At 70.2% G+C, this 56,786-nt stretch carries 51 protein-coding genes (2 of these 51 cut by a window edge); 27 read left to right on the top strand and 24 right to left on the bottom strand.

The window, feature by feature from the left end:
• The 3 genes in view from ACWDUM_RS06920 to ACWDUM_RS06910 are tightly spaced (each overlapping or abutting the next) and all read left to right on the top strand, a layout consistent with a single transcriptional unit that may run on beyond the window.
• Positions 1-770: the 3' portion of an ABC transporter permease gene (locus ACWDUM_RS06920; protein WP_450133401.1), read on the top strand. It extends 136 nt beyond the left edge of the window; 770 of the gene's 906 nt are visible here — the last part of the coding sequence; the start codon falls outside the window, past its left edge; its stop codon occupies positions 768-770.
• Positions 767-1,759, top strand: a complete 993-nt coding sequence (locus ACWDUM_RS06915; RefSeq protein WP_450111955.1) for an ABC transporter ATP-binding protein — start codon at positions 767-769, stop codon at positions 1,757-1,759. The genes ACWDUM_RS06920 and ACWDUM_RS06915 overlap by 4 nt, the downstream gene beginning before the upstream one ends.
• A complete protein-coding gene (locus ACWDUM_RS06910; RefSeq protein ID WP_450111956.1) occupies positions 1,756-2,748 on the top strand; it encodes an ABC transporter ATP-binding protein in 993 nt (330 codons plus the stop codon). The genes ACWDUM_RS06915 and ACWDUM_RS06910 overlap by 4 nt, the downstream gene beginning before the upstream one ends.
• Positions 2,749-2,827: 79 nt before the next feature.
• On the opposite strand, the gene ACWDUM_RS06905 is transcribed toward ACWDUM_RS06910, so the two are convergent.
• Together ACWDUM_RS06905 and ACWDUM_RS06900 are read right to left on the bottom strand one after the other, a co-directional pair.
• A complete protein-coding gene (locus ACWDUM_RS06905) occupies positions 2,828-3,766 on the bottom strand; it encodes a DUF5996 family protein (RefSeq protein WP_450133400.1) in 939 nt (312 codons plus the stop codon).
• A 499-nt stretch (positions 3,767-4,265) separates the two neighbouring features.
• Positions 4,266-5,159, bottom strand: coding sequence for an isocitrate lyase/PEP mutase family protein (locus ACWDUM_RS06900; RefSeq protein WP_450133399.1), 894 nt, complete (start codon positions 5,157-5,159; stop codon positions 4,266-4,268).
• Between the two features lie 108 nt (positions 5,160-5,267).
• On the opposite strand from ACWDUM_RS06900, the gene ACWDUM_RS06895 reads away from it, so the two are divergent.
• The 3 genes from ACWDUM_RS06895 to ACWDUM_RS06885 all read left to right on the top strand — a co-directional run bounded on the left by ACWDUM_RS06895 (position 5,268) and on the right by ACWDUM_RS06885 (position 9,356).
• Complete coding sequence (locus ACWDUM_RS06895) at positions 5,268-6,104, top strand: alpha/beta hydrolase (RefSeq protein ID WP_450133398.1); 837 nt, start codon at positions 5,268-5,270, stop codon at positions 6,102-6,104.
• Between the two features lie 78 nt (positions 6,105-6,182).
• Complete coding sequence (locus ACWDUM_RS06890; RefSeq protein ID WP_450133397.1) at positions 6,183-8,375, top strand: phosphocholine-specific phospholipase C; 2,193 nt, start codon at positions 6,183-6,185, stop codon at positions 8,373-8,375.
• A gap of 12 nt (positions 8,376-8,387) precedes the next feature.
• Positions 8,388-9,356: an alpha/beta fold hydrolase gene (locus ACWDUM_RS06885; RefSeq protein WP_450133396.1), complete on the top strand. Its 969-nt coding sequence runs from the start codon at positions 8,388-8,390 to the stop codon at positions 9,354-9,356.
• Between the two features lie 77 nt (positions 9,357-9,433).
• Here ACWDUM_RS06885 and ACWDUM_RS06880 read toward each other — a convergent pair whose 3' ends face one another.
• The gene (locus ACWDUM_RS06880) at positions 9,434-9,871 is read right to left on the bottom strand and encodes a 6,7-dimethyl-8-ribityllumazine synthase (RefSeq protein ID WP_450111962.1); all 438 of its coding nucleotides are present in this window, start codon (positions 9,869-9,871) and stop codon (positions 9,434-9,436) included.
• A 145-nt stretch (positions 9,872-10,016) separates the two neighbouring features.
• Between ACWDUM_RS06880 and ACWDUM_RS06875 the strand changes: the two genes are divergently transcribed.
• On the top strand, positions 10,017-10,766 hold the full coding sequence (locus ACWDUM_RS06875) for a lysophospholipid acyltransferase family protein (protein ID WP_450111963.1): 750 nt from the start codon (positions 10,017-10,019) through the stop codon (positions 10,764-10,766).
• 55 nt (positions 10,767-10,821) lie between these two features.
• Positions 10,822-11,130, top strand: a complete 309-nt coding sequence (locus ACWDUM_RS06870) for a rhodanese-like domain-containing protein (RefSeq protein WP_450111964.1) — start codon at positions 10,822-10,824, stop codon at positions 11,128-11,130.
• A 12-nt stretch (positions 11,131-11,142) separates the two neighbouring features.
• On the opposite strand, the gene ACWDUM_RS06865 is transcribed toward ACWDUM_RS06870, so the two are convergent.
• The 4 genes from ACWDUM_RS06865 to ACWDUM_RS06850 form a co-directional block, all read right to left on the bottom strand.
• Positions 11,143-11,544 (bottom strand): hypothetical protein, encoded by a 402-nt coding sequence (locus ACWDUM_RS06865; RefSeq protein WP_450111965.1) that lies wholly within the window; start codon positions 11,542-11,544, stop codon positions 11,143-11,145.
• Positions 11,545-11,617: 73 nt separating this feature from the next.
• Positions 11,618-11,989, bottom strand: coding sequence for a DUF5313 family protein (locus tag ACWDUM_RS06860; RefSeq protein WP_450112054.1), 372 nt, complete (start codon positions 11,987-11,989; stop codon positions 11,618-11,620).
• A gap of 22 nt (positions 11,990-12,011) precedes the next feature.
• Positions 12,012-12,470, bottom strand: a complete 459-nt coding sequence (locus ACWDUM_RS06855; RefSeq protein ID WP_450111966.1) for a MarR family winged helix-turn-helix transcriptional regulator — start codon at positions 12,468-12,470, stop codon at positions 12,012-12,014.
• Between the two features lie 110 nt (positions 12,471-12,580).
• Entirely contained in the window at positions 12,581-13,150 is a 570-nt protein-coding gene (locus tag ACWDUM_RS06850) for a TIGR03086 family metal-binding protein (protein ID WP_450133395.1), read from the bottom strand.
• Between the two features lie 171 nt (positions 13,151-13,321).
• Here ACWDUM_RS06850 and ACWDUM_RS06845 point away from each other — a divergent pair, with 171 nt between their 5' ends.
• The 3 genes from ACWDUM_RS06845 (at position 13,322) to ACWDUM_RS06835 (ending at position 16,147) form a co-directional block, all read left to right on the top strand.
• Entirely contained in the window at positions 13,322-14,773 is a 1,452-nt protein-coding gene (locus ACWDUM_RS06845) for a flavin-containing monooxygenase (protein ID WP_450112055.1), read from the top strand.
• A 140-nt stretch (positions 14,774-14,913) separates the two neighbouring features.
• Entirely contained in the window at positions 14,914-15,495 is a 582-nt protein-coding gene (locus ACWDUM_RS06840; protein ID WP_450133394.1) for a hypothetical protein, read from the top strand.
• Complete coding sequence (locus tag ACWDUM_RS06835) at positions 15,488-16,147, top strand: DUF6308 family protein (protein ID WP_450133393.1); 660 nt, start codon at positions 15,488-15,490, stop codon at positions 16,145-16,147. Before ACWDUM_RS06840 ends, ACWDUM_RS06835 begins: the two co-directional genes overlap by 8 nt.
• 70 nt (positions 16,148-16,217) lie before the next feature.
• On the opposite strand, the gene ACWDUM_RS06830 is transcribed toward ACWDUM_RS06835, so the two are convergent.
• Positions 16,218-17,291, bottom strand: coding sequence for a metallophosphoesterase (locus tag ACWDUM_RS06830; protein WP_450133392.1), 1,074 nt, complete (start codon positions 17,289-17,291; stop codon positions 16,218-16,220).
• A gap of 180 nt (positions 17,292-17,471) precedes the next feature.
• Here ACWDUM_RS06830 and ACWDUM_RS06825 point away from each other — a divergent pair, with 180 nt between their 5' ends.
• Complete coding sequence (locus tag ACWDUM_RS06825; protein WP_450111971.1) at positions 17,472-18,305, top strand: protein phosphatase 2C domain-containing protein; 834 nt, start codon at positions 17,472-17,474, stop codon at positions 18,303-18,305.
• A gap of 21 nt (positions 18,306-18,326) precedes the next feature.
• On the opposite strand, the gene ACWDUM_RS06820 is transcribed toward ACWDUM_RS06825, so the two are convergent.
• Both ACWDUM_RS06820 and ACWDUM_RS06815 read right to left on the bottom strand, forming a co-directional pair.
• Positions 18,327-19,919 (bottom strand): molybdopterin-dependent oxidoreductase, encoded by a 1,593-nt coding sequence (locus tag ACWDUM_RS06820; protein WP_450133391.1) that lies wholly within the window; start codon positions 19,917-19,919, stop codon positions 18,327-18,329.
• An 806-nt stretch (positions 19,920-20,725) separates the two neighbouring features.
• On the bottom strand, positions 20,726-21,382 hold the full coding sequence (locus tag ACWDUM_RS06815; protein WP_450133390.1) for a M50 family metallopeptidase: 657 nt from the start codon (positions 21,380-21,382) through the stop codon (positions 20,726-20,728).
• 151 nt (positions 21,383-21,533) lie between these two features.
• Between ACWDUM_RS06815 and ACWDUM_RS06810 the strand changes: the two genes are divergently transcribed.
• On the top strand, positions 21,534-22,652 hold the full coding sequence (locus tag ACWDUM_RS06810; RefSeq protein WP_450133389.1) for an NDMA-dependent alcohol dehydrogenase: 1,119 nt from the start codon (positions 21,534-21,536) through the stop codon (positions 22,650-22,652).
• A gap of 68 nt (positions 22,653-22,720) precedes the next feature.
• On the top strand, positions 22,721-23,593 hold the full coding sequence (locus tag ACWDUM_RS06805; RefSeq protein ID WP_450111976.1) for a LysR family transcriptional regulator: 873 nt from the start codon (positions 22,721-22,723) through the stop codon (positions 23,591-23,593).
• A gap of 8 nt (positions 23,594-23,601) precedes the next feature.
• On the opposite strand, the gene ACWDUM_RS06800 is transcribed toward ACWDUM_RS06805, so the two are convergent.
• Positions 23,602-24,033, bottom strand: a complete 432-nt coding sequence (locus ACWDUM_RS06800) for a MarR family winged helix-turn-helix transcriptional regulator (RefSeq protein ID WP_450133388.1) — start codon at positions 24,031-24,033, stop codon at positions 23,602-23,604.
• Positions 24,034-24,100: 67 nt separating this feature from the next.
• Here ACWDUM_RS06800 and ACWDUM_RS06795 point away from each other — a divergent pair, with 67 nt between their 5' ends.
• Positions 24,101-26,242 (top strand): MMPL family transporter, encoded by a 2,142-nt coding sequence (locus ACWDUM_RS06795; RefSeq protein WP_450133387.1) that lies wholly within the window; start codon positions 24,101-24,103, stop codon positions 26,240-26,242.
• On the opposite strand, the gene ACWDUM_RS06790 is transcribed toward ACWDUM_RS06795, so the two are convergent.
• From ACWDUM_RS06790 to ACWDUM_RS06780, 3 genes are all read right to left on the bottom strand, one after another.
• A complete protein-coding gene (locus ACWDUM_RS06790; RefSeq protein ID WP_450133386.1) occupies positions 26,239-27,651 on the bottom strand; it encodes an amidase in 1,413 nt (470 codons plus the stop codon). The genes ACWDUM_RS06795 and ACWDUM_RS06790 overlap by 4 nt on opposite strands.
• Before the next feature lie 10 nt (positions 27,652-27,661).
• Complete coding sequence (locus ACWDUM_RS06785) at positions 27,662-29,272, bottom strand: ABC-F family ATP-binding cassette domain-containing protein (protein WP_450133385.1); 1,611 nt, start codon at positions 29,270-29,272, stop codon at positions 27,662-27,664.
• 173 nt (positions 29,273-29,445) lie between these two features.
• Positions 29,446-29,994 carry a hypothetical protein gene (locus ACWDUM_RS06780; RefSeq protein WP_450133384.1) on the bottom strand — a complete coding sequence of 183 codons (549 nt, stop codon included), beginning with the start codon at positions 29,992-29,994 and terminating at the stop codon, positions 29,446-29,448.
• A 150-nt stretch (positions 29,995-30,144) separates the two neighbouring features.
• Between ACWDUM_RS06780 and ACWDUM_RS06775 the strand changes: the two genes are divergently transcribed.
• Complete coding sequence (locus ACWDUM_RS06775) at positions 30,145-32,004, top strand: penicillin-binding transpeptidase domain-containing protein (protein ID WP_450134168.1); 1,860 nt, start codon at positions 30,145-30,147, stop codon at positions 32,002-32,004.
• The gene (locus tag ACWDUM_RS06770) at positions 32,001-32,738 is read left to right on the top strand and encodes a TSUP family transporter (RefSeq protein ID WP_450111982.1); all 738 of its coding nucleotides are present in this window, start codon (positions 32,001-32,003) and stop codon (positions 32,736-32,738) included. Before ACWDUM_RS06775 ends, ACWDUM_RS06770 begins: the two co-directional genes overlap by 4 nt.
• A 1-nt stretch (position 32,739) precedes the next feature.
• Here the strand turns inward: ACWDUM_RS06770 and ACWDUM_RS06765 are convergent, their stop codons facing one another.
• From ACWDUM_RS06765 to ACWDUM_RS06755, 3 genes are all read right to left on the bottom strand, one after another.
• Entirely contained in the window at positions 32,740-34,119 is a 1,380-nt protein-coding gene (locus ACWDUM_RS06765; protein WP_450133383.1) for a chloride channel protein, read from the bottom strand.
• Positions 34,120-34,132: 13 nt separating this feature from the next.
• The gene (locus ACWDUM_RS06760) at positions 34,133-35,602 is read right to left on the bottom strand and encodes a peptide MFS transporter (protein WP_450133382.1); all 1,470 of its coding nucleotides are present in this window, start codon (positions 35,600-35,602) and stop codon (positions 34,133-34,135) included.
• A gap of 70 nt (positions 35,603-35,672) precedes the next feature.
• Entirely contained in the window at positions 35,673-36,050 is a 378-nt protein-coding gene (locus tag ACWDUM_RS06755) for a DUF3054 domain-containing protein (RefSeq protein WP_450111985.1), read from the bottom strand.
• A gap of 120 nt (positions 36,051-36,170) precedes the next feature.
• On the opposite strand from ACWDUM_RS06755, the gene ACWDUM_RS06750 reads away from it, so the two are divergent.
• Positions 36,171-37,715, top strand: a complete 1,545-nt coding sequence (locus ACWDUM_RS06750) for an FAD-binding protein (protein ID WP_450133381.1) — start codon at positions 36,171-36,173, stop codon at positions 37,713-37,715.
• A gap of 84 nt (positions 37,716-37,799) precedes the next feature.
• Here the strand turns inward: ACWDUM_RS06750 and ACWDUM_RS06745 are convergent, their stop codons facing one another.
• Both ACWDUM_RS06745 and ACWDUM_RS06740 read right to left on the bottom strand, forming a co-directional pair.
• Complete coding sequence (locus ACWDUM_RS06745; protein ID WP_450111987.1) at positions 37,800-38,351, bottom strand: YceI family protein; 552 nt, start codon at positions 38,349-38,351, stop codon at positions 37,800-37,802.
• Between the two features lie 226 nt (positions 38,352-38,577).
• Positions 38,578-40,290 (bottom strand): 2-isopropylmalate synthase, encoded by a 1,713-nt coding sequence (locus ACWDUM_RS06740; RefSeq protein WP_450133380.1) that lies wholly within the window; start codon positions 40,288-40,290, stop codon positions 38,578-38,580.
• A 161-nt stretch (positions 40,291-40,451) separates the two neighbouring features.
• Between ACWDUM_RS06740 and ACWDUM_RS06735 the strand changes: the two genes are divergently transcribed.
• Positions 40,452-41,144 (top strand): FadR/GntR family transcriptional regulator, encoded by a 693-nt coding sequence (locus tag ACWDUM_RS06735; RefSeq protein ID WP_450133379.1) that lies wholly within the window; start codon positions 40,452-40,454, stop codon positions 41,142-41,144.
• A gap of 100 nt (positions 41,145-41,244) precedes the next feature.
• Here the strand turns inward: ACWDUM_RS06735 and ACWDUM_RS06730 are convergent, their stop codons facing one another.
• Positions 41,245-42,420, bottom strand: a complete 1,176-nt coding sequence (locus tag ACWDUM_RS06730) for a lysylphosphatidylglycerol synthase transmembrane domain-containing protein (RefSeq protein WP_450111990.1) — start codon at positions 42,418-42,420, stop codon at positions 41,245-41,247.
• Positions 42,421-42,472: 52 nt separating this feature from the next.
• Positions 42,473-43,927, bottom strand: a complete 1,455-nt coding sequence (locus tag ACWDUM_RS06725) for an adenylate/guanylate cyclase domain-containing protein (protein WP_450112057.1) — start codon at positions 43,925-43,927, stop codon at positions 42,473-42,475.
• 237 nt (positions 43,928-44,164) lie between these two features.
• On the opposite strand from ACWDUM_RS06725, the gene ACWDUM_RS06720 reads away from it, so the two are divergent.
• The 5 genes from ACWDUM_RS06720 (at position 44,165) to ACWDUM_RS06700 (ending at position 49,831) form a co-directional block, all read left to right on the top strand.
• A complete protein-coding gene (locus ACWDUM_RS06720; RefSeq protein ID WP_450134167.1) occupies positions 44,165-45,271 on the top strand; it encodes an AI-2E family transporter in 1,107 nt (368 codons plus the stop codon).
• On the top strand, positions 45,268-46,437 hold the full coding sequence (gene macS, locus ACWDUM_RS06715; RefSeq protein WP_450133378.1) for a MacS family sensor histidine kinase: 1,170 nt from the start codon (positions 45,268-45,270) through the stop codon (positions 46,435-46,437). The genes ACWDUM_RS06720 and macS overlap by 4 nt, the downstream gene beginning before the upstream one ends.
• On the top strand, positions 46,389-47,087 hold the full coding sequence (locus tag ACWDUM_RS06710; RefSeq protein ID WP_450133377.1) for a response regulator: 699 nt from the start codon (positions 46,389-46,391) through the stop codon (positions 47,085-47,087). The genes macS and ACWDUM_RS06710 overlap by 49 nt, the downstream gene beginning before the upstream one ends.
• 68 nt (positions 47,088-47,155) lie before the next feature.
• Entirely contained in the window at positions 47,156-49,144 is a 1,989-nt protein-coding gene (locus tag ACWDUM_RS06705; RefSeq protein WP_450133376.1) for a DUF2339 domain-containing protein, read from the top strand.
• Positions 49,145-49,177: 33 nt separating this feature from the next.
• Positions 49,178-49,831 (top strand): DUF1707 SHOCT-like domain-containing protein, encoded by a 654-nt coding sequence (locus tag ACWDUM_RS06700; protein WP_450133375.1) that lies wholly within the window; start codon positions 49,178-49,180, stop codon positions 49,829-49,831.
• Positions 49,832-49,891: 60 nt separating this feature from the next.
• On the opposite strand, the gene ACWDUM_RS06695 is transcribed toward ACWDUM_RS06700, so the two are convergent.
• From ACWDUM_RS06695 to trmB, 3 genes are read right to left on the bottom strand one after another with little or no spacing between them, the layout of a single operon-like run.
• Positions 49,892-52,765 (bottom strand): MMPL family transporter, encoded by a 2,874-nt coding sequence (locus ACWDUM_RS06695; protein WP_450133374.1) that lies wholly within the window; start codon positions 52,763-52,765, stop codon positions 49,892-49,894.
• Complete coding sequence (locus tag ACWDUM_RS06690; RefSeq protein WP_450111996.1) at positions 52,765-53,463, bottom strand: NYN domain-containing protein; 699 nt, start codon at positions 53,461-53,463, stop codon at positions 52,765-52,767. Before ACWDUM_RS06690 ends, ACWDUM_RS06695 begins: the two co-directional genes overlap by 1 nt.
• Entirely contained in the window at positions 53,460-54,239 is a 780-nt protein-coding gene (gene trmB / locus ACWDUM_RS06685) for a tRNA (guanosine(46)-N7)-methyltransferase TrmB (protein ID WP_450112059.1), read from the bottom strand. The genes ACWDUM_RS06690 and trmB overlap by 4 nt, the downstream gene beginning before the upstream one ends.
• A gap of 211 nt (positions 54,240-54,450) precedes the next feature.
• On the opposite strand from trmB, the gene ACWDUM_RS06680 reads away from it, so the two are divergent.
• The 3 genes in view from ACWDUM_RS06680 to ACWDUM_RS06670 are tightly spaced (at most 44 nt apart) and all read left to right on the top strand, a layout consistent with a single transcriptional unit that may run on beyond the window.
• Entirely contained in the window at positions 54,451-55,197 is a 747-nt protein-coding gene (locus tag ACWDUM_RS06680) for a hypothetical protein (protein ID WP_450133373.1), read from the top strand.
• Positions 55,190-56,572 (top strand): hypothetical protein, encoded by a 1,383-nt coding sequence (locus ACWDUM_RS06675; RefSeq protein ID WP_450133372.1) that lies wholly within the window; start codon positions 55,190-55,192, stop codon positions 56,570-56,572. Before ACWDUM_RS06680 ends, ACWDUM_RS06675 begins: the two co-directional genes overlap by 8 nt.
• Before the next feature lie 44 nt (positions 56,573-56,616).
• Positions 56,617-56,786, top strand: the 5' portion of a protein-coding gene (locus tag ACWDUM_RS06670; RefSeq protein WP_450133371.1) for a DUF6802 family protein. It continues 133 nt past the right edge of the window; 170 of the gene's 303 nt are visible here — the first part of the coding sequence; its start codon is at positions 56,617-56,619; its stop codon lies off the right edge, out of view.

Below are 56,786 nucleotides of genomic sequence, written 5' to 3'. Positions count from 1 at the left end.
TCACCGTCGTCGGTCTGCTCGCCCCGCTCATCGCACCGCACGACCCGCTCGTCCAGGACCTGACGGCGCGTCGGTTGCCGCCGCTGAGCGACGGCTACCTGCTCGGCACCGACAACCTCGGCCGGGACACGCTGTCCCGGTTGATGTACGGGATGCGGGTCGCGGTGTCCGCGGCCGCGATCTCGGTCTCGGTCGGACTGGTGATCGGCGTGGTTCCCGCACTGGTCGCAGGCTTCCTCGGAAAGCGCTGGGATGCGGTGATCTCGCGTGTCGCGGATGCCTTCCTCAGCTTTCCGCCGCTGCTGCTCGCGATGGCGATCGTCGGCGTCATGGGACCGAACCTGACCAACGCGATGATCGCGATCGGCATCGTCTTCGCGCCCCGGTTCTACCGGGTGGTCCGTGGTGCGGTGATCTCGGTGCGCGAGGACACGTTCATCGAGGCGTCCCGCAGTATCGGCACGCCCACCGGCCGGATCATCCGCAAGCACATTCTGCCGCACATTTTCTCGCCGCTGATCGTTCAGATCAGCCTGGCGTGCGGATTCGCGATGCTGTCGGAGTCGTCGCTGAGCTTCCTCGGCCTCGGCGTGCAGCCTCCGAACCCGAGCTGGGGCCGGATGCTCGCCGAGGGGCGGGAGGCGTGGAACTACACGCCGTGGCCGGTGCTGATTCCGGCGGTGGCGATCATCCTGGCCGTGCTGGCGTGCAACACCCTCGGCGACGGCATCCGCGATTCAGTCGGGCGAGAGAACAGGAGCGAGCGATGAGCGGGACCCCGTTGCTGTCCGTCGAGGGGCTCGGCGTCGAGTTCCTCACCCACGGAGGGTGGACGCCGGTGCTGCAGGACGTCACCTTCGACGTCCGGGCCGGTGACCTCGTCGGCCTGGTCGGCGAGTCCGGGTCCGGGAAGAGCGTCACCTGTTCGACCGTGTTGCGGCTGCTGCCGCAGCGGCAGTCGCGGATCACCGGTGGCCGCATCCTGTTCCAGGGCAAGGATCTGCTCGCGGCGTCGGAACGCGAACTGGGGTCGGTGCGCGGCAACGACATCGCCATGATCTTCCAGGAGCCGATGACGAGTCTGAACCCGGTGTTCACCGTGGGCGACCAGATCGCCGAGGTGGTCCGACGGCACCGCGGCGTCGGTCGCAAGGCGGCGCTCGCCCGTGCCACCGAGGTGCTCGACCTGGTTGGCATCCCCAACGCGGCCCGGCGGGTGAAGGAGTACCCGCACGAGTTCTCCGGTGGCATGCGCCAGCGGGTGATGATCGCGATGGCCCTCGCGTGCGAGCCGAAACTGCTGATCGCCGACGAGCCGACGACCGCGCTGGACGTGACCATCCAGGCGCAGGTGCTCGACTTGATCCGCGACATGGCAGCGCAATTCGACATGGGAGTGCTGTTCGTGACCCACGACCTCGGTGTCGTCGCGGACCTGTGCACCGAAGTGGTGGTGATGTACGCGGGACAGGTCGTGGAGCGGGCGCACACCGCGGAGCTGTACGACGCGCCCCGTCACCCGTACACGGAGGGCCTGCTCAAGTCGGTGCCGTCGATCGACGGCCGCGCCGAGTTGCACACGATTCCCGGCTCCCCGCCTGTCCCGGGCACGATCACCAGCGGGTGCCGGTTCGCGCCGCGCTGCGAGTACCGGCAGCCGGTGTGTGAGGGCAACGTTTCCCTCACCGATCTCGCTGGTGGGCAACGACTGTCGCGCTGTGCGAGGGTTGAGGAACTGATCCTGGAGGGATGCTCATGACCGTCGACGTCCAGTCGCGCGAGGAGGCCCCGCTGCTCAGTGTGCGGGGACTCAACGTGGAGTTTCGCAGCGGGTCGGCTCTTTTCGGTGGCAAGCGCACGGTGCGGGCGGTCAACGACGTCAGCTTCGACATCCGCGCGGGCGAAACGTTCGCGCTGGTGGGGGAGTCCGGGTCCGGGAAGTCGACCACCGCGCGCGGCATCCTGCGTTTGGTGGACGTCGCCGCGGGCACCGTCATGCTCGACGGTGTCGACGTGACCTCGTTGTCCCGCAACGACCTTCGTGCTGCCCGCCGGAACATGCAGATGGTGTTCCAGGATCCGTACTCGTCGCTGGACGCGGCGCGCACGGTCGGCGACGCGATCGCCGAGCCGCTCGAGGTGCACACCGAACTCGACGCCGACGCCCGTCGGCGACGGGTCGGGGACCTGCTCGAACAGGTGGGCCTGCGTCGCGAGCACGCGCAGCGGTACCCGTACGAGTTCTCCGGCGGCCAGCGTCAGCGGATCGCTATCGCCCGCGCCATCGCCGTCGAACCGAAACTGATCGTCGCCGACGAGGCCGTCAGCGCACTCGACGTCTCCACCCAGAACCAGGTCATCGCGCTGCTCGAACGGCTGTCCCGGGAGCTGGGCATCGCGTACCTGTTCATCGCCCACGACCTGGCGGTGGTGCGGCACATCGCCCAGACGACGGCGGTGATGTACCTCGGCAAGATCGTCGAGTGGGGGCCGTCGGAGCGGTTGTTCGCCGAACCCGCGCACCCCTACACCAAGGCCCTGCTGTCCGCGGTGCCCGTCCCGAACCCGCGCCGGCAACGCGACCGCGACCGGATCCGGCTCACCGGCGAGCTGCCCGACCCGGCGAACCCGCCGTCGGGATGCGCGTTCAGCACCCGCTGCCCACTGGTGACCGACCGCTGCCGCACCGAGGTCCCCGCGGTCACCGATGTCCCCGGCGGCGGTCAGGTGGCGTGCCACCTCGCGTAGCCGAGGCCGCCCGGGCCCGGTCCGAATCCAGTTCGTTCTCCATTCGGGGGACCGTGCCCGGCGAGGTCGGGTGGGTGTTCTAACGGTGGGAACTCCACCGGTGCGGATCGCACTCGAGCGCTGCGCGGTCCCAGCCTCCGAGGTCGGCGGCAGCGGCGTATGTGCTGTGCAGGAATTCGCCGACGGCCGCGTCGGGATCCGGTGCCGAGCGCGCACGCTCGTACGGGAAGAGGAACTGACGGAACTGCTCGCTGTAGAAGGCGCCCTCCGGGACGACGGCGCTGTCGAAGCCGTCCGGGGCCGGGTAGGCGTAGGAGTAGAACGCTCCCTCCTGGCCGCCGCCCGGCCAGAACCCGCAACTGCTCAGCTCGTGCGAGTAGCCCTCGACCATCACCCAGTCGCCGCAGTTCGGGGCGCCTCCGGGGTGTTTCGGTGCCGGTCGACCCGAGAATCGGGTGCACGCCAGATCCATTGCACCCCAGAAGAAGTGCACGGGTGTGACTTTTCCCGTGAAGTACGAGCGAAACTCCCGGATCACGCGGTCGGCCTGGACGAGCTGACGCCAGAACAGCGTCGCAGATTCGGCGTCGTACGACGTGTGCACCTCGTCGTCCGCGAACGGGATTGCGGTTTCGACCTCGTTCGGTGTGGCCCGGATGTGGACCTCGACTCCCATGCCGGACAACGCCCGAATCGTTTGGAAGTAGAATTCGGACACGGACTTCGGCTCGAGCGCCACCTCGGCGAGACCGCCGTCGCTGGTGCGCATCCGCAGCAGGTGGTCGACGAAGTCGAACTCGATGTCGAGCACCCGGGTGCCGTACGGGATCGCGCCGGTGCTCAGTCCGCGCGCGGACACGTAGAGCGTCACCTGCCACCAATGATTGATCATCGGGGACAGTGCCAAGCGGATCTTGCCGACGATCTGCGTCCACATGTGGAGCGTGTCGCGCGTGGCGGTCCAGTCGTCCACACGAAGAGACGGCCACGCCGGCTCGGACGGATGTCGATCGGTCACCGTGCCTCCCTCGACGTGAGTGTTCACGGGTTCGAGATGACGGACGTTCGATGCTCGCGGGTCCAGCCTAGTGCGTCGACAGCCAGGCCGCTGGAGAGTGACGAGCGCCGCGAACCAGGGCACGGATGCGCAGTCGAATCTCCCGTGCCCTGGTTCGTGATTGTTCCGCGCCACCGTCACCGTCTCCGGGGACGCATCCCTCGGAGCGTGGCCCGGCTCGACGTCACGGCAGCGGCGGTGCCAGAGGCGCGTGAGCGGTCAGCCGCCCAGGGAGCCGCTGAAGAAGTCGAGTGCGCTGAAGGCATCGGAAAACGCGCCGAAGAACTCGGACAGGTAGCTCAGATCCATGTTGATACACCTTTCGGTCGAACAGTGTTGCGCGGTTGCGCATTCACATGGTGTTCGACGAACCTGGCTGTCCGGTGTGCCGAGCCCGGCAGTCCCCTGAGAGATCCGGCCGCGGAACGCCTCGCCACCACCGGGCGCTGCGCGCCGGGAGTCAGCGGTCGCCGAAACGCGCACCGAGCTCGTTGACCTCCGGCAGGCCCATGAACCCGGTGAACTCGTCGAACGCGGGTAGTCCGGGTAGCGCGGCCGCCGGTGTGCCGTCCCTGGCGATGGTGGCGAAGAAGTCCTGAATGGACCGGGTGGCGGCCAGCAGGGCGCCGATCGGGAACAGGACCAGGGCGAACCCGAGTTCGGTGAGGGTGTCCAGCGGCAGCGGGGGAGTGCGTCCACCCTCGACCCAGTTGAACACCAGCCGGTGGCCCTTCAGTCGGGTCGCCACCTGGTGCACCTCGTCGACACTGTTCGGGGCCTCCACGAACAGCAGGTCGGCCCCCGCGTCGGCGTACCGCTGCGCCCGGTCGATCGCGGCGTCGAGACCCTCGACCGCCGCGGCGTCGGTGCGGGCGACGATCAGGAAGTCCGGGTCGGTGCGGGCCGCGGTCGCCGCCTCCAGCTTCGCGACCATCTCCGAGGTCGAGACGACGGCCTTGCCTGCCATGTGCCCGCAGCGTTTCGGGGCCACCTGGTCCTCGAGCTGGATCGCCGCGACACCCGCGTTCTCGTACTCGCGCACGGTGCGAATGACGTTGAGCGGGTTGCCGTATCCGGTGTCGGCATCGGCGATGAGCGGAAGGTCGATCGCGGCGGCCATCCGGCGCGCGTTGTCCGCCATCTCGGTGGCCGTGAGCAGGCCGACGTCGGGCCGGCCGATCATGCTCGCGGCGGTACCGAAGCCGGTCATGTAGGCGGCGGAGAACCCGGCGGCCTCGAGCAGCCGCGCGGACAGGCAGTCGTATGCGCCCGGGGCGAGGAGCGGCTCGTCCGCGTCGAGGAGCCGGCGTAGGCGGGGTCGAACCGCGGTCGGGGTGCCGAGGAGATCTGCCATGGCATCGCACCGTAGCCGGGCCGGGGCGGCTTCGCCGCATGTGTGCACTTTTGGTGGCCAGGACGACGAAAAGCGCGCACAGGCGCCGGAGGCGCCTATCGTGGTGACGTGGCGCACACACAGGGAACGTTCACCGGCAATCACGGCACCCGGATCACCTACGACATCTGGAACCCCGATGGGGAGCCGGTCGCGATCCTGGTTCTGGCGCACGGGCTCGGCGAGCACGCCCGCCGCTACGACCACGTCATCGCGCGGCTGCTTGACCTGGGGCTGGTGGTGTACGCACCGGACCACCGCGGGCACGGCCGCTCCGGCGGCAAGCGGGTCGAGCTCAAGGACTGGCACGACTACACCGACGACCTGCACCGGGTGTTCGAACTCGCCCGCGCCTCACACCCGGGGCTGCCGGTGTACCTGCTCGGCCACAGCATGGGCGGGGCGATCGCCCTCGACTACGCGCTCGACCACCAGGCCGACCTCGCCGGGCTGATCCTGTCCGGTCCTGCGGTCGACGTCACCTCCGGAACGCCCGGCATCGTCGTCGCGCTCGGCAAGGTCATCGGCAAGTACCTGCCGGGCCTGCCGGTGGAGACCCTCGACGCCAACCTCGTCTCCCGCGACCCGGAGGTCGTCGCCGCCTACAACGACGATCCGCTCGTGCACCACGGCAAGGTACCGGCAGGCATCGCCCGCGGCATGATCCTCAACGCCGAGTCCCTGCCGCCGCGGCTGCCGACGCTGACGCTGCCCTTGCTGCTGCTGCACGGCGAGAAGGACGGGCTGGCGAATGTGAACGGCAGCCGGATGATCGCGTCCACCGCGGGCACCGAGGACCTGACCTACAAGGAGTACCCGGGCCTCTACCACGAGGTGTTCAACGAGCCCGAGCAGGAGCAGGTGCTCGATGACGTCGTCGGCTGGCTGAAGGACCACCTCGACTGAACCGCCGGTTCGCGCCCCGGATCCGGGCCGGTTGGGTAACGTGCGGATTTTGTTGCTCGCACGTCGATAGGTTTCTTCTTGAACCCCAACATGTCCCGGCGTCGGTTCATGGCGCTCGGTGCGGGGGCGCTGGGCGCCGCCGCGACCGGATCTCTGCTGCCGCCGTCGCTGCAGGCCGCGATCGCGAACCCCGTCCCGCCGGGTGGGTTGGACTCCGTCGAGCACGTGGTGCTGCTGATGCAGGAGAACCGGGCGTTCGACCACTACTTCGGCGCGCTGCGCGGCGTCCGCGGCTTCGGTGACCCGAACGCGTTGACGCTGCGCACCGGCCGCACCGTGTACGAGCAGCCCGATCGCGACCACGTGGTGGTGCCGTACCCGATCCGCGATTCCGCGGCAGCGCAGCGGATGGACACGCAGAACGTCACCGCCCTCGACCACGAATGGGCAGGCGGTCACGAGGCGCTCGCAGGCGGCTGGCACGACGGCTGGATACCGGCGAAGACCGCCGCGACGATGGCGTACTACGACCGCCAGGACATCCCGTTCCACTACGAACTGGCCGACTCGTTCACCATCTGCGACGCCTACCACTGCTCGGTGCCGACGTCGACCAGCCCCAACCGCAACTACTGGGTGTCCGGATACACCGGGTTCGAGCCGGGCGGAGCCCGCGCCGTGACGAATTCCGCCTACCTGCCGATCCACGGCGGCTACACCTGGACCACCGTCCCCGAACGCCTCCAGGCGGCGGGTGTTTCGTGGAAGACCTATCAGGAGTGGGACAACTTCACCGACAACAACCTGGAGTATTTCGTCACCTTCAAGCAGTTGGCGAGCCGGATGTTCGGACACCCGTCGCTGGTGCCGTACCAGTTCTCGACACTGGCCGCGTTCTACGGCGCGGTCGGTGTCATGCCCGCGGCCGCGCAGGACGCGGCGGTGGCGGCCCTTGCCGCCGCGGCGGATTCGCTCTCCCCGGCCGACCGGCAGTTGTACGACCGGGCGCTGTTCCGGTCGCGGCCCGGCACCCTTGCCGCCGAGTTCCGTAAGGACGTCGACGGCGGGACGCTGCCGCAGGTCTCGTACCTGGTGCCGTCGACCGTCGACTCCGAGCACCCGTCCGACTCGTCGCCCGCCGCGAGCGCCACCCTGCTGTACCAGGTGCTCGACGCGCTCGCCTCCAAGCCCGAGATCTGGGCGAAGACGGTCGTTCTCGTGAACTACGACGAGAACGACGGCTACTACGATCACGTCCCGCCGCCGCAACCGCCGCGTGCGGTGGGCGACGAATGGGTCGCGGACCAGGCACTGGGACTCGGACCGCGGGTGCCGATGCTGGTGATCTCACCCTGGACGGTCGGCGGCTATGTGTCCTCGGAGGTGTTCGACCACACCTCGGTCACCCAGTTCCTGGAGCGGCGGTTCGGGTTCCTCCAATCGGAGATCAGTGGGTGGCGACGCACCGTCGCCGGTGACCTGACGGGCGCGTTCGACTTCGCGAAGCCTCGCTCCCGGCCGTCGCTCACCGCGCCTCCGTCGGCTCCGCCACTGCAACCCCGCTGGGTGCCGTCGCCGCCGACCGCGCAGCGGATGCCGGTGCAGGAGAGCGGAACCCGCCCCGCTCGGGCGCTGCCGTACCAGCCGGAAGCGGACGCCGTGCTCGACGGCGGCGCGCTGCTGGTCACGCTGCGGAACGCCGGCGCCCGTAGCGCCCACCTCGCGATGTACCCGTACGCCGGGGAATTCGAGGCGCCGCGCCACTTCGACGTCGAGTCGTCGGTCGAGTCGTCGGTGCCGCTGCCGCAGGGCCGGTACGCGCTGACCGTGCTCGGCCCCAACGGATTCCGGCGCGAGTTTGCGGGATCGGTGAGCGGCGCCGCCGCGGGGGTGACCGCGCGCACCGCCGTCGACGCGGGGGCGCGGACGCTGACCGTGACGGTCCGCAACGGCGGGGCGACGCCGGTGACCGCGCGGGTCGCGGGCGCCGACCGGACCGTCGCCGCCGGTACCGAGACCGCATTCTCCGTGTCGTCGACGCAGGGCTGGTACGACGCGGCGCTGACCGTGGTGGAGGACGACACCTTCCGCCGCCGCTGGGCGGGACACATCGAGAACGGCGCCGAATCCGTCAGTCAGGGCGCCGTCGCGATCTCTCCCACCGGCGACCTGACGTGGACGCCGCCGCCGAGCATCCCGGGCACCGGGTCCCTGGACACCGGGTCCGCGGCCGGGTCGTCGTCCCTGCTGCCGCTCGGCACCGGATCGTAAGAGGAGGTCGTGATGTCACAGTTGACGCATCGAACGCTCGAGGTGAACGGCATCGACCTGCACGTGGCCGAGCAGGGGGAGGGCGCGCCGGTCGTGCTGTGCCACGGCTTCCCCGGCCTGTGGTTCACCTGGCGCCACCAGCTGGACGCGCTGTCGCGTGCCGGGTACCGCGTGATCGCGCCCGACATGCGCGGCTACGGCCGCAGCAGTGCCCCCGCCGACGCGAGCGCCTACGACCGGCCGCACACCGTCGCCGACATGGTGGGCCTGCTCGACGCCCTCGGCATCGAGCAGGCGGTGTTCGCCGGCCACGACTTCGGTGCGCACCTGGTGTGGGACCTGCCCGCGTGGGCGCCGGGCCGGGTGCGGGCACTGATGCAACTCAGCGTCCCGCGCACCCCCAGGCTGCCGGTACGGCCGACCGTCGGGTTCGAATACCTCGCATCCCAGCACTTCGCGCACGTGCACTATTTCCAGGAGGTCGGCGTCGCGGACGTCGAACTGAACGAACACCCGCGCGAGTTCCTCGCGAAGATCCTGCACGCGCTGTCCGGCGCGAACCGGTACCTGGACTGCTGGGAGTTCCCGTCCGAGGGCAACGGCTACCTCGACGTCCTCCCGGAACCGCCGGTGCTGCCGTGGCCGTGGCTCGGTGAGGACGAGTTCGACTACTACGTCGCCGAATTCAGCAGGACCGGTTTCACCGGCGGGCTGAACTGGTACCGCGCCGAGGACTCCGTGTGGGAGCAGAACGAGACCCTGCACGACGTCCCGGTCGAGGTGCCGACGGTGTTCGTTGCCGGCTCCCGTGATCCGGTGCTGGAGATGATGGGCCGGGACCCGTTCGCCGCCATGCGCGCCCTGGTCCCCGGACTGGTCGGCACCCACGTCATCGACGGGGCCGGGCACTTCGTGCAGATGGAGAAGCCCGACGAGGTCAACGCGATCTGGCTCGACTTCCTCGCGGGCCTCGACGCCTGACGCCGTTCCCTAATGTCACATTGGGGGTCGTCAGGTGACCCGATGTGACATTAGGGAACCGCTGGTGGGGTGCTCGGCTACTTGATGGTGGCGAGCGAGGCCAGGGTGGCGGAGCAGGCGTCCGCGACCTCGGCGCCCTTCTTGTCGAAGTGCGCGGTGAAGAAGTCGGCGTGGTCGGCGTGGTCGTGGAAGTGGTGCGGGGTGAGCACCGCGGAGAACACGGGCACGTCGGTGTCGAGCTGGACCCGCATCAGGCCGTCGATCACCGCCGAGGCGACGAACTCGTGCCGGTAGATGCCACCGTCGACGACGAGGCCGGCGGTGACGACGGCATCGAAGCGGCCGGTACGGGCCAGTCGCTGTGCGTGCAGCGGGATCTCGAAGGCGCCGGGCGTCTCGAAGAACTCGACGTCGGCGGGGTCGTGACCCAGCTCGCGCCAGCGGGCGACGAACGCGTCCCGCGCGTGGTCGACGATGGAGCGGTGCCAGGTGGCCTGGACGAAGGCGATGGTCATGGACAAATGCTAGTGCGGGTCCCGGTCACCACGCGATCCGGACGGTCCCGCGGGGCGTGGATCCCCGCCCGTCGGTGTCAATTACGTTGTGGTATGGCACGTTTCGTGACGTGGGCCACTCGGTCCCCATCCGTACAGTGGGGCCATGGACAAGCCCGACGTGACACTCGAGAACTCCGACGCGGTCTACGACTTCTACCTCGCGCACCAGCAGAACCGGCTGCTCGCGAAGGCGGCGTACGCGACGCTGGCGGCGAAGTTCCGGCCTCGGGTGGGTTTCGCGGACGGTGCGCGGGAGAAGATCCGGGCGGCGGTGCGGTCGAACGCCAGCATCGTGCTGTCGGTGAACCACCTGTCCGAATCCGACCCGTACACGGTGGCCGCGGCGGCGTGGCGCAGCCCGCTGCGATCCGTGATCGGACGCACCCGGGTGCTGGCCAAGGACGAACTGTTCGCCGAGAACAAGCTGCGGGACCGGATCGACCTGATGGGGTCCATCCCCGTGTTCCGTGGCAAGAACCACGGCATGCGCGCCGTCAACGCCGCAGGTCAGCGAATGATGGACGTGTGCGCCGAGCGGATGCGCCGCGGCGACAGTCTCGCGATCTTCCCGGAGGGCACCTGCAACGAGGGCGATCCGACGCAGTTGCAGGCGGTCGGCAGCGGCGTCGGGCACATCACGAGCCGGGCGGTGAGACTCGGTGTGGCTCCGGTGCTGGTGCACATGGGCATCAGCTACGGCGGCACCGGCGAGGGGCGGACAGACAACGTCCGCGGCGCGAGCATCTACTTCGACACCCCGGTCACGGACCTGCCCGAGAAGCCGGCGGCGATCGCGCGGCTGGTGCACGATCGGCTGCAGGATGCCGTCGACGGTGCGGTGGCCCGCTACTGACCTGGTGGTGTCCCCGTCATCGGTACACTGGCGGCGATCTGTCTGGAGGACGTACATGCAGCAAGTGGATGTGACCGCACTGGAGATGGCGCTCGCCGCGGGCGCCCCGCTGATCGACGTGCGCGAGGCCGACGAGTTCGCGCAGGCGCGCGTGCCCGGGGCGGTGCTCGTCCCGCTCAGCGAGTTCACCGCCCGGCTGGACGAGATTCCTTCCGCGGACACGGTGTACGTGATCTGTGCGATGGGCGGGCGCAGCGCGCAGGCGACCCAGTACCTCAATGCGACCGGCGTCAACGCCGTGAACGTCGCCGGCGGCACCGAGGCGTGGATCGCGTCCGGCCGTGGAGTCGAGACCGGCGCCTGAGCGTCTCGTTCGTCAGAAGTTCACGACCAGGTTGTGCCGGCCCGGCTTCATCCAGCCGGTGACGACGCCCTGGCTCGGCTGCTGTTCCGTGCCGCCGCACGCCACGACGAGCCGGAACCGGCCCGCGTCGTAGGTGGTGAACGAGTACGACTTGACCCACCCGTGGGCGCCGGGGACGTCGTCGAGTTCCGCCCATCCGGATTCGCCCTTCTCGGCGGCGACGTACGTCGCGACCGGGGGTGAACTGCGCGCCCCGCTCTTGCAGGACACCGTCCCGAAAACGGTCTGCGGGGTCAGTGCCTGTGCGGCCGGTGCCGCGAGGACGGCAGGCACGGCGAGTGCGGCGGCAGTGGCGGCAAGTCCGAGGAAGCGCATCTGGGTCCTCTCGATCGCACGGCTGAAGACGATCACCAAACGCTGATTCTAGGAACGATTCGTCGTTCGCACGCCGCTTTGCCCGGACCCGGCGGGTGTGGCGCCCGGGCTGTTACCGCCAGAGCCGGTCGTATGCGCTGATCTCGGCTTCGCGGGCGGCCCGGCGCTTGTCGTTGTCGAGGTCCATCGGCAGGCCGTTCTTCTGCAGCCGCCGCGCGCGGTTCTGGTGGATGTAGACCACCGTGAAGAACACCGCCAGGGACATGCCGAGCAGCACCATCGACGCGCGCAGCCACAGTGGCCCGGGGAAGAGCATGAACGCCAGGTACAGCGGGATGAAGGGGACCTGCTGCCGCAGCAGGTGGCGAACGACGTAGTGGTCGCCGGTGATGTCGTTGCGGACCCACTCGTTCATCGACTCGGGCAGCTTCGCCCCGAATGCGTAGGCGATCCACTGCAGCGGGTTGGGGCGGGTGACACCCATCTTGCGTGTGCTCACTTCTCGCTCACTTCTCCAGTGCTCCGGCCGCGAGTGCGGCCTTGTTGATGTCGGTGAGGACGCGGTGCAGCTCTTCGAGCTGCGGGAGCCCGACGCCCAGTGCCGCGACCACGGCCGGCGGGATCTTCTCCGCCTCGTCGCGCAGCGCGCGTCCTGCGTCCGTCAGGTCGACGACGAGCGCACGCTCGTCCTCCGCGCTGCGGGTGCGGGTGATCAGTCCGGACGCCTCGAGGCGCTTGAGCAGCGGGGAGAGGGTCGGTGAATCCAGTTGCAGCGCAGCGCCGATCGCCTTGACGGACATCGGCGCCTCGCCCCAGAGCGCGAGCATCACCAGATACTGCGGGTGCGTCAGCCCCATCGGCTCGAGCAGGGGGCGGTACACCGAGAGGACGGCCCGGTTCGCCACGGCCAGCGCGAAGCAGACCTGCCGGTCGAGGGCGAGTGGATCGGTGTCGGTGGTGGTCACAAATCGAAGCGTACACGAATAGATAGCGCACTAACTAAATTGCGTCGCGTTTCACGTCGAACCGGAATGCGGGGGCATTCCCCGTCCGCGCACTCGCCGCGTGGGTTGCGTCAGGGGGTGCGGCCGAGGAGGGCGACCAGGCGGTCTATCGGTGGGGCGTCGTCGGTGACCGGTTGCGGCGGGGCGAACGGGGTGCGCCCCGGTGGCAGCTGGGGAATCAGCGCCCGGCTGAACGCGATCTGCTCCTCGATCACCGCGTCGTCGTAGGCGGTCGGCTGCCCGATGGCGCGCGCGAGGTCCCACCCGTGCGTGATCGTCTCGACGGTGCGCAGGTTCAGCGCCACCGTCGCGGGCATGCGCCGGATGGGCAGGTCGACCTCGGACTCGAGGGCACCGGGCGCCGCGAACGCCTGCACGAGGGCATCTGCGGCGGCGCGGAATGAGCCGGCCGGGTCGGGTCCGAGCAGGTCGGGCGGCGAGGCGACGGCCGCGACCGGCAGCGGGCGCTGGTGGAGCGCGGACGCGAACATGTGGTTGCCGGCCGTCAGGTGGTTGACGAGCTGGTGGACGGACCAGTCGGTGCAGGGCGTCGGTGCGGACCACTGGTCGTCGGCGACGGCGGCCACCAGTGCGGCGGTCGCGTCGAGTGCCCGGCCGAGGTCCTCGATGGTCGAGGTCATGATTCCGGCCTACCACCGTCACGCTCGCCGAGGAACCCCGGAATTCCCGAAACGGGGTGTTCCGGGGCGGGAAAGTGAGTGATACTGAAAGTGACACACACTGGGAAGGGTGGGCCTGTGGAGCAGAACACGCAGTTCGACGCGGTGATCGTCGGCGCCGGATTCGGTGGAATGGGCGCGGCGATCGCGCTCAACCGGCTCGGCATGACGAATCTGGCGATCCTCGAACGCGAGGACGACCTCGGCGGAACCTGGCACGTCAACCGCTACCCGGGCCTCGCCGTGGACATCGCGTCCGTGACCTACTCGTACTCGTTCGAACCCAACCCGCACTGGTCGCGCCTGTTCGCGCCCGGCGCAGAACTCAAGAAGTACGCCGACCACGTCGCCGACAAGTACGACCTGCGTCGCTACATGCGTTTCGGTGCCGTCGTCTCCGGAGCCCGGTGGGACGACGATGCGCGGCACTGGGTGGTGGCGATCGACGGTCGGGAGCCGGTGACGGGCCGCTACCTGCTCACCGCGACCGGATTCCTGTCGCAGCCGCACATGCCGGACATCGACGGCATCGACGCGTTCGCCGGCCGGATCGTGCACACGACTGCCTGGGACGACAGTGTCGACCTCGCCGGTGCGCGGGCCGCGATCATCGGCACCGGCGCTACCGCGGTCCAGTTGATCCCCGAGGTTGCCCGCAAGGCCGCCGCGCTGACCGTGTATCAGCGCACCCCGATCTGGGTGGTACCCAAGCTGGACATGCCGATTCCCGGTGTGCTGCAACGGCTGTTCGCGAAGGTGCCGGCCACCCAACGTGCCGCCCGCGCCGTCAGTGACGGACTGCTGGAGGGCCTGATGGTCAGTGCTGTGCTGCACTACAGGCAGGCGAAGCTGCTGAACAAGGCCGCCGCCGCGGCGTCCCGGCTGTTCCTGCGGACCCAGGTTCGGGACGCGAAGCTGCGGAGTGCGTTGACCCCCGACTACGACTTCGGCTGCAAGCGGCCGACGTTCTCCAACAGCTACTTCCGCACCTTCACCAAGAGGAACGTCGCCCTCGAGACCGCATCCATCGAACGGATCGAAGCGGACGGCATCGTCACCGCGGACGGCCGCAAGACCGAGATCGACACCCTGATCCTCGCGACCGGCTTCAACCTGTGGGACGTGAACTTCCCGGCCATCGAGGTGATCGGACGGGACCAGAGGAACCTCGGAAAGTGGTGGCGGGACAACCGATTCCAGGCATATGAGGGTGTCGCGGTGCCGAAGTTCCCGAACTTCCTCACCCTGGCCAGCCCGTACTCGTACAGCGGACTGTCGTATTTCACCACCATCGAGTCCCAGATGGCGCACATGACCCGGCTGTTCGGCGAGATGAAGCGTCGCGGGGCGGACGTGTTCGAGGTGACCGAGCAGGCCAACGAGCATTTCCTGGACCGGATGACCGCGAACCTCGACGGCTCCGTTTTCTACGCCGGTAGCTGCAGCACGTCGCGGTCGTACTACTTCAACCAGCACGGCGAGGCGGCTCTGCTGCGCCCGACGTCCACCGCGAACGCGTTCAAGGAGGCGCGCTCGTTCCCGCTCGACGACTACGAGCTGAGCTCGCCGACTGTCGGTGGGTGACGGCCGAGCGGTCATTCACACACCCTTTCGGGCACACGCAGGGGTGCTGGACGTGGTGAAGGGGTGTGCACGCTGGAAAAGGTGTGTGCACGTCGGGTGCTGACGCCCCCGCCGGCGGCCCGGTAGATACAGTTCTTGTCATGGCCACCATTCACCCGTCCGCGACTGACGAGAACTTCGAAGAGCTGCAACAGGACCCGTTCTTCGAGGTGGTCACCGACCTGATCGCCGACTACCTGACCGACGCGTTCGACGACCCGGCAGGTGGGGAGGTGGACCGGTGGACGCTCAGCGCGCTCCCTGCGACCAACCGGTCCGCTGAACGGGAGCGGCTGTTCACCCTCAACGCCGGGCCGATGGAGGTGCTGTTCGTCGAGCGTTTCCTCGAGGACGGGGAGATCGTCGACTATCGGGTCGCCCTGTACGCGTCGCTGTCGGCACTGACCGAGGAAACATCGTCGAGCCTGGACGAACTCGCGCTCCGCTACCCGTTGTTGCGATGCCACCCGACCGACATGGCTTCCGCCGGAGGGGACGGTGTTCTGATCGACTGGTTCGTCTCCGACGACGGGGCCGACGACCAGTTCTTCGATCTGCCCCTGGCGAAGGTGATCCGGCCTCTCGCCGAGCGCCTCGCCGCCCGAGGTCGTGGCCCGTACGCGCAGTACCACAACCGCGCCTTCGCGGCGCACGTGCTCGGGCGGGCGGCCGCCGATGACTGACCCGCTGCCCATCCGGCTGCCGCGCGTCCTTCGCGACGGCGACGACGCCGCGGCGTTGGACGTGCTGAGCGAGTACTTCACCCGCAAGGTCGTCAAGACCGGATACCTGAGGACCGGTGCGCTGTGGGACAACTGGGATCCCAGCGGCCGCCGCGACGCCGATCGCGACGTCTTCACCGCCGACGACCTCGTCGCGGTCACCCTGCTGTCGGTCGAGGTTCCCGGGCAGGGCGCGTTGGTCGTGTTGGGGGAGAAGCGTGCCGAGCTGAGCGCCCTGCTGCGGGAGGTCGGCCCGGACCGCGACCTCGCGGACGAGGACGACGTGCTCACCGAGTCCGCTCCGGTGTGGCGGCTCGACACGGTGCTGCGTGAGATCCACGGCGTCGGCAGGACCACGGCCTCGAAACTCATTGCGCGTAAACGCCCTCGCCTGTATCCGATCTACGACCGGGTCGTGGGGATCGAACTGGGCACCACCGTCACGCACCTCGAACAGATCCGCGTCGCGCTGCGGGCCAACGAGGGCGAACTGCACCGCCGGCTGATCCGCCTGCGTGATCAGGCCGGGCTCGACGAGGCGGTGCCGGCGCTGCGCATCCTGGATGTGCTGGCCTGGATGCAGGGCAAGAAGTACCTTCCCCGCACCGGGTGACGGACCTCCTGCGGGTCGGCGAGTGGGGGCGCCCTCTCGGACGGACACCCCGGCGGGGACCTGCGGTCGATCAGGCCAGCCGACGCTCGAACGCGACCGTCGACTGCGCGGTGGCGATGTCCACCGTGTACACCCGGATGGTGACGGCATCCGGGGCGAGGTCCATCACCATGAATCCGACGTCGGTGTAGTTCTGGAAGAGGTTCCTGCGGTCGACCTCGGCTCCGGCCTTGCCGTGGCTGTTCTTCGCCGACGCGCCCGACACGATCTGACGCGTTCCCTTGGAGGCCGCCGTCGGCTCGAGGATCTGCAGCGAATGATCATGTCCGGAGAGAATGAAGTGGCATCGGCCGACGACGTGGTCCTCGAAGAACCGCTTCGCGTGGACACCGTTCATGGGCTCGACCGGGATCCCGTCGTACTTGCCGGCATCGCCGTGGGGTCCGTTGCTGAGATACGGATGATGGGTGACGGCGATCTTCCACTTCGCCGTCGAGGAGGCCAACGCCGCATCGAGCCAGGCACGTTGCTCGCTCATGAACTGTCCGTTGGGTGACCAATACGGTGAGAGCAGCGGTGGGAGGTACGCGGCGAGCGGGTTGAGGTCGAGCACGAAGAACTCGACGACCGGGTTCCGTTCGGGCACGCGCAGCGAGTAGTACCGGCTGGGCATCCACCACTTCCTGGAGCGCCGGTGGTAGTCGACCTCCTCGTCGCCGCGCAACAGCCAGCCGCCGTCGCCCGGGAAGACCGCGCTGTTGTCGTGATTGCCCAGTGCCATCACCCACGGGAAGTCGAGGCCGTGGTTCGGGTCCTCGAACTTCGTGGTGAACTGGGTGTCGTCCTCGCTGGTGGGGCCCAGTTCGTAGATGTTGTCGCCGAGACCCAGTGCCATGGCGAGGGGTTCGCGGCCGTGGAGGTCGCGAATCGCGTCGGCCACCGCCCACTGAGGCTGGGCGCCGGTGCCCGCGTCACCGGTGAGGAGGACGCGGAGCGTCGATCCGGTGGGAAAGGCGAACTTGTCGCTGTCGGCGGCAGCCGCGGCGGCGACCGCCGGCGTCATCGCGGCGAGTGGGACGGCGGCGCCTGCCACCGCCGCGCCGGTGAGGAATCGCCGTCGATCGATTCCGTCGAACTCCGTCATCGTGTCCTCGTTCGTCTCGAAAGGGTGGGCACCGACACGGAGCAAACCCGAATATGGACAGCTGTTCAACTGCACGGGCCAAATGTCGCCGGTTGTTCACGAACATTTCGGGCCGCGCCGATCGTCGCCCCGACCGCGCGTCGCCTGGGTGAGCGGCCGCCATCGGTGTTGGATGGATCCATGTCTGTGTCTGGGAGCCCGATACCGGGCGGCGTCGTACCCGACGCCGTCCACGACGCACTCGACGTGCGGGGATGGACGGTCCGCGCGGCGTCGATGCGGGGAACCTCGCACGAATCGGACCTGACGCCAAGGCAGGACTCGTACGCCGTACGGCAGGGCAACGGCCGGATCGCGGCCGTCGTCTGTGACGGCCTCGGCGCGATGGAGTACTCGCACCTGGCCGCGGCGGCGGCGAGCGCGGCACTCGCCGATCACCTGCTCACCGCCGACCTGGAGGTCTCCGGCGACTGGACCCCGCACTTCCGGGTGGCCTCGCTGGCGGTGACGCGGGCCGCGGGCGACCTGCTCGGTGACCGTGCGCCGAGCCTCGACGAGGTTGCCGACGTCATGGCCACCACCGTGACCGCGCTCGCCATCGAGGGCGTCGACGGCCCCGGACCGTGGTTGGCCCACGCGGCCACCGTCGGCGACAGCAGTGCGTGGTGGCGTCGCACCCGCTCCGGTGCGCTGGGCTTCGAACCGTGGTTGTTGATGTCCGGTGGACGGCTGACGCGCCGCGAGGTCGCAATCTCACGGGCCCTCGCGCTGCCGGTGCCCGACGACGCGGTCGTCACCGGGACGAGCTACGAGATCGGTCCGGAAGAACTGCTGATGGTGTGCAGTGACGGTGTCGCTGACGCGTTCGAGGACGGCGGCAGCGCCGTCGCCGCCTCGTTCGCGACGGGGTGGACCAACCCGCCCCGCCTCGGCGACCTCGCCGACCGCATCGCGTTCGAGCCGGCCGGACCGGCCGACGACCGCACCGCCGTCGCGGTATGGACGCCGCGCTGACGTTCCTCCACGAGCCGCGCGTCACGTCACGGTGAGCGAGCGGCTGTGCCACCCGCTGGCGCCGTCCGGGATCGGTTCGGCGCGCTGCTCGGTCTGGACGTTCCCGTCGAGGTCGGTGGCGCGGACCTGCAGGGTGTGGGTGCCGGGGGTGGCGCGCCACCGCCAGGTCCACTGCCGCCAGGTGTCGATCGAGTACTCGGGGGCGAGGGTCGCGTCCTGCCACGGGCCGTTGTCGGCGCGGACCTCGACACGTGCGATGCCACGGTGCTGGGCCCACGCCGTGCCCGCGACCAGGACGTCACCGGCGCCCACGTGGGCGAACGCCGCCGGGACGTCGATCCGGGAGGCGGTCTTGATCGGGGCCCGCTCACCCCAGCCGCGCCGTGTCCAGTACGCCTGGGCCCGGTCGAAGCGGGTCACCTCCCAGTCCACGACCCACTTGGTGGCGGAGACGAATCCGTAGAGGCCCGGCACGACCTGCCGGACGGGGTAGCCGTGCTCGAACGGCAGCGGTTGCCCGTTCATCGTGACCGCGAGCATCGCGTCCCGGCCGTCGCGCAGGACCGCGATCGGCGTGCCCGAGGTGAACCCGTCCGAACTGGTCGACAGCAGCATGTCGGCGTCGGGGGACACGCCGGCCTCGTCGAGCAGGTCCTTGATTCGGTAGCCGATCCAGGTGGCATTCCCGGCGAGGTTGCCGCCGACCTCGTTGGAGACGCAGGTGAGGGTGATGGTGCGTTCGATCGGGGTCCGGGCGACCAGATCCGCCCACCGCACCGTGATCTCGCGCTTGACCATGCCGTGGATGCGAAGGCTCCAGTCGTCGGTGGTGAGCATCGGCACCCGCAGGGCGGTGTCGATGCGGTAGAAGTCCTCGTTGCTCGTGACGAACGGGGTAGCCCCGGGGACGGCGATGTCCGTGCCCGGCGCGACGGCCGGTGCCCGGTTCCTCGCTGCGACCGCGGGTAGGACGAAGGCCATCCGGTTGCGCACCGCCCCGGCGATCGTGCCTGCGAGGTGACGTCCGGCCGCCCCCGCGGCCACCGCCACCGCGGCCGCGGTGCCCGCCAGCACGAGAAACCGTCGGCGGGACATGGCGACCCGTTCGGGTGCCGGCTCGTCGAGGTCGCGAGCACGACAGGTCAGGAGCCTCAGGGTGAGAACTCCGGCGGCGACACCGACGATCGTGGGGACGGCGTCGACGGTGGTCGCGCCGGGGCGGGTGGTCGCCGCGTACACCCCGACCGCGCCGAGTGCCACGAGGATGGCGCTGCCGTACGGTCGGCGGGTGCGTTCGACGATGCCTGCGATCGCGGCGAGCACCACGATCAGGACGCTCATGCCGATGAACAACGCCGGCTTGTCGTTGGTCCCGAACGTCTTGATCGCGAATTCGCGTGCCCACGCCGGACTCCGGTCGACGGTCGTCGACCCGACCGCGAAGAACGGGGACGCCGACGAGCCGGTCGGCACCGCCATCAACTCGCCGACTCCCAGAATCACCGCGGCGGCGAGCACTCCCGACAGTGCACGTCCCGGCAGCGTTCGCCACCGGCTCACTTGCGGGCCTTGCCCCGGTTCCGTGTTCGGTTCCCCGTGTGCTTCCGTCGTCATCGGATCCCACGCCCTCTCTGCTCAATTGTGAACGGTTCGGAGCGGCAGCGGAATCGGATGGGTGTCGTGAATCGGCCCGCGAGAGCTTCCGCGAATTCGACCCATCCGATTCGCCGCGGGTGTCGAAAGCCTGACGGCACCGGGACATCGGCAGAGGCCGGGTCCCACGACCGAGATCGACGAACGTGGGAATCACGGTGAAGACGAACCCGACCGCAGCCGCAGTCGGCCTCGCCGCAGTGGCGGTCCTCGGACTGTCCGCCTGCTCGTCCGGCGGTGACGACTCGAACGCGTCGGAGCCGGCGCCGCCCCATGCCCGCCGCAGAGTCGGCGCCCGCGGACATGCAGGCCGATCCGGCCGCAGACCTGGTCGGCCCGGCGTGCGCCGCCTACGTCGAGCAGGTGCCCCACCGGCGCCGGGTCGGTTCCCAGGAACCCCGAAGGTCTTCGGCCCTTGCGGGTGGAGCCGTCATACGGGTACCAATGATCTGCGAGCCGGTAGCGCAACATTTTTCGGCAACCTGCCGCCGAGCAGCATCCCCCGAAACGAAGGAGTTCAACCATGGGTTCGTCCGACGACAGTCTCGCCGCCATCAGCTATTTCGGAGGTATCGGTGCCATCGCGCTCGCGGCGATCGCGACGGGTGCAGGGCTGATGTCGGCGTCGTGACAGGTCATGCGTGAACAGCGCCTGTCCGGACAGTGCGTCCGCGCCACCGGAAGCTGATCAGGCCCACACCCGAGCGGGTGTGGGCCTTTTGGTGCCGACCGGCATCGCCCGGTCGGCGTCGATCGGCCGCCTGGGTTCAGGGCATGTACTGCGCCCGCCAGGCCAGGACCCCGGTGCCGACGGCGACCGCGATCAGCAGGACCGTCCACACCACGCGGGGCAGGTGGGTGAGGACGCGCAGCTGGTCGAGATCCGAACGGCCCGAGTGGGTTCGAGCGGCCTCGAGGATGGTGCGCAGGTTGCCCATCAGCAGCAGCCAGATCGCGGTGTACGCGAAATGCAGTTGCAGAGTGGGGGATCCGTACCAGGCGACGGCGCCGACCGACGCCCCCGACGCGACCAGGACGAGGAACCCGAAGACGTTCCGGATGAACGGGATCATCGCGGCGATCAACGCCACCGCACCCCACAACAGGATCGGCAGGCGGCCCGCGGCGATCAGCGCGGCCCCGGCGAGGCCGAGCAGGGACGGCGCAAGGTAGCCGGCCGCGGCCGTCAGCACCATTCCCGGACCGCGGGGCTTGCCCCGCGACAGCGTCAACCCGGAAGTGTCCGAATGCAGCCGGATACCTGTCAGTCGCCTGCCGGTCGCGACGGCCGCCAGCGCATGGCCGGCCTCGTGTGCCAGGGTCACCACGTGCCGCGTCAGATTCCACAGCGGCCGCCACAGCACCGCGGCCGCGGCAAGCACGAGGGGGAGATACGCCGACCAGCCGGCCCAGTACGAGTTCACCCGACCATGGTGCCAATGCCGTCCGCGGCGATGCGCACGGCGCATCGCCGGACGCCGAAAGTTGCATTGGACGACCACGAACGGGCGTGACTAGCGTCACAAATCGGACGCCGGACGACCCGAGCCGGCGCCGGTTCACGAGGAGCGGTCAATGAGGACGCGCGCAGCGGTATTGAAGGAACAGCCCGGAGCCTGGCAGGTCATCGACGTGGAGCTGGACGATCCCGGCTTCGGTGAGGTGCTGGTCGAGATGGTCGCCACCGGGCTCTGCCACTCCGACGACCACATGGCGGTCGGCGATTCCCCGGTCGGGCACCTGCCGTTCTGCGGCGGGCACGAGGGCGCAGGCATCGTCCGCAAGGTCGGTGCCGGGGTGCGAAACCTGAACGTCGGCGACCACATCGTGACGTCCTTCATCCCGTCCTGCGGGACTTGCCGCTGGTGCGCGTCCGGCATGCAGAACCTCTGCGACAACGGCGCGCTCATCCTCGAGGGGACCCAGCTCGACGGCGGGTTCCGGATGCACACCACCGACGGCGAGGACGTCGCCACGGCGGCCATGCTCGGCACGTTCGCGGAATGGCAGGTCCTCGACGAGGTGTCGTGCATCAAGGTGCGCGACGACGTCCCGCTGAACGTCGCGTGCCTGGTCGGCTGCGGTGTACCCACCGGCTGGGGTTCGGCCACCAACGGTGCCGAGGTGAAGGTCGGCGACGTGGTGATCGTGATGGGTGTCGGCGGCATCGGCATCAACGCCGTGCAGGGCGCCGCGCATGCGGGCGCGGCGCACGTCATCGCGGTCGACCCGGTCGCGTTCAAACGGGAGATGGCGCTCAAGCTCGGTGCCACCGAGGCGTACGAGAACATGGAGCAGGCCACCGAGTTCGCCAAGTCCATCACCAACGGGCAGGGCGCCGACTCCGCGATTGTCACCGTCGGCGTCATCCACGGTGAGCACGTGGGCGAGGCGTTCGCGGCGATCCGCAAGGCCGGCACCGTCGTGGTGACAGCGCAGGGGGCCGTCACCGAGGTCGGCATGCCGATCAACCTCTTCGAGATCTCCATGTACCAGAAGCGGATTCAGGGTGTCCTGTTCGGCATGGGATCGCCCCGCGAGGCGGTCCCGCGCCTGCTCGACCTCTACGCGGAGGGCAAGCTGCACCTCGACGAGCTGGTCACCCGCCGCTACACGCTGGACCAGATCAACGAGGCGTACGCGGACATGCACGCCGGTGTGAACATCCGCGGCGTCATCGACTACGCGAGTTAGTTTTCGGTGGATTTCTTCACCGGCTAGGCTGCCCGGCGGGGGCGGCCGGCCGGTGAAGGGATCGACGGATGGACCTGCGCAAACTGGAGCAGTTCGCCGAGGTCGCGCGTTGCGGCAGCTTCCACCGCGCGGCCGAGACGCTGCACATGTCGCAGCCTGCGCTGTCCCGCAGCATCCAGTCCCTCGAACGGCAGTACGGGGTGCGGCTGCTCGAACGCGGCCGCGACGGCGTCCTGATCACCGAGGTCGGCCGGCAGGTTCTCGCCTCCGCGGACACCCTGCTGCGCGGAGCCGAGGAGCTCAAGAACGTGATGCGGTCGGCCGCCGCGGGCCTGGCGGGAGAGATCTCGTTCGGGATCTCGCCATCGTCGGCATCGAATCTATTGCCGCGCTTGATGACCGAGGTGGTTCGCGACCATCCCGAACTGTCGGTGCGGATCACGATCGACTCCGTCGACGCGCTCACCGAGGCGCTGTTCGCCGGGTCCGTCGAGGTGTTCCTCGCGCTGGCGCATCCCGCGCACTCCCTCGACCGGCTTCGCGTCGATCGGCTCGGTCCCAGCCGGGTGGAGTTCAGCGTCCGCGAGGGGCACCCCCTCGACACCGGAAACCCCGTCCCGGTGGAGGCGCTGCGGGACTACCCGGTGGTCGCGGTCACCGCGTGGAACGGCTACCTGAACTCGCTGCCGGTGCGATTCGACCGGTCGCTGCTGCGGGCCTCGATCGAACTCGACAACTACGAGCTGCTGACCTCCACCGTGCTCGCGACGGACGCCGTGCTCGTGGGATCGGGGTGGACTCCCGGCCGGGGACTCGCCCTGCTCGCATTCAGCGAGGACCTGGGCATCCCCGAGACCGAGGCCGCGATGTACTCGCTGCGTTCGCGCACCCGGTCCCCGCTCGTCGATGCCCTCGTCGACTGGGTCAGGGCGGTGCGCTGAACCGTGAGTCACCCGGCGGGTGGTTGCAGCGCCCGGACGAGCGCCAGCAGCTGGGTGCGCAGGGCGGTCACGTCGCCGACCGCGGCGGTCAGCGTGGTGTCCTCCCGCTCCACTTCGATCAGGCGCCGATAGGTGCGGAGCCCCGCTTCGGTCGCGGTCACGAGCTTCCGGCGGTCGTCGTGGGGGTCCGGTTCGCGGGTGACGTACCCCGCGCGTTCGAGCTTCTCGAGCGTCCGGCTCATGGTCTGGTCGGTCACCCGCGCGGTGCGGGCGATCTCGCGCTGCGATGCCGGTGCCGCCGCGACGGCGTGCAGGACGAACAGGCCGGCATGGGTGAGGTCGTGGGTGCGCAGCAACGACTCCCAGGACTGTTCGACCAGGCGTGCAGCGGTCGACAGCAGGCGTCCGGTGGGCCAGGTGTCGGTGCCGTCGGGGTCCATCGCGTTCCTCCTCCCTCGGGGGCGGGTTGCATTTGTTCAGCAGGCTGAGCAAAATCCCGAATCGGACATGGCCATCGAATCCCTCCGGAGGACGAGCGTGACGACCACGGCACCCACCAGGACTCGGCGTCTGCGCTGGATTCTGCCAGCACTGCTGATCCTCGCCTGGCTCGCGCTCGCCGGCGCCGGTGGCCCGTTCGCGGGCAAGCTGACCGACGTCCAGACCAACGACAGCACCTCCTTCCTGCCCGCGTCCGCGGAGGCGACCGAGGTCGCCCGGCTGCAGAGCGGCTTCCAGGACACCACCTTCGTGCCCGCGATCGTGGTCGCCGAGCGGGATTCGGGGATCGAGGTCGCGGACACCCGGTTCCTCGCCGACGGCACCGCGGCGCTCGCCGGGGCACAGGGCTTCGGTCCGCAGTTCTCCCCACCGATCCGGTCCGAGGACGGAAGGGCGCTGCAGGTGTTCGTCCCCGTCGACAGCACCGGCGAACTGAAGGACACGGTCGCGCAGCTGCGCGACGCCCTCGCCGGCGCGCCCGACGGGCTCTCGGTGCACGTGACCGGGCCCGCCGGCACCGCCGCCGACCTCAGCGCCGCGTTCGGCGGCATCGACGGCATGCTGCTGCTGGTCGCCGGGGTGGTGGTGATTCTCATCCTGATCGTGGTCTACCGCAGCCCGATCCTGCCGTTCGTCGTCATCTTCTCCGCGCTGTTCGCCCTGGTCCTGGCCTGCCTGCTCGTGTACCTGCTCGCGGACGCGGGCGCGATCACCCTCAACGGCCAGAGCCAGGGCATCCTGTTCATCCTGGTGTTCGGTGCCGCAACGGATTACGCGCTGTTGCTCGTTGCCCGGTTCCGGGAGGAACTGCGCCGCGAACGTGACCGCTACCGGGCGATGGCCGCCGCGTGGCGTGCCACCCTCGAACCCGTCGCGGCCTCGGCGGGCACCGTCATCGCCGGAGTGCTGTGCCTGCTGCTCTCCGACCTCAACTCCAACCGCGGCCTCGGCCCGGTCGCCGCGATCGGCATCGCAGCCTCGTTCGTGGCCTCGATGACGTTTCTGCCCGCCGTGCTGGTCCTGCTCGGCCGCGCGTCGTTCTGGCCGCGCCGACCGGAGTACACCGGAGCCGCCGACGACGGTGGGCACGGATTCTGGGCGTCCCTCGCGGCCCGGATCGGGCGCAACCCGCGCCGGTTCTGGGTCGGTTCCGCGCTCGTACTGCTGCTGTTCGCGCTCTTGGTGCCGCAGTTCCGGGCCGGCGGTGTGGCCCAGTCCGACACCTTCCTGTTCGAGGCCGACTCCGTCGCCGGTCAGCAGGTGCTCGGTGACCACTTCGACGCGGGCAACGGGTCACCGGCCGTGATCATCGCCAACGCGGACACGCTCGATGCGGTGCGTGCCGCCGCCGACGTCCCCGGCGTCGTAGACGTCACCGTCCTCTCCGAGGGCGGCGCGGCGAAGATCGTCGACGGCCGGGTCCTGCTGGAGGCGACCCTCACCGATCCCGCCGACTCGCTCGACGCCGAGGACACCGTGCAGCGTCTGCGCGAGGCCGTGCACACGATCGACGGGGCGGACGCCCTGGTCGGCGGGCCGACGGCCACCGACCTCGACACCCGCACCACCGCGGCGCACGATCGCAACCTGATCATTCCCGTGGTCAGCCTGGTGGTCCTGGCGATCCTGTGCCTGTTGCTGCGCTCGCTGCTTGCGCCGTTGCTGCTGATGGGGACGGTGATCCTGTCGTTCGCCGCGACACTGGGCATCTCGTCGATCGTGTTCAACCACATCCTCGGCTTCCCGGGAGCCGACCCGGTCGTGCCGTTGTTCGCGTTCGTGTTCCTGGTGGCGCTCGGCATCGACTACAACATCTTCCTGATGACCCGGGTGCGCGAGGAAGCCGCGAAGGTCGGCACCCGTGCCGGGGTGCTGCGCGGGCTCACCGTCACCGGCGGGGTGATCACCTCGGCCGGGGTGGTGCTCGCGGCCACCTTCTCCGCGCTCGCGGTGATCCCGCTGATCTTCCTCGCGCAGATCGCGTTCATCGTGGCGTTCGGCGTCCTCCTCGACGCGCTCGTCGTGCGGTCGCTGCTGGTGCCCGCGCTCGTCCACGACATCGGCCCGCGCGTCTGGTGGCCGAGCGCGTTGGCGAGGCGGCCCGAGCCGGTGGTCGCCGAGCAGGACGAGACGGTCCGGGTGGCCTAACCGTGGATGCGGGCGAACGGACGAGCCTGCTCGAGTTCGAACGCCAGCTCGAGCAGGGTGCGTTCGTCGCCGTGCGCGGCCGAGAAGTGCACGCCAAGAGGAAGACCCGTCGACGTGGTGTGCAGCGGCAGTGAGATCGCCGGGGTGCCCGCGGCGTTGTTCAACGGCGTGAACGCCGTGTAGGTGATCAGCTTGTCGAACAACGTCTCGAAAGGCTGTGCGGGGGAGAGGAACCCGAGTTCCGGGGTGGTGTGACCGAGGACCGGGGACAGGATCACGTCATACGAGGCGAACAACTGCACCGCCCGGTGTGCCGTGCGACGCAACCGGTAGAGCACCTGCGGGGTCCGCGCGATGTTGCGGCGGTACAGCGCATCCAGGCCGCGGGTCAGGTTGTCGGTGCGGGCCTTGTCGAAGTCGGGACCGAGCATCTTCTTCCCGCCGGCGCAGATCGCGAACGACAGGAACCCCCAGTAGATGCTGAAATCCTCCACGAACTCCGGGCCCACCGGCAGCGGTGCGTCGTCGACGTGATGGCCGAGGTCGGCGAGCAGGTCCGCGGTCGCGCGTACCGCCGCGCGGGTCTCGTCGTCGGTGGGTTTGCCGTTGACCGAATCGGTGACGACCCCGATCCGCAGCCGCGTCGCGCTCGGGCCCTCGACCAGTCTGATCGGCGGCAACTTCGGGTTGCGGCGGTGCCGTTCGGCGGCCGCGTAGTAGCGGGCCGTGTCCCGGACGGTCCGGGTCACCACACCCTGGGTGACCAGGCGGACCGGCATCGACTGGTCCTTCGGGTCCGCGAGCATCCTGCCCCGGGTCGGCTTGAGCCCCACCAGGCCGCAGGCCGCGGCCGGAATCCGGATCGAGCCGCCGCCGTCGTTGCCGTGCGCGATCGGCACCACCCCCGCCGCCACCAGCGCCGCCGCGCCGGCCGATGACGCGCCCGACGAGTACGCCGGATTCCACGGATTGTGCACCGGCTCGGCGGTCGCGAACTCCCCGCTCGGACTGAACCCGAACTCCGGCAGCCGGGTCTTGCCCAGCGACACGAGGCCACTCGACAGCAGTTGCGTCACCGCCGGACTGTCCGCCCGGGCGGGCCGCGGGGTGAACGCCGCGCAGCCCTCACCGGTCGACAGGCCCGCCACGTCGACGTTGTCCTTGACGAACGTCGGCACGCCGGCGAACGGGCCGTCGAGCGGGCCGTCCGCCCATCCCAGGGCCCGCTCGAAGTCGGCGGTCGCGATCGCCGCGAGCGGTGACACCGCCTCCGCCCGCGCGATCGCCGCCTCCACCGCCTCCCGAGCGGTGATCTCATCGGACGCGAGGCGGGCCGCGATCCCGGTGGCGTCGAGGTCGCCGAGGGCGTCGTCGCGGAACGCGTGGACTGCAGTGGTGCCGACGGTCATATGCCCGACTCTAGAGCGGATCGATGTCCGTGACACCGGACTCCGTCAACTCCAGCCACCGGGTGATCCCGATGTCGCGCAGGAACGGCACGTCGTGGCTGACGACCAGGAGCGCGCCCCGGAACTGGGTCAGGGCCTCGGTCAGGTGCTGCAGGCTCGGCAGGTCGAGGTTGTTGGTCGGCTCGTCGAGCAGCAGCAGGCGCGGCGCGGGCTCCGCCAGCAGGATCGTCGCCAGCGCAGCCCTCAGCCGTTCGCCGCCGGACAGCGCCGCGGCCGGCACGTCCGCATCGCGTCCGCGGAACAGGAAGCGCGCCAACCGCGCCCGCACCTGTTCGTCGGTCGCGTGCGGTGCCGCGTCCGCGACGTTCTGCGCCAGCGTCCGGGACTCGTCGAAGACGTCGAGGCGTTGCGGCAGCACCCGCCACGGCACCGCGGGTGGGGCGTCGGCGATCGCGCGCAGCAGAGTGGTCTTGCCGGTTCCGTTACGGCCGACCAGGGCGATCCGTTCCGGGCCCGTCACGCCGAGCTCGACGTGCTGGCCGGTCGGCAGCGTGACGTGGACGTCGAGCACCCACTGTCCGGGGTGAACCACGCTGTCGGGCAGGTCGATTCGGATCTGCTTGTCCTCGCGGAGGGCGTCCTCGGCTTCGCTGAGCGTGCGACGGGCCTCGTCGAGCTTGTCCTGGTGGTTGCCCCGCAGCTTGCCCGCGGAGACCTGCGCCTGCCGCTTGCGTTCGCCGGCCAGGATCGGGGGCAGGCTCGACTCCATCTTCTTGCCGTACCGTTGCCTGCGGTCGATCTTGATCTGCGCCTCGATCAGTTCGCGGCCCTGCCTGCGCACGTCCGCGCGGGCGTCCCGGACCGTGGCCCGTGCGGCCTCCTGCTCGGCCTGCACCGCCTGCTCGTAGTGCGTGAAATCGCCACCGAAGAAGCGCAGCCCCCCGTCGCGGAGTTCGGCGATCGTGTCCATCCGGTCCAGCAGTGCGCGGTCGTGGCTGACCACGACGACGATGCCCGGGAACTGGTCGACCGCCGTGTACAGGCGCGCCTTCGCGTGCAGGTCGAGATTGTTGGTCGGCTCGTCGAGAAGCAGCACCTGCGGGTCGGACAGCAGCGCGGCGGTCAGGCCGAGCAGCATCGTCTCGCCGCCGGACAGGGTTCCCACCGTGCGGCCGAGGCCGTCGGGGTCGCCCGCGACATGCGCGAGACCGAGCCGGTCCAGGGTGGCGACGGCACGTTCCTCGACGTCCCAGTGACTGCCGACGACGGTGTAGTCGTCCTCGGTGCCCTCCCCGGACTCGATGCGGTGCAGCGCCTTTCGCTGCCCCTCGATGCCGAGGACGGCGTCGACGGTGCGAGTGGGGTCCAGGGTGAGGTCCTGCCTCAGGTAGGCGAGATCGCCGCCGACGGTCACGGAGCCGCGGTCGGGTCGCAGGCGTCCGGCGATCAGCCGCAGCAGCGTGGACTTGCCTGCCCCGTTGCGTCCGACCAGGCCGGTGCGCCCCGGCGGGAACACGGCGTCGACGCCTTCGAGCACGGATTCACCGTCGGGCCAGGAGAACGAGAGGTCGGAAAGGACGAGCGAAGACAGGGTCGACAGCGCTCTTGGAGATGAGGACATGGAGCTCCTTCGAAGGGTGGGTGCGGTGCGCACGCGAGAGACGCGGCGCGCGGTCACTACCTCCGAATGAGCAATGGTCTTCCGATCGTCGACAACAGGACGTCCTCAAGGCTAGGGGCGTCCGCTCGTGCGGGCAAGCGAATTTGTCCGGCGTCACCAGGCGGCCCGGTCCGCTACAGCTGCGGGCCCTCGGCGCGCAGGTCGTCGACCTTGCGCATCGCCTCGCGCAGTTCGGCGAGCCACTCGTCCGCGTGCTGGCCGGCGAGCCGGACCGTCCAGGCGAGCGCGTCGGCGCGGGACCGGGCGACGCCGGCGTCGACGAGGGTGTCGAGCACCTTGCGTTCGGGCTGCCGCAGCCGCGTCATCACCGGCACCGCCAGGTGGGTGAACAGCTGGTGGTGGTCGCCGATGGTCACGCCCCACGCGACCTTGCGGCCGTAGCGGTCCTCGGCCTCGTCCGCGATCCGCATCCGCTGCGTCCGGGTGGACTCGCGGAACCGGGACACGCGTCCCTCCACCGCGGACGGGGTGGCCTCCTCGGGTGCGGCCAGCTCGCCGGTCACCACGATCTCCTCGCGGTCCACCTCGATGGTCGGCAGGCCGGTGAACCAGTCGTCGGGCAGGCGGCCGGAGAACCACTCGGCCACGTCGCGCGTGTCGGGCGCCTGCGCCTGCTGCCAGCCGCCGCTGCGGCCGAACCGGCGATTCGATGAGTATCCCATTGCTCTCACCTCGGTTGTTGCAATGATTACTTGATTACAACGCTACGCCCGTTGGCCTTCCGGCGCCACGTACCCGTGCGCCCTTTCGGTGGCCGGGGGCACCGGAAAAGCGCACAGGTGGCGCAGCCGCCTAGGGTCGACCCCATGCGCATGAGACCGGTTGTCGCGGTGATGTCGGTGTCGGCCCTGCTGGCCGGCGGCGTTGCGTGCAGCAGCGGCCCGACGGAGACGGAGACGGCGGCCGAGCAGTTCGCCGACGCTCTGACCCGTCGCGACGCCCAGGCCGCCGCCGACCTCACCTCGGACCCCGCGGCCGCGGCCACCGCGATCCGGCAGATGTTCGACGGACTGAACGCGACGGACGCGCGATTCACCGTCGCGGGCACCGACAGCGACGCCGGCACGTTCACGCTCGCCGCCGACTGGACCTTCGGCGCCGCCCCGACGGAGACCGGAGTCGCGGAGACCACCGGCGCCCCGACCCCGACCCCGACGACCGCCGCACCGGCACCGGAGGACTGGACCTACACCACCAGCGGCGGTGGCCGGTCGGTCGCCGACGGCGGGGCCATCCCCTGGGACCCGGCACTGCTGGCGCCCGGGCTCGACGCGACGACCACCCTGAGATACACCACCCTGTCCGGCGGATCGCCGACCGTGTTCGCCGCCAACGGAACTCCGCTGATGACCGAGCAGACCGTCACCCTGGTCAATCTCGATCCGGCCACCGTCGGCGACCCCGCCGCGGCGGCGGCGGCCCTCGCACCCCTGCTCGCACCGGTCGCGCCCACCATCTCCGCAGCCACGCTCGGTTCGGATCTCGCTGCGACGCAAGGCCGTCCGCTGACCGTCATCACCCTCCGCGACGCCGACCTCGCACCGATCGAGGCGCAACTGGCCGCGATTCCCGGGGTCACCCTCGTCAAGCAGACCCGGCTGCTCACCGTGGACAAGGCGGTGCAGTCGCCGGCCCTCGAGGGGCTTCGGACGATGTGGGAACAGGGACAGGCCGACAACGCCGGCTGGGCGGTGCAACTGGTGCACCCGGACGGCACCGCCGAACGGCTCACCGGACACGACGGCACCACCGCCCCCGACATCGCGGCCACCCTCGACCCCGCCGTGCAGGCCGCCGCCCAGGCCGCGATCGCGGACCTGCCGCAGCAGGCGGCGATCGTCGCGATCCGGCCGTCCACCGGTGGGGTGCTCGCCGTCGCGCAGAACGCCGCCGCCAGCGCCCAGGGCCCGATCGCGTTGACCGGCCTGTACCCGCCCGGGTCGACATTCAAGACCGTGACGACTTCGGCTGCGTTGCAGCAGGGTTCGGTGACCACCGACACCGTGCTGCCGTGCCCAGGCAGCGCGAACATCGAGGGCCGCACCATCCCGAACGACGACAACTTCGACCTGGGATCGGTGCCGCTGCACACCGCGTTCGCCCGTTCCTGCAACACCACGATGGGACAGCTGGCGGTGTCGATGACGCCGATGGCGCTGCACGAGGCGGCGCAGCAGTTCGGCCTCGGCATCGACTACGTCACGCCCGCCCTGACCACGGTGACCGGCAGCGTCCCGCCCGCCGACACCCCCGCCGAGCGCGTCGAATCCGCGATCGGGCAGGGGCGGGTGACCGCGTCCCCGTTCGGGATGGCGCTGGTCGCCGCGTCCATCGCGCACGGGTCCACGCCCGCACCGATGCTCGTCCAGGGGCAACCCGGCGTCGGCGACGCGGGCCCCACCCCGGCACCCGCCGCGGTCACCGACGCGCTGAAGACGATGATGCGGGAAACCGTCACCGCCGGTACCGCGACGCAGCTCACCGACATCGCCGACCTGCGCGGAAAGACCGGCACCGCGGAGGTCGCCGGGCAGCCCGCGCACGGCTGGTTCGTCGGCAGCGAGGGGGACGTCGCGTTCGCAGTGTTCGTCGCCGGCGCGGACAGCTCCGTGCCCGCGGTGGACGCCGCCGGCCGGTTCCTGAGGCCGATCCAGGCCCAGCTGCCACGGTGACCGCGCTCGACTACTTACTGCTCGTCGTCGCCGGATTCGCCGCGGGGCTGGTCGGTTTCGTCACCGGGCTCGCGTCGATCGTGTCGTATCCGGCGCTGCTCGCGGTCGGGTTGACGCCGATCGCCGCGAACGTCACCAACACCGTCGCGCTGGTCGCGGTCGGGATCGGGGCGACCGCGAACTCGTTGCGGGAGCTGACCGAGATGGGGCCGCGGTTGTGGCGGTGGGCGGCGGTCTGCGCCGCCGGCGGACTCGCCGGGGCCGCGCTGCTGCTGTGGGCACCGGAAGGGTCGTTCGAGGCGGTGGTGCCGTACCTGGTTGCGGGCGCGGCGGTGGCACTGCTGGCCCAGCCGCGAATCCGGAAACTGGCCGTCGGCAGGGAGTTCCCGGTCCTTTTCCCCGCGGCACTGGGGCTGGTGGCGGTCTACGGCGGCTACTTCGGGGCCGGCGCCGGGGTGATCTTCCTGGCGCTCACCCTGATCTGCACGGCGCTGTCGGTGTGGCGGGCGACGATCCTCAAGAGCTTCCTGCTCGGGATCGCGAACCTCGTGGCCGCCCTGGCCTTCTCGGTGTCCGGGGAGGTGCACTGGGGTGCCGCGGCGGCGATGGCGCTGGGGGCGCTGCTGGGTGGCTGGTGCGGGCCGCCCCTGGTGAAGGTCATTCCGCCGAACGCGCTGCGGATCGCGGTCGCGGCGGCCGGGTTCGGCCTGGCCGGGTGGCTCGCCCTGCGGTGAGTCAGGTGCCTCGGTCGCGTTCGGTTTCCGCATCCGCACGGTTGCGGCGCTGTCGGAGATAGATCGACGAATCGCTGTGCCGCACGATCAGATACGCCGCTGCGACGGTGATCATCCCGCCCGGCACCACGGCCCACCCGCCGGTCATCTCCGCCACCATCACCATCACCGCCAACGGGGCGCGGGCCGCGCTGCCGAAACAGGCCATCATCCCGACGATCACGAACGGCGCCGGGCTGTCCGGCACCGACGATGCCCACGGTTCGGTCAGCCGCCACACCGCGGCGCCGACGAAGCCGCCGATCACCATGCCGGGACCGAAGATCCCGCCGGATCCGCCCGTCCCGATCGACAGCGCGGTGGCCACGATTTTCAGCAGCGGCAGCATCAGGACTATCCACAGCGGCAGGGCCAGCAGCGAGTCCCGGCTCAGCGCCTCCTGGACCCAGCCGTACCCGCTGCCGAGAACCTGGGGCACGGCGAGCGCGAGCAGACCGACGAGAAGACCACCGACCGCGGGCTTGACGACCTTGCTGCCCGGCAGTCGACGGGTCACCGCGGCGACCCCGTAGAAGATCCGGATGTAGAGCAGTCCCACCACCCCGCCCAGGACCCCGATCACCAGGAACCACACCAGATGCGTGGCGTCGTCGAATCGGTAGTCGGGCAACGCGAACCCGAACAGCGGCTCGTAGCCGAGGAAGGACCCGAACACCCCGTACGCGGTGACCGACGCGATCAGGCCGGGGATCAGCGCCCGGAACTCGAAGTCCTCCCGGTATGGGACCGCCGCGGACAGCACCGCGCCGCCCAGCGGTGCCCCGAAGATGGCACCGATCCCCGAGCCGATCCCGATCGCGACGGCGATCCGCCCGACATCGTCGGACAGGTTCAGCCACCGGGTCAGCAACGAGCCGAAACCCGCCGAGATCTGGGCGGTCGGGCCCTCCCGTCCCGCGGACCCGCCCGAGCCGATGGTCAGCGCGCTGGAGAGCATCTTCACGAGCACCGCGCGGACCCGGATCGACCGCGGATCGGTGTGATAGGCCTCGATCGCGGCGTCGGTGCCGTGGCCTTCGGCCTCGGGTGCGAAGCGAGCCACCAGAGCGGCGGAGAGCAGGGCGCCACCACACACCACCAGCGGGATCGCCCACCAGCGGCGGAAGCTGTCAGAGCCGGAGTCGCCGCCGTCGCCGACGGCCTGCGGCGGTGTGTAGCCGCCGACCCCCTCGAGCAGCAGCCTGCCGGTCCACTGAAGGAGCACCAGGAACACCACCGCACCGAGCCCCGCGATCACCCCGATCGCGATCCCGAGAACCAGCCAGGTCCGGGTGTAGCCGGTGAGCCACAGCCCGATTCGCGTGCCCAGTCGCCGGTTCACGTCGTGGCCTCGGTCAGTGGACCCCGCGCATCATCCGGCTGATCCACGGTGACAGGGCCACCATGACGACCCCGACCGCGATCGAACCGATGCCGATCCACAGGAAGTACGGGGCCTGGTGGTCGGTGTCGTAGAACTTCGCGAGGGTGCCTGCCATCGAGGATCCCAACGCCACCGACAGGAAGAACAGCGCCACCATCTGGGTGTGGAACGCCTTGGGGGCCAGCTTCGTCGACAGCGACAGCCCTACAGGGGACAGGAACAGTTCGGCAAAGGTGAACAGCAGCAGGATGAACACCAGCGCCAGCAGCGGGGTGCCGTTCGGCTGACCGTCGGCGAAGGGGAGGAACGCGAGGAACGCCAGGCCCATGAGCGTGGTTCCGATCGCGAACTTCAGCGGCGAGGACGGCTGCCGCGGACCGAGTTTCGTCCACATCGCCGCGAACACGCCGGCGAAGATGATGATGAACACCGGGTTGATGGACTGCACCCACGAGGCGGGGAAGTCCCAGCCCAGCAGGTTGCGGTCGAGGAACTTGTCGGCGTAGATCGCGACCACGGTGAACTGCTGCTGGAACAGCGACCAGAACGCGGCGCTGGCCAGGAACATCGGGATGAACGCCACCACCCGGCTGCGTTCGGTGCTGGTGATCTGCCTGCTGGACAGGATCACCGCGAAGTACCCGACTGCTGCGGCGATCGTCAGTCCGACCACCACGTCGGACAGGTTGCCGGTGGTGATCACCCCGACCAGGCAGAGCACGACCACCACGAGCACCATGGCGAGTGCCCCGGCGCCGTACTTCCACAGCATCGTGCGCGGCAGTGGGTTCGCCGGCGTCGCACCGATCGTTCCGAGGCGTTTGCGGCCGAGGGTGTACTGGATCAGGCCCAGCGCCATACCGACCGCGGCCAGACCGAACCCGACATGGAAGCCCCAGTTCTTCTGCGCCCACCCGGTCAGCAGTGGGCCGAGGAAGCCGCCGATGTTGATGCCCATGTAGAAGATCGAGAAGCCCGCGTCCCGGCGTTCGTCGCCCTCGGCGTACAGGTCGCCGACCAGGGACGTGGCGTTCGCCTTCAGGCCGCCGCTGCCGACCGCGACCAGGATCAGCCCGGCTCCGACGCCCGCCAGGCCGGGGATCAGCGCCAGCGCGATGTGCCCCAGCATCACCAGCACGGCGCTGTAGAAGAGCGTCCGTTCCGAGCCGAGCACCCGGTCCGCGACCCAGGCGCCGAGGATCGTCGACAGGTAGACGGTGCCGCCGTAGGCGCCGACGATCGAGACCGCGGACGCCTCTGAGATCCCCAACCCGCCCTCGGTGGCCGAGTAGTAGAGGTAATAGAGCAGGATGCCTTGCATCCCGTAGAAGGAGAATCTCTCCCACATCTCGACGCCGAACAGGTTGGCCAGCGCCTTCGGCTGACCGAGGAATCCGTGGTCGGACAGCGGCTCCTGGCGGGGCGTCACGACTTCACTCATTGCAGAACCTTCCCACGCGCCGCGCGTGACGGCGCGGCGCAACTCCGCAATGTTAGCGAAGGAAAGTTGTTCAGCGACCCGCGGGGCGCCTCGCCACGCGGGCGTAGATCGCTCGCCAGCCCAGCAGGAACACCGCCAGCACGGTGCCGGCGACCAGGATGAAACTGAACGCGGTGCCCTGCCCGGAGACCACCCGCAGCAGCATGCCGCCGACGAGGGTGCACAGCCAGATCACGATCCCGGCCGGCACCACCGACGCCGGGACGGACTTGTTCCGGTACAGCGCCTCGTTCACCACCCAGCCCAGCGCGAGGCCACAGAGGAACGGCCACGCCGTGGTCAGCAGCCCCGTCAGCGCGTTCGCCTCGTCGTGACTGCGGCGACCGATCGCGCAGAACACGATCACCAGGACGACATCGACGAGCAGGATCGGCAGCACCTTCTTCACGGCGTCCAGAGTAGGCGGCCCTTTGCCTCCCTCTGGACGGGATATGGGCGGACGGAACCGCGTCATGCTCCTAGCGTGGTCGGGACACTGTGATCGACCAGACATTCGGAGGCAATCAAGATGACCCAGTGGAACGACGAGTGTGACGTCCTGGTGGTCGGATCGGGTGGCGGCGGCGTCGCCGGCGCCTACACCGCGGCCCGGGAGGGCCTCGACGTGATCCTCGTCGAGGCGACGGACAAGTTCGGTGGCACCACCGCCTACTCCGGTGGCGGCGGCGTGTGGTTTCCGTGCAACCCGGTGCTGGTGCGGGCCGGCACCGACGACACCATCGAGGACGCGCTCGAGTACTTCCACGCGGTGGTCGGCGACGGTGCGCCGCGCGAACTGCAGGACGCCTACGTCCTCGGCGGCGCACCTCTGATCGAGTACCTCGAGCAGGACGAGGATCTCAAGTTCCAGATGCTGCCGTGGCCCGACTACTTCGGCAAGGCGCCCAAGGCGCGGCTGGACGGTCAGCGGCACACCATGCCGTCGCCGCTCAAGGTGTCGGACGCCCCCGAGCTCCGCGAGGTGGTGCGTGGACCGCTCGACAACGACCGTCTCGGCACGCCGCAGCCCGACGACTTCTTCATCGGCGGCCGGGCGCTGATCGCGCGCTTCCTCAAGGCGATCGGCAAGTACCCCAACGCCACCCTGCACCGGAACTCGCCGCTGGTCGAGCTGGTCGTCGAGGACGGCGCGGTGGTCGGCGCCATCGTCGAGCGTGACGGCGAGCAGGTCGCGATCCGGACCCGCAAGGGTGTGGTGCTCGCGGCGGGTGGCTTCGAGGGCAACGACGAGCTCCGCCGCAAGTACGGCGTCCCGGGCGAGGCCCGCGACACCATGGGCCCGCCGGCCAACCTCGGCAAGGCGCACCTGGCCGGCATCGCCGTCGGCGCCGACACCGGTCTGATGGGCGAGGCGTGGTGGTCGCCCGGCATGACCCATCCGGACGGCCGGTCCGCGTTCGCGCTGTGGTTCACCGCCGGCATCTTCGTCAACCAGGACGGCCAGCGGTTCGTCAACGAGTCCTCGGCATACGACCGCATCGGCCGCGACATCATCGCCCAGATGGACGAGGGCAAGATCACCCTGCCGTACTGGATGATCTACGACGACAAGAACGGCGAGCGTCCGCCGGTGAACGCCACCAACGTCTCCATGGTCGAGACGGAGAAGTACGTCGAGGCCGGCCTGTGGCACACCGCCGACACCCTCGAGGAGCTGGCCGAGAAGATCGGTGTCCCCGCCGAGAACCTGGTCGCGACCGTCGAGCGTTTCAACTCGTTCGTCGGCACCGGCGTCGATCCCGACTTCGGTCGCGGCGACGAGGCATACGACCGGGCCTTCTCGGGTGGCGAGCCGCCGCTCGTGACGATCGAGCAGGGCCCGTTCCACGCGGCCGCATTCGGCATCTCCGACCTCGGCACCAAGGGCGGGCTGCGTACCGACACCGCCGCGCGGGTGCTCGACACCGCAGGCAACCCGATCCCCGGCCTCTACGCCGCGGGCAACACGATGGCCGCGGCGAGCGGCACCGTCTACCCCGGTGGCGGCAACCCGATCGGCGCGAGCATGCTGTTCGCCCACCTCGCGGTCAAGGACATCGTCGCCGGCCGCTAGGCGCGACCGGGGAACCGACGACAAAGCGCACCCGCCGAGGCCCGAGGGGGAGGGGCTCGGCGGGTGCGCCGTCTGTACGGTCGATCAGGCCTGCAGGCCGGCCTCGATCTCGAGGGTGATGGTGATCTTGTCGCCGACGACGGCGCCGCCGCCCTCGAGCGGCATGTCGATCGAGATGCCGAAGTCCTTGCGGTTGATGACGGTGGTGGCCTCGAATCCGGCGACCGGGCCGTTGCCCATGCCCGGGTTCACGCCGTTGAACTCCATCTTCAGCTCGACCTCGTTGGTGACACCGTGCAGGGTGAAGTCGCCGACGACCACGAAGTCGTCACCCTTCGCGCGGACGCCGGTGGACTTGAAGGTCGCGGTCGGGAACTGCTCGGCGTCGAAGAAGTCGGCGGTCTTGAGGTGGCCGTCGCGCTGCTCGTTGTCGGTGGTGATGGACGCGACCTGGATCTGCGCCTCGACGGCAGGCGTGCCGTCCTCGGCGACGGTGATCGCACCGGAGAAGTCCTGGAAACGGCCACGGACCTTGCTGACCATCAGGTGCCGGACACTGAAGCCGACGGTCGAGTGGGTCGGGTCGATGGCCCAGGTGCCGGCGGTCAGGGTCGGGAGGGCGATGGCGGTGGTCATGAAGGCTCCTTGGCGAGTAGTTGAATGTTCAAGCACTGGCAGGTTCAACCGTGCCACTCGCGGAACGCTTCCCGCAACCCGATGTGACCTCCGTCACCGAGGCGGGTCGCCCGGATGTCTGACCGAATGGGTCATTCGTTCAGTCAGGACGAACGAATGACCCATTCGGTCAAATGGGGGCGGGGGCGGGGGCGGGGCTCGGGGCGGGGCCGACTCCGGCGCGGGGTCAGACCGCGACGCGGGCCGCTGCCCGGGCGCGGTGCGCGGCGGCCAGGGTCGCGCGCAGGCTCGACGCCGTCGCCGACCGGTCGACGCCGACGCCCCACGCGCTGTGGTCACCGACCCGGCATCGGACGAAGGTCACCGCCTCCGCGTCGCGCCCCGAGCCGACGGACTGCTGCGTCATCCACAGCACCTCCACCGCGAGTCCGTGTCCGGCCAGGACCTCGGTCAGCGCATCCACCGGACCGGGCGCGGTGGCCTCGCCGTCGAGCGTCAGGTCGTCGAGCGTGGCGCGGACGCGCACACGGTCCCCGTCGGCGACGTGCTCGACTGCCCACCATTGCAGGCCACAATGGTGGGAGTAGGTGTCCCGCAGCAACTTCCACAGCTGCGCCGCCGTCGCCTCGGCGCCGCTGTCGTCCGTGGCGCGCTGGACGTGTCGGGCGAAGTCGATCTGCAGCCCGCGGGGCAGGTCCACCCCGTACCCCGCCTGCAGGAGGTAGGCGATGCCGCCCTTGCCGGACTGACTGTTCACCCGGATCACCGCCTCGTAGTCCCGGCCGACATCGTGCGGATCGATCGGCAGGTACGGCACGTCCCACGGCGCCTCGTCCGGGTCGACGCCCGCCGCTGCTGCGGCGGCGGCGTGGTGGGCGAAGCCCTTCTTGATCGCGTCCTGATGGGTCCCGGAGAACGCGGTGTACACCAGGTCTCCGCCGTACGGGTGCCGGGGATGGACGTCGATCCTGTTGCAGTACTCCACCGTTCGTCGGATCGAATCGATGTCGGAGAAGTCGATCATCGGGTCGATACCCTGCGCATGCAGGTTCAGGGCGAGCGTCACCAGGTCCACGTTCCCGGTGCGTTCCCCGTTGCCGAACAGGCAACCCTCGACCCGCTGGGCGCCGGCCAGTACCGCCAGTTCGGCGCACGCGACGCCGGTGCCGCGGTCGTTGTGAGGATGCACCGACAGGATCACCGACTCCCGGCGTCCGAGATTCCGGTGCATGTACTCGATCTGGTCGGCGTACACGTTCGGTGTCGAGATCTCCACGGTCGCAGGCAGATTGTGGATGACCGGCCGGTCCGGGCTGGCGTCCCACAGGTCGGTGAGGCTGTCGCACACCTGCAGGACGTAGTCCGGCTCGGTCAGGTTGAACACCTCGGGGGAGAACTCGAAGCGGACGCCGGGCTGCGCGTCCCCGCCGCGGGCGACATCCGCGGCGGCATCGATGATCAAGCGGTGCAACGACTCCCGGCCGTGACCCAGAACGACGTCCCGCCACGTGGGTGCCGTTGCCGTGTACAGGTGCAGCACCACGTTCGGCAGTCCGCGCACCGACTCGTAGGTGCGCTCGATCAGGTCGGTGCGGGCGGCGGTGAACACCACGATCGTGACGTCGTCGGGGACCAGGTCCTGCTCGGCCAGGGCGCGGACGAAGTCGAAGTCGGTCTGGCTGGCCGAGGGGTAGCCGACCTCGATCTCCTTGTAGCCCATCGCGACCAGCAATTCGAAGAAGCGGCGCTTGCGGCTGGGGTCCATCGGCTCGGCGAGTGCCTGATTGCCGTCCCGCAGGTCGACCGGAACCCACAGGGGAGGCGCGGTGAATTCATTCGTGGGCCAGTGGCGTTCGGTGATGGGGACGGTCACCCGCTCGGTGTGCGGGCGATAGCGGTACGACGGCATCGGGGACGGGGTCTGACGGTTGACGTTCATGGCGGCACTCCGGGTCGGATCGGACGACCGGCACGATCGAACCCCGCGGCGGGGTGCCGGTCCGGTCAGATCCCGCCGCGGCGGTCGAGGAGCAGTCCACGAACGGCCACGAAAGGTAGGCTAGACCCGAACAACTTGTCTGACAACCCGAGGAGTCTCGAGTGGCCGCCCCGCTGCACCGCAACCTGCTCGCCGACCAGGCCGCAGACCGACTGCTCGGCAGGCTCGCCGCCGGGGAATGGGAGGTCGGCACGAAGCTGCCCGGCGAGACCACCCTCGCCGCCGAACTCGGCGTCGGGCGCTCCACCATCCGCGAGGCCCTGCGGATGCTCACCGGACAGGGACTGCTCCGGGCCCGCCAAGGCGCCGGTGTCTTCGTCGAACGGACCACACCCGTCGTCACCTGGGAGGCGGTGCTGCGGGGCCAGGCGATAGCCGAGGTCGTCGAGGTCCGCAACGCCATCGAGGTGGAGGCCGCGCGACTCGCGGCATCCCGCGCCACCACCGACGACGTCGCCGCGATGCGCCGGGCGCTGACTCGACGTGAGGAGGCGTTCCCGCTCGGGGACCGCGCGTTCGTCGAGGCCGACATCGAGGTCCACCGCGCCGTCGTCGCGGCTGCCCACAACCCGGTGCTGGCCGAGCTGTTCGAGACTTTCGTGCCACGGCTGACCGAGGCGATGGTCGACATGGTCGAGCTGCTCGGGATCCGCGCGCACGATCCCGGACCCGACGCCGACGACCACCGCGCCCTCGTCGAGGCCGTCGCCGCCGGGGACATCGAAGGCGCGGTCGCAACCTGTCGCGCGCACCTCGATGCGATGCTCGCCGCCGTCCGCTGCCCCGGTGAGTGAACCCCGGCCGTCGGATACACACCAGCCCCGACTTACCGAATGTGGGATTCGGTCAGTCAGGCCGACCGAATCCCACATTCGGTAAGGGGGTGGGAGATGGTCAGGCGGGGTCGGTGGGGGTGCCGTCGTCCCGGGCGGTCAGCCGGCGCTCGGGTTGCTCGAACCCGAACTGCTCACGCTGCTCACGGCGTTCGAGTTCGACGTCGAACTCGAGGTCTTCGTGGTGGTGTCCGCGGAACAGGAACGCGAACACGATCCACCCGATGATCGCAACCAGGATGAAGCTCACCCCGCGATAGACGAACGCCGCCGCGACCGCCTCCGAGGCGCTGATCCGGGCGGCAGTCGTCAGCGTCGCGATCAAGGTGGCGTCGACGAACACCAGCCCGCCCGGCGCCAGCGGGATCGTCGCGACCGCCTTGCCCGCCGCGAACGCGATCAGCACACCCGACAGCGTCGGGTTCGCGCCGATCGCCCAGCACGCCAGGCCGAGGCAGGCGACATCCGCGATCCGGTGCACCGCCGACCAGCCCGCGGTGATCAGCCCGTCCCGCTTGCCCAGTCGCACCGACTCGAGCTGGGTGAGCGTCTCGCGCACCGCGTGCATCCCCGCGTTGGCGGGCTTCGAGCGCATCCGGTTGACGCGGACCAGGACCCACCCGGCGGCGGCCTCGATCGCACTCGGGTGTGCGGAGACGTAGCGGACCGCCAGGACCAGCGCGATCAGGCCGACGACCGACAGCAGCAGCGTCACCGGGCTGACGGAGCCGCCGACGAGCAGCGCGCCGCCCAACCCGATCAGCGCCAGTCCGATGCCGGCGATCACGCCGGAGATCGCCAGCTGCCAGGACGCCACCACGGGATTCGCGCCCCAGCGGCGCGTCTCCCGGTACGTGAACGCGGTGGAGAACACCTGCCCGGCAGGCAGCGTGACGGCCATCGCCGTCGACGCGTACACCACGGCGACCGACTTGGGCTGTCCGACGTCGACTCCGCCTGCGTGCAGCAACTGCTTCTGCACCCGGCCGTACCCGCTGAGCGACACGGCCTGGGCGAGCACGCACGCAGCCAGCCAACCCCAGTGGATCTCGGTCAGCGCCCGCCACGAGTCGTGCAGCCGCGGCCACAGGTAGACGCCCTCGGCGACGAGCAGCACCACGAGAGCGACACCGGCGACCCACTTCAGCCACCAGAATCGTCCGCGGACACGCCCGGACCGAGGCACCTCCCGAGTGTGAGGGGTACCCCCGGTCGGGTCGGGCTGCGGCGTCACCACCAGGCCAGCGTAGCCAATCGGATCGAGATCGCCCCGCACCGCGAACCGCTGGTTACGGGTATTGGACCGGTGAGGCCAGATGGGTGACGCGGTTGCGGCCGCGTAGCTGTACCTGGTCGCCGAGCTCCCACTCGGACTGCTCCTCCTCGTCGGCGAAGTACAACGCGCTCGTCGACGCCAGCACCCGGCTGGGGTGGATCTTCGCCAGCTCGGTCAGTCGCGACGCCTCGTTGACCGGGTCCCCGATCACCGTGTACTCGAACCGCTCCGCGGCACCGATGTTCCCGGCCACCGCCAGGCCCGCCGACACGCCGATGCCGATGTCGAGGGCGGTGATGCCGTCGAGGGCGAACCGCAGCTCCCGCGCCGCGGCCAGTGCCGCGGTCGGGGCGTCGGGCCGGTCCAGCGGGGCACCGAAGATCGCCAGAGCCGCGTCGCCCATGAACTTGTTGACGAACCCGTGGTGCCGGTCCACCACGTCGACCACGACCCGGAAGAACTCGTTGAGCAGGCTGACCACCTCGCCGGGTGGACGTTCGGCCGCGGCGCCGGTCGAGCCGACCATGTCCACGAACAGCACCGCCACGAACCGGGTCTCGCCGCCCAGCTCGGTACCGAACTGCAGCGCCCGCCGGGCCACGTCCTCACCGACGTGCTGACCGAACAGTTCGCGCAGCACGCGCCGTTCCGCCGAGTCCTGCATCATCCGGTTGAACCCGACCTGCAGCCGACCGATCTCGGAGCCGTCGAACACCTCGACCTGCACATCCGTCGCGCCGCGCTGCACCCGCTCGATCGCCCGCCGCAACTGGCGGATCGGATCGGACACCTGACTCGCGGTCAGCATCGACAGCACGAACGCCGTGGTGATCGTCATCACGGAGAGCAGCAGCACCGCGATCGCCAGCGCATTCGTCGAGAACTGCAGGTCGGTGCTCAGCTGCGTCGCACAAAGCAGGATGATGCCGATCACCGGCATCAACGTGCCCAGTCCCCACGTCATCGCCATCCGGGTGCCGACGCCCGGCGCGAGGGTGCGGTCGAACCGGCCCTCGGACAACGCCCGCGCCGCCACGGGCCGCAGGATCCGCTCGCCGAGCATGTAGGTGAAGCCGAACGTGGTGGTCGCGGCCATGCAGACCGTCACGATCACCGCGACCGCCAGTTCCGGCATCTCCGAGACGGTGAGGATCACGAACAGGATGCCGCCGATGATCCACAGGATCAGGTGCACGATCGCCTGCCGCAACGGGGCGTGCAGCGCCGCCATCTGCTCGCTGCGGGTGGGCGGGCCGCCCCGCAACTGCCAGCGGATCACCGACCGGAGCATCATCGCCGCTGCGCCGAGGCTGACGACCCCGGCGAGGGCGAGGTAGATCCCGAAGATGACGACGTTGCGCACCCGATCCTCGAGGATCGCGTCGGACTCGGTGATCGGCAGCCCGTACCGGATGAACGCCAGTACCAGTACCGCGCCGATGAAGTTGGCCAGAATCATCGACCCCATGTAGAGCGGCCAACGACTGCGCATGGTCAGCGCGACCGCTCGGTAGGAGGATGCCAGCACAGCGACCAATTTAGCGGGGCGTCGTGTACCCGAGCAGAGCCGGAGGTCCCCAGTGTCGCGCCGCGGCGCTCCTCCCGCGAAACCGCGGCCACGCGCCGTAGTCTCGCCGAGGTGACCGCGAACGACCAGCCGCGGACCCTCCCGCCCCGCGGCGAGGCGCGCCGAGACGCCGATTCGGTGCATCCGCGGATCCGCCTCGCCACCGAATGGACGTGGAGGCTGCTGGTCCTGTTCGCGGGCCTGCTCGCGCTCGGGTGGATCGTCGTGGAACTCGACACGGTCGTCATCCCGGTCGCGCTGGCGCTGCTCGCCGCCGCCCTGCTGCACCCGCTCGTCGACTGGCTGCACGGCAGGGGGGTGCCGCGCGCGGCCGCCGTCGCGGTGGTGCTGATCGCCGCCATCGGTGTCGTCGCGGGCATCATGACGTTCGTGGTCGAACAGTTCGTCGCCGGGCTGCCCGCGCTGACCGATCAGTTCACCCACTCGGTCAACCAGATCCAGGACTGGCTCACCGACGGTCCCTTCCACTTCTCGGAAGATCAGATCCGCCACGCAGGCGACTCGGTCGTCGGTGTCATCGAGGACAACAAGCAAGCGGTCACCAGCGGGGCACTGACCACCGGCCGGGTGATCGGCGAACTGCTGACCGGGGCCGCGCTGACCCTGTTCACCCTCGTCTTCTTCCTGTACGGCGGCGAGCAGATCTGGCGGTTCGTCACCGGTCTTGTGCCGTCGCGGTCGCGGGAGCGGGTCCGGCTCGCCGGCAGCCAGGGCTTCGGCTCCCTCGTCGGATACGCCCGCGCGACCGTGGTTGTTGCGGCCGCCGACGCCGTCGGCATCGGCGCCGGGCTCGCGATCCTCGGCGTGCCGTTGGCGCTGCCGCTCGCGACGCTCGTGTTCGTCGGTGCATTCATCCCGATCGTCGGCGCGTTCGTCACCGGCTTCGTCGCGGTCCTCGTCGCGCTCGTGTCGAAGGGGCTGATCACCGCACTGATCACGCTCGGCATCATCATCGGCATCATGCAGCTCGAGGGGCACGTGCTTCAGCCGCTGCTGCTCGGGCGGGCCGTGCGGTTGCACCCGCTGGCCGTCGTCCTGGCCATCACCACCGGCATCGTGCTCGCCGGGATCGTCGGCGGACTGCTCGCGGTCCCGCTCGTCGCGGTGCTCAACACCGCGATCCGGTCGTTGCTTGCGTCGGACCCCGGCGAGGTGCCCGACGAGGTCGACCTCGCGGATCCGACCCTGCCGCTGTTTCCGGCCACCCCGGACCCGCCGCCGTGAGCGCTTTTCCGCAGGGGGACCGGAAGGGCTCACGGGCGACAGCGCCACTCTGGCGCGCGGCGCAGGTGTTCCGGTTGGCGACCCTGGTGTACGCCGTCGGCTACCAGATGACCGCGGTGGCGGAGTACACCCGTCCGACGCTGAGCTGGGTCCTGGTGGCGTTGATGGCGGTGTGGTCGGGCGTGGCCGCGGTCGCGCTGTCCCGCGACACCACGCGGCGCCGGTGGTGGGTGGTCGCCGATCAGTGCTTCGTGGTCGGCGCGATGTCGGCGACCCGGCTGGTCGCCGACCAGGACTGGTACTCCACCCACCAGAGCCTGCCCACCACGCTGTGGGCGACCAACGCGGTGATCTCCGCCGCGATCCTGAGCGGACCGACGGTCGGGGTGCTGTCGGGGCTGGTGATCGCGGCGACCGGGGCCGTGGTGCGCGGCCAGATCGACCTCGACCTGGCCCGTGACGCCACCGCGCCGGTGTTGCTCTCCGTCGGCCTCGCGGTGGGCATGGCGGCGAACACCGCACGCCGGTCCCAGGAACAACTCGAACGGGCCGCCCGCCTCGCCGCCGCGACCGAGGAACGTGAGCGGTTGGGTCGCGAAGTCCACGACGGGGTGCTGCAGGTACTCGCCTACGTCCGCCGGCGCGGCGCCGAGATCGGCGGTCCGACAACGGAGTTGGCGACTCTGGCGGGTGAGCAGGAGGTCGCGCTGCGGGAGCTGATCTCGGAACAGGCGGCGCCGGTGCCCGGCGACACCGCGGACGTGGACCTGCGGACGCTGTTGCGCGGCGAAGCCGGAACCGCGGTGTCGGTGTCGGCGCCCGCCGAACCGGTCACGATGCCGCGGACGCGCGCGGACGAAGTCGCCGCGGTGGTCCGGACCGCATTGTCGAACGTCGCCCTGCACGCCGGTAGCGGCGCGAAAGCCTATGTCCTGCTTGAGGATCTCGGTGACGAGGTCGTCGTGTCGGTGCGTGACGACGGCGTCGGGATCGCGCCGGGACGGCTCTCCGAAGCGGAGGCCGAGGGCCGGATGGGTGTGTCGCGGTCGATCCTGGGCCGGGTGGAGGCGCTCGGTGGCACCGCCGTGTTGGACACCGCGGCCGGTGAGGGCGTCGAATGGGAGATCCGGGTGGGCAAAGGCGCACCGGAGAAGGGGAGAACGTGACGGACCCGGTGACGGTGATGGTGGTCGACGATCATCCGATCTGGCGGGAAGGTGTGGCCCGCGACCTCTCGGAGGCGGGCTTCGATGTCGTCGCCACCGCGGACGGCGTGGACGCCGCGCGCCGGCGGGCCGCTGCAGCGCGACCCGCCGTGGTCCTGATGGACATGCAGTTGCCCGACGGCAACGGGGCCGAGGCGACGGTCGCGGTGCTGGCGGCGTCGCCGACGTCCACGGTGCTGGTGCTCTCCGCGTCGGCGGAGCGCGAGGACGTACTGGAGGCGATCAAGGCAGGCGCCACCGGGTACCTGGTCAAGAGCGCGTCCGCCGCCGAACTGGTCGCGGCGGTCCACGCCACCGCCGCGGGGCAGGCCGTGTTCACTCCCGGGCTGGCCGGACTGGTGCTGGGCGAGTACCGCCGCATCGCGGGCGCAACGACCGGAGAGACCGCCGTCGACGTACCGCGCCTGACCGACCGTGAGACCGAGGTGCTCAGACTCGTCGCGAAGGGCCTGAGCGCCAAGCAGATCGCGACGCGGCTCTCGCTCAGTCACCGGACCGTGGAGAACCACGTCCAGGCCACGCTGCGCAAGCTGCATTTGGCCAACCGGGTGGAACTGACCCGGTACGTCATCGAACGCGGCCTCGATTGAGATCCGGTCGCGAGTGACCTAGCAGGACGTCGCCGGAAAACCCCTGTGCCGATCGGGTAGGACTACTCATGTCCACGCCGACCTGCGCCCCGATGCTGGGACCCATGGTCAATCCCGGTGGTTCCCAGATCGATCCGCAATTGGTGGCTCGGCTCTCCGGTCAGTTCAGCGCGCTCGGGCAGCACCTCCACGAGGTGGCGGCGGACCTGACGCGGCTCCGGTCGCAACTCGAGGTCTCCGCACCGCAGCCGGTGCAATCGTCGGCGCCGATGCCGATGCCGATGCCGATGCCCACGGCCGCACCGCAGGCGACACCGATGCAGCATCCGGCCGCGGTGCCGTACCCGGTGCAGCCGACCCACCCGGCCCAGCCGATGTACGTGGCGCAGCCGCCCCCGCTTCCCGGTCCCGCTGTGTCGCAGCCCGTTCCGGGTGCCGCCCCCGATCCGACCCGGTCGGCGGCCGCGGCGGCCCCACCGCGCCGCGACCCGTGGTGGCAGCGCGACGGCCTGGTCAGCCGGGTCCTCGCGGTGGCCGGGGCGGCGGTCACCCTGATCGGCGTCGTGATGCTGCTGGTGCTCGCCGCGCAGGCCGGGTTCTTCGGCCCGGTCGCGCGCGTGGTCGCGGGTGCGGTGTTCTCCGGGGCCCTGGTCGGGGCGGGCCTGCGGGTGTTCGGCCGCAGCGGCGGCCGGGTCGGTGGGATCGCCCTGGCCGGCACCGGTATCGCCGGAGGCTTCCTGGACGTGGTCGCCGCGACGACGTACTACGGCTGGCTGCCGCCGGCACTCGGCCTGGCTCTCGCCGCCGCGATCGCCGCGGGCGGGATGGTGCTGGCGACCAGGTGGCGCTCTCAGCCGATGGCTGCGCTCGTCGTGCTCGCGGTCGCGGCCCTTGCGCCCGCGCTGGCCGACGGTCTCACGATCGGCCTGCTGGCCTTCCTGGTGTTGCTGCAGATCGCCGGGTTCGCGCCGCAGCTCGGCAGGGATTGGCCGTACCTGCATGCGGCCCGGACGATCCCGGTGGTCGTCGCGCTGCTCGCCGCGTTCGCATCCGTGTCCTGGGGCGGAGGCGGCTGGTGGGACGGCGTGAACGGTCCGGTCGCGGCGCTGATCGCGCTGGCGGCGACCGTCGCCGTCGTCGGGGTCGGTACGTCGCTGATCGTGGTGCGCAGGCGCGCCGACGACGTGACCGCGACCGCCATGCTCGCAGCCTCGACGCTGCCCCTGCTGCTCAGCGGTGGGGTGCTCGCGCGGTGGACCGAGGTGGCGGTGCAGTGCACGCTGGCCGCCGCGCTGCTCGGGGTCCTCGCGACCGTGCCCGCGCTGCCCGGTCACACCCGTGTCGCCCTGTCTGCGGTCGCGGCGGTGGCCGTGCTCCAGGCGAGCATCGGCGCCACCCCCGGCGACGCACTGCCGGTGACGCTGCTGGTGCTGGCGCTCGGCCTGGTCACCGCCGGAGCCCGGTCCCGGTCCCGGATCGCCTTCCTGATCGGGTTCGGTTTCGCCGCCCTCGGTGGACTGCTGTTCGTCGACGCCGCGCCGCCGGCCGCGCTGGCGACCGCCGCCGACGCCCCCTCGTCGCTGGCGGTGATCGCGTCCGGGGGGCTGCTGGCGGCGGTGACGGTGCTGCTCGTCGTGCACGCCCGCGGTGTGGGATTGCCGGCCGCCGATCGGACGGACGCGGCGTGGGTCGCGGCCGGGGCGGTGACCGTGTACGCGGGCACGGTGGCCGTGGTGGCGGCGGGCGTCGCGGCGCTCGGCGCGCAGCCGGGATTCATCGCCGGGCACTGCGTCGCGACACTGTCGTGGATGGTGCTGGCGAGCGCGATGCTGCGGTGGGGACTCACGCACCCGGAGCGCACCCACCTCGCGCTCGGCGCCGGCCTGGCGGTGACAGGTGCGGCGCTGGCCAAGCTGTTCCTGTTCGACCTCGCCACGCTCGACGGTGTGTTCCGCGTGCTGGCGTTCATCGGGGTCGGACTGTTGCTGCTGGCGGCGGGCACCCGCTATGCCCGGGCCTTCGCGACCGGGGCGCAGCGCGAGCAACCGGGAATCTGAGTGCACTCACCTGCTGCGCCTATCCTGTGCCGTATGGAGGCGAGGGATCTGCGGGTGTCGGATGCGGAACGGGAATACGTGGGGCAGTTGCTCCAGCGGGCGGTCGGGCAGGGGATGCTCTCGCTCGGCGAGTTCAGCGAACGGATGGACACCGCCCTGGCCGCCCGCACCCGCGGCGAACTGAACGCGGTGCTCTTCGACCTGCCGGGGATCCGCGTGGTCGGCGACGACGCGCCGTCCGCACCCGGCACCCCGCCGCCCGTCGGCCAGCCGTCCACCACTCCCGGGTATGCGTCGGCCGGCGCGTACCCGCCCGCCCCGGCGTCGAATGTGATTCGGGCGAAGATGACCAGCGTCAACCGCAAGGGGGCCTGGACCGTCCCCCCGACGCTGCACATCGAGAACTGGCTCTCCGGCGTCACCCTCGACTTCACCTCCGCCGTGATGCAGACCCAGGTCGTGGAGGTGACGGTCGACGGGTTCTGCGGCTCGGTCACGCTCATCGTCCCGGCGGAGGCCACCGTCGACCTGAACGGCGTCGAGACCGTCGGCGGCAGCACCACGAACAAGGTGCGCAGCGGGCCGCCGATCGGACCGCTGCACCTGGTCGTCCGGGGTCAGGTGCGGTTCGGTTCCGTCACCGCGAAGCACCCGTTCGGCACCGGCCTCCGGCGCATGCTCGGCTGAGCCGACGGCTCCCCGTCGTCGCGGTTCGCGCGGGCAGACGCGATCCGCGACGACCCGCGGTCAGTCCCGGCGCTGGCGGGCCAGCAGTTCGCGGACGCTGACGGTCGGTGCGCCCTCGGTGTGCCGATGCCGACCGGCGTTCGGATCGGCTTCCGCGTCGCCCTGGTGTGCGGTGACCGGTGCGGTCGGCGGGGGAGTGGGTGCCGGAACCGGACGCGGTGCCGGAGCAGTCGGACGCGGCGCCGGAGCTGCCGGGCGCGGCGCAGGGCCGGCCTGCTGCTGGGGTGCGGGCGGGGGAGCAGGGACCGGTGCCGGTCGCGGTGCCGGGGGCACCGGCGAGGGCGGCGGCGTCCCACCATTCGTCGGCGCGGCGCCGGGCGCACCGTTCACGGGTGCGCCGGTCGGAACCCGCAGGCTGGACAACCAACTCTCGATCGGCCGGTCCGCGGTGGCGGGCGGCTCGGGTGCCGGCGGCGCCGGGCGCGGGGGCTCGGTCGGCTCCGGCCGAGGCCCACGGATACCGCTTCTCGGCGCGGGCGCGGGCGCGGGCGCCGGCGTGGGGGCCGGGCGAGGAGCAGTGGCGGGCTTCGGCGTCACCTGCGGGATCGGCTCCGTCATCGGCTCGCCGACCAGCGGCTCGGCCGTCGCCGCGATCCGGGACGCGGCGGCGGTGCGTGGTGGCAGCACCCGTTCGATCGCGTCGCGGGTCAACGGCGTCGTCCGACGTCGCGTGGCTTCGGGTCGCGGCACCGGGACACCGACCGCTTCGATCTCGGGGACGTTGTCGGGCATCCGCTCGTCGTCGAGGATCGGCTCGCCCAGACCCAGGCGTTCCTGAATGCGCTTCATCCACGCCGGAGCCCACCAGCAGTCGTCGCCGAGCAGCTTCATCACCGCGGGCACCAGGCCCATCCGGATCAGGGTGGCGTCGATGATCAGCGCGGCGATCATGCCGTAGGCGATGTACTTCATCATCACCAGTTCGGAGAACGCGAACGCGCCGGTGACCACGATCAGGATCAACGCGGCCGCGGTGATGATGCGACCGGTGTGCGCGGTGCCGACCCGGACCGCCTCGGTGGTGCTGGCGCCCTGTGCGCGGGCCTCGACCATCCGGGACAGCAGGAACACCTCGTAGTCGGTGGACAGGCCGTAGATGATCGCCATGATCAGCACCAGCACCGGCGACATGATCGGTCCCGGGGTGAAGTTCAACGGGCCGGCGCCGTGACCGTCGATGAAGATCCAGGTGAGGATGCCGAGGGTGGCGCCGAGGCCCAGTGCGGTCATCAGCACCGCCTTGATCGGCAGCACCAGCGATCCGAACGCCAGGAACATCAGCAGCGTGGTCAGGAACACCACCATCACCACCATCAGCGGCAGGCTGCCGAGCAGTGCCCCGATCGAGTCGTGCTCGATCGCGGGTGTGCCGCCGACCAGGACGGTCACCCCGTCCGGGACGTCCATCGACCGCAGGTAGTCGATTGTCGACTCCGCGTCGTTGCGGTCGACGAGCCCGGCCTTGAAGACGGTCACGTCGTCCTTGGTGGGGTTGTTGATCGTGAACTTCTCGACGAGGCCGGGGGCCTCGCTGGCCTCCTTGACGATCTGGGTCAGCTGCGCGCCCTGCGCGCCCTCGACGACCAGTTTGATCGGCTCGGTGCGGTTGTTCGGGAACAGTTCGTCGAACTGTTCCTGGGCGAGCCGGGTCGCGTTGTCCGGAGGCAGGTAGGTCTCGTTGATGCCGCCGAACTTGATGCCCGAGATCGGGATGGTCAGCAACAGCAGGCCGATCACGATCGGGATCGCGACCTTGAGTGGGTGCTTCATGACCCACTGGGTGATCCGGCCCCAGTAGCTGTTCTCGATCTCCTCGGTGGTCTTGGTCTTGCGCATGAATTTCAGGCCCAGCGCGTCGACCCGGCGCCCGAGGATGCCGAGGATGGCGGGCAGCACCGTCACCGAGATCAGGGCCGCCAATGCGACCGCGGCGATCGCGCCGTACGCGACGGATTTCAGGAAGCCCTGCGGGAAGATCAGCAGCCCGCTGAAGCTGGCGATGATCATCGTCGCCGAGAACACGACGGTCCTGCCCGCGGTCATCACGGTCCGGCGCACCGCGTCGCCGGTGCTGTAGCCCTCGGCGATCTCCTCCCGGAACCGGCTGACCATGAACAGGCCGTAGTCGATCGCCAGGCCGAGGCCGATCAGCGAAACCACCGGCGACACGAACGAGTTCACCTCGGTGAACTGGGTGAACAGCTTCACGACGCCGTTGGCGGCGATGATCGTCAGGCCACCGACGATCAGCGGCAGTGCGGCGGCGACGATGCCGCCGAAGATGAAGAACAGCAGCACACCGACTGCGGGAATCGCGAGGAGTTCCATCCGGTGTACGTCGTTGGCCATCGTGTCGTTGAGCGTTCCGGTGACCGGCTGCAGGCCGGACAACCGCACGTCGATGCCGTCGATGTAGAACTGGTCGCGGATCTCGCGGAAGTTGGCCGCGACCTCGGTGTCGTTGTCGCCGGCGATCGCGACACTGGCGATCGCGTGCTGTTTGGTCGCATCGGCCAGCGCCGCGACCTTCGTCGTCCAATAACTGCCGTTGACCTTGAGGATCTGGTCGGGGTTGTTCGCGACGACGTCCTCGAGGTTCTTCGTGATCTTCGCGGCGAACGTCGGATCGTCGACAGTCTTGCCCTCGGGTGCCGTGTAGAGCAGCACCACGTCCGCCGTGGTGTCGCGGCCGAAGGTGCCGTCGGCGAGCTTCGCGGCCGCCACCGACTCGGAGCCGGGATCGTCCCACCCGCTCTGGCTGAGGTTCTTCTCCAGTCCGAGGCCGTACGCGCCGAGGCCGAGCATCAGCGCGACCATCACCCCGATCACAGTGAATCGGAGGCGATAGACGAGGCGACCCCAGCTGGCGAACACTATTGCACTCCTTGACGTCCGAGGAGCAGAGCGGACAGTGGACGGAACGGCTGCAGCCAGGCGCCCTCGTCGGGCAGCGATTCCAGGCTCACGCGCGGCAGCGGCTCACGGAACACCCCGGGAATGTCCTCGAGGTCGACGAACTCGAGGATCTCCGAGGAAACCGCCCAGCTCGCGTGCTCCCGGAACCCGAGCACCTGCACCGGGACCCCGGTCGCCGCGATGTCCTCGAGCGGCTCGCGGAACGCCTGGCCGTCGGCGGACGCGACCATCACACCGCCGAGACCGCCTTCACGGGCCCGCAGCGCGATGTGGTCCAGCATGTCGGAGTCGACGTCGCTGTCCTCGTCGATCTTCGGCTTCGCGAACACGGCGAAACCGACATTGCGAAGTGCCTCGACCCAGGGGCGGACGACGTCGGCGCTGCCCGGCGCGATGTTCGTGAACACCGTCGCCTCCGGCTCCAGCCGGACGGAACTCGTCCCCGACAGCTCGGCCGTGCGGCCGAGCAGCCAGCGGCCGAGCGCGTCGAAGCGGGGCCGGTACGCCGCGGTGGGCCGGCCACCCAGAATTGCGCCGAGCCCCATGTCGAGGTTCGGCGCGTCCCACACCAGCAGTACCCGGCGTGGCTGCCGGGGCTCTCGGCTGTCGTCGCCGGCGGCCCCGGCCGTGTCCGGTAGTCGTTCGCTGACGCTCATCCGCTGACCTTTCCCCAGATCATTTCCGTGATCGGACGGCCGACGCGATGCGCCTTGTCCTCGAACTTGGTGACCGGGCGCTCGTGGGTCATCGGCGAGTCGATCGCGCCGCTCGCCAACTCGTCCCAGTCGAGCCGGGTCAATCGAGGCTCGCCGTCGCCCGCCTCGGAGATCCATTCTGCGTACTCGGCGTGGTCCGTCGCCACGTGCAGCACGCCACCGGGCGCGAGCCGGTCCGCGATCAGGGCGAACGTCGCAGGCTGCAGCAGCCGGCGCTTGTGGTGGCGAGCCTTCGGCCACGGGTCCGGGAAGAACACGCGCGCACCGACCAGCGACTCCGGCGTCAACATGTTCTCCAGCACGTCCATCGCGTCGCCGCGCAGGATGCGGATGTTGGTGATGTCGTCGCGCTCGATGGACTGGAGCAGCTGCGCGAGCCCAGGGCGGTACACCTCCACCGCAAGCAGGTTCGTGTGCGGCTCGGCCTTGGCCATCGCGGTGGTCGCCGTGCCGGTTCCACATCCGATCTCGATGATGGTCGGTGCCTTCCGGCCGAACCACCCGTCGATGTCGAGCGGGGTGTCCGATACGTCGGCACCGATGGTCGGCCACATCCGGTCCCAGGATTGCTGCTGGGAATCGGTCAGGGCGCCGCGGCGGGAGCGGAAACTGGTCACCCGGGGATACAGGCGGGAGCCCCGTTCGGGAGCACCCTCCACCCGGGGTTCGGCGTCATTCACCGCACCATTGTCACGCATGACCCCGGATTCTGGCAGCTGGGTCTTAAGGGCTGGTTGAGACTTTGGCCCCGGCGTGTCATCACGGCTTTCGCTGCCTTGCGCGCGCTAATGGTCCACGACCTGCACGTTCGCCGGATGTTTGCCAGTTCGCTCCGCGAATCGACTGTCGTTTTCGTTCGCCGGCTGCGATTATCGCCACGCGCGTCGGGGAGGCGCGCACGGGTGTTTCAGCACTGGGGGTGACGCGATGGCGTCGACGAAAACGGTCCTGCAACGGGTGCGGTCGGCACTCGACACGGGCGCTGCAGCGGACCTCGACAGGCTCGTCGGAGCCGTGTGTGCGCCGGTGCGGATCGAGGTGACCGGCCGTGCCGGCGTCGGCCGGTCCGCCCTGGTTGCCGCGCTGGGGCCGGTACCCGGTGCCGAGGTGGTCGAGTCCGAGGCGTGGGACCGCCCGGGGGCGGCCGACCCGGTCCCCACCGGAGACGTCGTGGTCCTGACCGTGCTCGACCCGCCGCGAGGTGCCGACCGGGCCGCCGCGGATGCCGCCGGTGGGCGACTGGTGGTGGTGCTCACGAAGGCGGACACGCTGACCGACCCGGCCGGGGCCGCGTCCCGGGCGGCGGTCGCGCTCGGCGCGCCGTGCCTGCCGGTGACGGCGGTCGGCGCCGTCCGCGGTCTCGGCGCGGTTCGCGACGTGCTCGCGGTGCGGGTCGCCGCGGTCCGGGCCGATCGGGCGGCGGCCCTGCTGACGCTCCTGCGGTCGCTGGCCGGGGTGGCGGGCCTGCGCGACGCGGTCGAGGACCTCCTCGCCTCCGACGACGCCGTGTGGCTCGCGGCCTCCGCGACCGGCGTGTCCGCCGAGGACGGGGACGCCGGCGACGAGGCGTCGCGCTGGCGGGTCCGGCTGAACACCGCGTCCGACGCGGACTCCGCCCGTGCCGCCCTTGCCGGGCACCGCGCGGCCGTTCGCCGGTTGGTGCGTCGTGCCTGACGGGGAGATCGACCGGGTCCTGCGCCGGTGGCACCCCGGCGTCCACGAGTCGTCCGCGCCGGTTGTCGCTGTCGCCGGCCTGCCCGGAACCGGTCGCAGCACCCTGTCCACGCGGCTCGGCGAATTGCTGCCCGACCTCCGGGTCGTCGACGGCCCGGATCCCGTGGCGACCGTGACGGTGACGGTGTTCGACGCCGCGGCCCCGCTCGGACGGGAGGAACTTTCGCTGCTCGAATCGGTCGCGGCGAGCGGGACGACGGTGGTGTGCGCGCTGACTCGGGTCGACGCGCACTGGGACTGGCCGTCGGTGCTCGGCCGCGACGCCGCGCTGCTTTCCGAACACATGCCCGCGGTCGCGCGGCACCCGATCCTGCCGGTGTCCGCCGTGACCGGCCGCGGGCTGCCGGAACTGCGGGCCGCGGTCGACGAGGCCCTGTGCGGCGCCGATCCCGGGCACCCGCGCCGCGCCGTCCTCGAACGGACCCGCGCGATCGTGGCCGAGGCCGCCGCCGACCTGCGGCGTGACGACGACACGCCGCGGCTGCGGGAACGGCGCACTGCCCTGATCGCGGACCGTGACGACGTCCGCGCCGAGGGCCTCGCCGCGCTGCGCCGGCTGACCGCGCTGGCCCGGGTCGACCTCACACATCAGGTCGGCGACCGGGTGCGCGCGGCCGCGACCACGCTGCGCGCCGGACTCGACCGGTCCGACGAGGACTCACTCCGCGAGGTCCCGCAACGGCTGCGCGACGAGGTCGCGGCGTTGACCGTCGAACTGGACGCGGCTACGAGCGTCGCGCTGACCGGGCTGGGAACCCAGGTGCTGGGAGAGACGCACCCGGTGGCCGGTCCGAACCGGCCGCCGCCGGCCGTGGTGGATCCGCAGCCGCGGCACCGGGGCGTCGAGGAGCGGATGGTGATCGTCGTCGGGGCATCCGCGGGGGCGGGCCTGGGCAGGCTGGTCATGTCCCCGATGGCGGGCAGTGCGGTGTTCGACCTGATCGCCGTCCCGGTGACCCTGCTCCTCGGCGCACTCGCCGCCTGGTGGCTGACGCGGATGCGCCGCGTGGCCGCCGATCGTGCACACCTGCGGCAGTGGATCGCGGAGGCGATGGCGCAGGTGCGTTCCGGGCTCGAACAGCGGGTGCTGACCCGCCTCGTCGACACCGAGGCCGAGATCGGCGAGGCGATCGGCCGCGCCCACCGGCAGCGGGTCGCGGCGACCGAGCCGGCGCTCGCCGACCTGGACCGGGCGCTGAGGGAGAACCTGGCCCGCACCTCGGGCCGGGTGGCAGCTGTGGAGCGGGACCTCGCGGTGATCGACCGGGCGCTGGCGGAACCGGGGGACGGAGTGGTGCGTCCAAGTCGGCAGTGACCGGTCTCGGGGACGGGCCGGTGTGACGAGGGAGGGTGGCGGCGATGCAGGACGAGATCCTGATGATGGGGTTGCTCGGAGAACACTCCGTGTCGGTGGAGTCGGGTCCGGCGGACGGGGACATCGTCCTGTTCGATCCGACCGTCGACCTCGACGGCGACGGGATCCTCGACACCCGGGCGTTCGCGGATGCGGACGGGGTGACGGTCGTGTC

It is taken from the genome of Rhodococcus sp. NPDC003322 (assembly GCF_053589555.1).
The sequence above is the reverse complement of the archived record's forward strand: the minus strand, read 5'-3'. Positions and strand labels throughout refer to the sequence as shown.

Excerpts from the sequence above, each read along its gene's own strand:
- ACWDUM_RS06915 (WP_450111955.1), top strand. The coding sequence starts at position 767 with ATGAGCGGGACCCCGTTGCTGTCCGTCGAGGGGCTCGGCGTCGAGTTC.
- ACWDUM_RS06910 (WP_450111956.1), top strand. The coding sequence starts at position 1,756 with ATGACCGTCGACGTCCAGTCGCGCGAGGAGGCCCCGCTGCTCAGTGTG.
- ACWDUM_RS06900 (WP_450133399.1), bottom strand. The coding sequence starts at position 5,159 with ATGGCAGATCTCCTCGGCACCCCGACCGCGGTTCGACCCCGCCTACGC.
- ACWDUM_RS06885 (WP_450133396.1), top strand. The coding sequence starts at position 8,388 with ATGTCACAGTTGACGCATCGAACGCTCGAGGTGAACGGCATCGACCTG.
- ACWDUM_RS06880 (WP_450111962.1), bottom strand. The coding sequence starts at position 9,871 with ATGACCATCGCCTTCGTCCAGGCCACCTGGCACCGCTCCATCGTCGAC.
- ACWDUM_RS06875 (WP_450111963.1), top strand. The coding sequence starts at position 10,017 with ATGGACAAGCCCGACGTGACACTCGAGAACTCCGACGCGGTCTACGAC.
- ACWDUM_RS06870 (WP_450111964.1), top strand. The coding sequence starts at position 10,822 with ATGCAGCAAGTGGATGTGACCGCACTGGAGATGGCGCTCGCCGCGGGC.
- ACWDUM_RS06860 (WP_450112054.1), bottom strand. The coding sequence starts at position 11,989 with ATGGGTGTCACCCGCCCCAACCCGCTGCAGTGGATCGCCTACGCATTC.
- ACWDUM_RS06850 (WP_450133395.1), bottom strand. The coding sequence starts at position 13,150 with ATGACCTCGACCATCGAGGACCTCGGCCGGGCACTCGACGCGACCGCC.
- ACWDUM_RS06845 (WP_450112055.1), top strand. The coding sequence starts at position 13,322 with ATGGGCGCGGCGATCGCGCTCAACCGGCTCGGCATGACGAATCTGGCG.
- ACWDUM_RS06840 (WP_450133394.1), top strand. The coding sequence starts at position 14,914 with ATGGCCACCATTCACCCGTCCGCGACTGACGAGAACTTCGAAGAGCTG.
- ACWDUM_RS06835 (WP_450133393.1), top strand. The coding sequence starts at position 15,488 with ATGACTGACCCGCTGCCCATCCGGCTGCCGCGCGTCCTTCGCGACGGC.
- ACWDUM_RS06830 (WP_450133392.1), bottom strand. The coding sequence starts at position 17,291 with ATGACGGAGTTCGACGGAATCGATCGACGGCGATTCCTCACCGGCGCG.
- ACWDUM_RS06825 (WP_450111971.1), top strand. The coding sequence starts at position 17,472 with ATGTCTGTGTCTGGGAGCCCGATACCGGGCGGCGTCGTACCCGACGCC.
- ACWDUM_RS06820 (WP_450133391.1), bottom strand. The coding sequence starts at position 19,919 with ATGACGACGGAAGCACACGGGGAACCGAACACGGAACCGGGGCAAGGC.
- ACWDUM_RS06810 (WP_450133389.1), top strand. The coding sequence starts at position 21,534 with ATGAGGACGCGCGCAGCGGTATTGAAGGAACAGCCCGGAGCCTGGCAG.
- ACWDUM_RS06805 (WP_450111976.1), top strand. The coding sequence starts at position 22,721 with ATGGACCTGCGCAAACTGGAGCAGTTCGCCGAGGTCGCGCGTTGCGGC.
- ACWDUM_RS06800 (WP_450133388.1), bottom strand. The coding sequence starts at position 24,033 with ATGGACCCCGACGGCACCGACACCTGGCCCACCGGACGCCTGCTGTCG.
- ACWDUM_RS06795 (WP_450133387.1), top strand. The coding sequence starts at position 24,101 with ATGGCCATCGAATCCCTCCGGAGGACGAGCGTGACGACCACGGCACCC.
- ACWDUM_RS06790 (WP_450133386.1), bottom strand. The coding sequence starts at position 27,651 with ATGACCGTCGGCACCACTGCAGTCCACGCGTTCCGCGACGACGCCCTC.
- ACWDUM_RS06785 (WP_450133385.1), bottom strand. The coding sequence starts at position 29,272 with ATGTCCTCATCTCCAAGAGCGCTGTCGACCCTGTCTTCGCTCGTCCTT.
- ACWDUM_RS06780 (WP_450133384.1), bottom strand. The coding sequence starts at position 29,994 with ATGGGATACTCATCGAATCGCCGGTTCGGCCGCAGCGGCGGCTGGCAG.
- ACWDUM_RS06775 (WP_450134168.1), top strand. The coding sequence starts at position 30,145 with ATGAGACCGGTTGTCGCGGTGATGTCGGTGTCGGCCCTGCTGGCCGGC.
- ACWDUM_RS06760 (WP_450133382.1), bottom strand. The coding sequence starts at position 35,602 with ATGAGTGAAGTCGTGACGCCCCGCCAGGAGCCGCTGTCCGACCACGGA.
- ACWDUM_RS06750 (WP_450133381.1), top strand. The coding sequence starts at position 36,171 with ATGACCCAGTGGAACGACGAGTGTGACGTCCTGGTGGTCGGATCGGGT.
- ACWDUM_RS06745 (WP_450111987.1), bottom strand. The coding sequence starts at position 38,351 with ATGACCACCGCCATCGCCCTCCCGACCCTGACCGCCGGCACCTGGGCC.
- ACWDUM_RS06740 (WP_450133380.1), bottom strand. The coding sequence starts at position 40,290 with ATGAACGTCAACCGTCAGACCCCGTCCCCGATGCCGTCGTACCGCTAT.
- ACWDUM_RS06725 (WP_450112057.1), bottom strand. The coding sequence starts at position 43,927 with ATGGGGTCGATGATTCTGGCCAACTTCATCGGCGCGGTACTGGTACTG.
- ACWDUM_RS06710 (WP_450133377.1), top strand. The coding sequence starts at position 46,389 with ATGGGAGATCCGGGTGGGCAAAGGCGCACCGGAGAAGGGGAGAACGTG.
- ACWDUM_RS06705 (WP_450133376.1), top strand. The coding sequence starts at position 47,156 with ATGTCCACGCCGACCTGCGCCCCGATGCTGGGACCCATGGTCAATCCC.
- ACWDUM_RS06700 (WP_450133375.1), top strand. The coding sequence starts at position 49,178 with ATGGAGGCGAGGGATCTGCGGGTGTCGGATGCGGAACGGGAATACGTG.
- ACWDUM_RS06690 (WP_450111996.1), bottom strand. The coding sequence starts at position 53,463 with ATGAGCGTCAGCGAACGACTACCGGACACGGCCGGGGCCGCCGGCGAC.
- ACWDUM_RS06680 (WP_450133373.1), top strand. The coding sequence starts at position 54,451 with ATGGCGTCGACGAAAACGGTCCTGCAACGGGTGCGGTCGGCACTCGAC.